Genomic DNA, 57,671 nt, shown 5'->3' on the forward strand with positions numbered 1-57,671 from the left:
ATCCTCCAGTTTTGTTTTTCTAACAGTATACTGGAGGAGGGAGTGAGTAGATAGATACCTTGTTATTGGGCGGTTACGACGCAACTGCCCAATAACGAAGTATAGTGGGCGGTTGCACTTGTCCTAAATCACTGAGCTGGATAGTCATAGTGCAGTACCTTATCCAAGAGTGTTTCTAGTGTCTCTTGGTGGATTGCTTGAAAGAATGTGAGTTCCACTTTTCCGAGATGAATTTTCATTAGAATATCGTTTCTGCCTTTCTTCTCAAAGCGACGATGGGGTGTGACGTAAAAAATCCTCCAGTTCTGTTTTCTCTAACAGTATACTGGATAATAGGGAAGCTGAAAAGATACTCCATTATTGGGCGGTTACGTTAGACTCATCTGTTTGCCCAATACGGTGACCAGTTTAAGTGATGAGGGGGAATCAAAGCTATCAGATGGCCTGGATAATGAATTTTAGGTCTATTAGTTAAGTGACACTGAGAGTGGGGTTAGTTGATGATAGGATGTTGATGAAGAATATCTATCTCTGAGTATGAACTTATTTCTCATTTTCAGGAAGCTTGAAGTTGAGAAAAATATTGAATTTTAGTGAATTTGTGATATAATAATAAATGGAGCAAGGTTCGTGCGTGAAGCGGGTCAGGGGAGGAATCCAGCAGCCCTAAGCGATGTCGAGTCTGTGCTCTTTTTGCGTACAGTCTAAAAACCCTTTGAAATCGAGCTTTCAGAGGGTTTTATCTGTCTGATTTTTAGAAATAGGGGCAATTAGATTATTCGCATCATATTCGGTCTCTCGGGCTATTGGTGAGTACAAAAAATACGGCTGGATTTCCAAACCGCATTCTCTAGATTAGTCGACATAGAGTTTTGATTTATCGCTGAGCCAGCTGTAAAGGAGACCGATAAGGAGACCACCGCCGACGTAGTTTCCAAGTCCTGAGAAGAGGAAATTCCTTAGGACACTGAGGATAGTCATGCCCTCGACTGGACCACCATTTGAGAAAAGGGCCAAGGAGAAGGTAGAGAAGTTGGCAATAACGTGCTCAAAGCCTAGGAAGGCAAAGATAAAGATGATAAAGATGAGGGAAATAACACGGCCCGCATCGTCTTTCATGCGCATAGAGATAAAGACAGCGATGTTTACTACGATGTTGGCAAAGATACCCTCGACAAACTGTGTCAGAGGTGTTTTTGCCAGTTTTGCGACAACAGCTTCAATCAGGTAACTATCATGTTCCAAATGTCCAACCTGGTAAGGAGTTGTGAAGGAGAGCATATAGGCTACAATGACTGCCCCAACAAAGTTGAAAAAGATACAAGTAGCTAGAATCTTGAGGGCTGTTTTGGTAGGGATCACTTTACGGTGGATAGCAGAGGTCATGTACATCATATTAGAAGTGCCTAGTTCAGCGTTCATATAAAGAATCATGACCAAGCACCAGCCGAACATGAGTCCGTAGCTGAATTTACCGAGGCCATCTACAATATGATTGAGCTTATCAGCTGTATAAACTGAGATAGCCAAACCAATTGCTAGGTAAACACTGGCCATAGCTGAGCGAATTGCATAGGCGAAGAAGTTGTTTTCAATCAAGTCTGCTTTTTTCTTGATACTTTTGTCAATATTGTAAATGAGCGTGTCATTTTGGGAAGCCATATAAATCTCCTTTGGCGCTTGAAAAATAGTGTAAGTAATCATATGTTTTCAGAAAGTAAACGTTTCACTTTCCAGTTAATGCTTTACTTTGTATATTATACTTGATAAAATGAAGAATATCAATAATATTTATAAATCGGAAGGAGAATTGAAATTTATGGATGCAACATGGACAGTGAAATATATCACTGAATTTCTGGCGACTGCCTTGCTTATTATTATCGGTAATGGTACAGTTGCTAACGTCGACCTCAAAGGTACCAAAGGGAACAACTCAGGTTGGATTTTGATCGCTATCGGCTACGGATTGGCTGTTATGATGCCAGCCCTTATGTTTGGTAATGTTTCTGGTAACCATATCAACCCAGCCTTCACACTTGGTTTGGCTGTTTCAGGTCTATTCCCTTGGGCACATGTGGCTCAATACATTATCGCTCAGGTATTGGGTGCAATGTTTGGTCAATTGGTCGTTGTCACCGTTTACAAACCATATTTCTTGAAAACAGAGAATTCAAACCATGTCTTGGGTTCTTTCTCTACTATCAATGCTTTGGACAATGGCAAAGCGGAAAGCCGTAAAGCAGCAACCATCAATGGTTTCTTGAATGAGTTTGTTGGGTCATTCGTCTTGTTCTTCGGTGCGCTTGCTTTGACAAAGAACTTCTTCGGTGCAGAGTTGGTTGGTAAGTTGATTGAGCAAGGCTATGATAAGACTGCTGCTGAAACAATGGTTGCGCCATATACTGCCGGTTCCATTGCAGTAGCCCATGTCGGTATCGGTTTCCTTGTTATGGCACTTGTTGCAGCGGTCGGTGGTCCAACTGGTCCTGGTCTCAACCCAGCGCGTGACCTTGGTCCTCGTATCGTTCACCACTTCTTGCCAAAATCAATTCTTGGTCAAGCCAAGGCTGATTCAAAATGGTGGTATGCATGGGTCGGCGTTGTTGCTCCAATCCTTGCGTCAATCGCTGCAGTTGCCCTGTTTAAATATTTATATTTGTAATATGAAAAAGTCTGCTCGTCAGGCTTTTCTTTTTTTTTCTTGTTGCGGTGAACTTGCAAGCTGTCTGCTCTGCTATTTTCCTAAAAACTATGCTAGAATATAGACAGAACAATCGGAAAAGAGGGCAGATTATGTCAGAAGTTATTGCATTTGGGTACGGGCATGCACGGGCGGAAATCCAGCTCAAGCGCCTCAATCGGCACGGTGTGATTGCCGGGGCGACGGGGACAGGTAAGACGGTGACGCTCAAGGTTTTGGCGGAGAAACTGAGTGAGGCGGGCATTCCTGTCTTTCTATCGGACATCAAGGGTGACCTCAATAGTTTGGTCCAGGCCAATACCAAGGAAATTGACCCAAGTCGTTTGAAGCAGACTCAGTATGCAGATTATTCGCCGAGGAGTTATACCGTTGAGCTGTGGGATGTTTTCGGTGAAAATGGGATTCCAGTACGGATGACTATTTCTGAGATGGGGCCGGTGCTTTTGACCCGTTTGCTGGGGCTCAATGATACGCAGGAATCCATTCTCAATATAGTCTTTAGTGTGGCGGATGAACGTGGTCTGCTGTTGCTGGACCTTATGGACTTGCGGGCCATGCTCAATTTTGTGGCTGAAAATGCTCAAGAGCTTAGTCAATATTACGGCAATATTCCAGCTCGTTCGGTCGGTGCCATCTTGCGGAGTTTGGTGGTCTTGGAACAGCAGAGCGGGAAACTGTTCTTCGGTGAGCCCAGCTTGGAGATTGCGGATTTGATGCGGACAACTGCTGATGGACAAGGGGTTATCAATGTCTTGCAGGCGACAGAACTTTTCAATCAGCCGACGCTTTATTCGACCGTTCTGCTCAGTCTTTTGTCGGAACTCTACGAAATTTTACCGGAAGTAGGCGACCTAGATAAGCCCAAGATGGTCTTCTTCTTTGACGAGGCCCATGTGCTCTTCAAGGATGCACCGAAGGTCTTGCTGGAGAAGATTGAGTTGATTGTTCGCCTGATTCGTTCAAAAGGTGTTGGTGTCTTTTTCGTTACGCAAAATCCGACCGATATTCCTGATAGCATCGCTAGCCAGCTGGGCAACCGTATCCAGCATGGGCTCCGTGCTTTCACACCTAAGGAACTGAAAACGGTGGCGACAGTGGCGGATACCTTCCGTCAAGAAGGAGCTGAGGACTTAGCCAAGGTCATTCAAGAATTGCAGGTCGGAGAGGCAGTTGTCTCGACCTTGCAGGCAGATGGAACACCAAGCTTTGCAGACCGGGTGATGATTTATCCGCCGAAGAGTCAGTTGGGAACAGCTGATGCGACTCTGGTCTTGTCTGCCATCAATAATTCTTCTCTGATGGACAAATATGCGGACGCGGTTGACCGAGAATCTGCCCATGAGCAAATTCTAGCGCTGACCCAAGAAAAAGAGGCGCAGTTGATCAAGCAAGCAGAGCAGGCGGAGGCGAAAAAAGCAGCAGAAAAAGCCGCCAAAGAAACAACAAAATTGGAAGAAAAGGCTGCCAAGGAAAGAGCAAAAGCAGAGGCCAAGGCCAGCAAACCAGCTGCCAAACGTTCCGATTCGATGATGGACCGCTTTACCAAAAATCTCATGAGCCAAGTCGGCCGGGAAGTCGGGCGCGTGGTGACCAGAGGTATTATGGGCATGCTGAAAGGGAAGTAAGTCTGCTAAAACTGAGAACACACCGTCTCAGTTTTTCTTTGCTATTTCACTTGCTATTTGGCTGGAAATAGATTAAAATTATTTTATCACTAGTTAGTAAGGAGTTGGTTCTATGCCTCGTCAGATTCAGGAAATTCTCGATAACTACAAGCCTCAGCCTCTAGGTGAGAAAAGGTCTTTTGCGGTTTTTCTGCCTCTAGTCTGGTCAGATGATCAGTGGCAGGTTTTGTATGAAGTCCGATCGGAGTCTATTTCTCAACCTGGGGAGGTCTCTTTTCCTGGAGGAGGTATCGAAGAGGGGGAATCGGCTGAGACGGCGGTGGTCCGTGAGGTAGTAGAAGAACTGAATCTTGCAGAGGAATCTATAGAAATCTTAGGGGAAATTGACTATCTGGTCTTTGGCAAATCAACTATCCGCTGTTTTGTCGGTCGCTTAAACGTAGACTGGAAAGAGATTGTACCCAATGAAGAGGTGGCCCGCTTATTCACCGTGCCTCTGGCAACACTCCTTGAGCAGGACCCAATCTACTATCCCCTCTATCTTCGTCTGGATCCGGAGCAAGATTTTCCCTTCGAGCGAATTCGTGGTGGTCGGGACTACCCTTTCAAGCACCACAAACGGTCTATCCCCTTTTATGATAACCTGCCAGAAACAGTTTGGGGAATCACGGCTCAATTTACCCATTGCTTTACAGAAATCATCAGGACAAGCCAGATTGATTTAGAAATGGGAGAGTCAAGGTAAAGTTGACTAGAGCAGAGTGAAGTATAGCTCTGTTGCTCTGGATTCTCTAGGCTATCTGGAAAATGTTACCAAAAAATGCTAATGGAAACTGGACTTTGTGCCAGTTTCTTTTGGTTGCTGCAGCTGATTGTTCGTACTTGGTCTTAGATTGATCATTATCTTGTGAAAAATTTTTCTTTGAATGGGAAAAATGTTAAAAATATGGTACAATTGAAAGGTAAAAATTTTATAAGGAGTCTATCTAATGGCTAAATTGACTGTTAAAGACGTTGAATTGAAGGGCAAAAAAGTCCTTGTCCGTGTGGACTTTAACGTTCCTTTGAAAGATGGCGTTATCACTAACGATAACCGTATTACAGCAGCTCTTCCAACTATCAAGTATATTCTTGAGCAAGGTGGACGTGCAATTCTTTTCTCTCACCTTGGTCGTGTGAAAGAAGAAGCTGACAAAGAAGGTAAATCATTGGCTCCTGTAGCAGCTGACTTGGCGGCTAAATTGGGTCAAGACGTTGCTTTCATCGCTGGCGCTACTCGTGGTGCTGAATTGGAAGCAGCTATCAATTCTTTGGAAGATGGACAAGTTCTCCTTGTTGAAAACACTCGTTTCGAAGATGTTGATGGTAAGAAAGAATCTAAAAACGACGAAGAACTTGGTAAATACTGGGCTTCACTTGGTGATGGTATCTTCGTTAACGATGCATTTGGTACTGCACACCGTGCACACGCATCAAACGTTGGTATCTCAGCAAACGTAGAAAAAGCAGTAGCTGGTTTCCTTTTGGAAAACGAAATTGCATATATCCAAGAAGCTGTTGAAACTCCAGAGCGTCCATTCGTGGCAATTCTTGGTGGTTCAAAAGTATCTGATAAGATCGGTGTTATCGAGAACCTTCTTGAAAAAGCTGACAAAGTTCTTATCGGTGGTGGTATGACGTACACATTCTACAAAGCTCAAGGTATCGAAATCGGTAACTCACTTGTAGAAGAAGATAAATTGGACGTTGCAAAAGCACTTCTTGAAAAAGCAAACGGTAAATTGATCTTGCCAGTTGACTCAAAAGAAGCTAACGCATTTGCTGGCTACACAGAAGTTCGTGATACAGAAGGCGAAGCAGTTTCAGAAGGCTTCCTTGGTCTTGACATCGGTCCTAAGTCAATCGCTAAATTTGACGAAGCTTTGACTAGTGCGAAAACAGTTGTTTGGAACGGTCCTATGGGTGTATTTGAAAACCCAGACTTCCAAGCTGGTACAATCGGTGTAATGGACGCTATCGTGAAACAACCAGGCGTGAAATCAATCATCGGTGGTGGTGACTCAGCAGCAGCAGCTATCAACCTTGGCCGTGCAGACAAGTTCTCATGGATCTCTACTGGTGGTGGTGCATCAATGGAATTGCTTGAAGGTAAAGTATTGCCAGGACTTGCAGCATTGACTGAGAAATAAGCTAATCAATCAAACGACGGGTGACCGTCGTTTTTTGCTAGTTTATCTAGTCTTTGAAAAGTATTTAGTTCAGCCAATATCATCCATTTGTCACAATCTTTGCAGGCATTTGATAAACATTTTTGCTAAATCATGTTAGAATAGTAGTATGTTTAAGAGATATCGATTTGACCCCAAGAAGTTTAAGTTAGGGATGCGGACCCTTAAGTCGGGACTGGCAGTTTTCTTTGTTATATTACTGTTTCACCTCTTAAAATGGGATGGGTTCCAGATAGCAGCTCTGTCTGCGGTCTTTAGTCTGCGGGAGGATTTTGGAAAGAGTGTACATTTTGGCTCTTCTCGTGTCCTCAGCAATTCTATCGGTGGTTTTTATGCCCTGCTCTTTTTCATCCTCAGTGATTTCTTTTCACAGAGTTTTTGGGTAACCTTGATTGCCATACCGATTTTTACCATGTTGACCATTATGACCAATGTGGCCTTCAATAATACTGCCGGGGTTGTCAGTGGTGTTGCTACTCTACTAATCATTGCTTTGTCGGTACCTGCAGGGGATTCGACTATTGTCTATGCTTTGACAAGGGTTTTTGAGACATTTGTAGGAGTTTTTGTAGCAATTCTGGTTAATTATGACCTGGAAAAGCTGAAAAAGCGCTTTTTGAGATAAAACATGTCACAAATTGTGACATCACATATTGACGCCCAGAAAAATTTCCCCTATAATAGTGTGCAGAAAGGAGTTCATTATGAGAGAAAAAGAGTTCCGTCGTTCCTTAGCCATTTTTCCGATTGGTAGTGTGATGAAGTTGACTGACCTGACGGCCCGACAGATTCGCTATTATGAGGACCAGGGCTTGATTAAGCCTGAGCGTAATGAAGGAAACCGTCGCTTGTATTCTCTAAATGATATGGACTTGCTCTTGGAAATCAAGGATTTCTTGGATGAGGGTTTGAATATTGCTGCGATTAAGAAGGAATATGCTAATCGTCAGGTAAAAGAAAAATTCAAACAGGAAACCAAGACCTTGACGGACGAGGATGTTCGCCGTATCTTGCATGATGAATTCAGTCGACAAGGACGATTTTCAAGTCCGAGTTCCATTTTTCGGTCATCTTAAAGAGCACAAATATAGAGGAGAAAGCAATGTCAATTACAGTAGCGGATATTAAACGCGATATTAAAGAGAAAAACGTTACCTTCCTACGTCTCATGTTTACAGATATTATGGGGATTATGAAGAACGTGGAAATTCCTGCAACAGATGAGCAGGTGGATAAGGTTTTGTCAAACAAGGTTATGTTTGATGGATCTTCTATCGAAGGTTTTGTTCGTATCAATGAATCAGATATGTATCTCTACCCTGACTTGAATACCTGGACTATTTTCCCTTGGGGAGATGAAAATGGTCGTGTAGCTGGTTTGATTTGTGATATTTATACAACTGATGGCAAGCCTTTTGCGGGTGACCCACGTGGAAATTTGAAGAAATCTCTTCGCCATATGGAAGAAGCAGGTTTCTCATCATTCAACCTTGGTCCAGAACCAGAGTTCTTCCTCTTTAAGATGGATGAACACGGAAACCCAACACTTGAAGTGAATGATAAGGGTGGTTATTTTGACCTTGCTCCAACAGACCTTGCTGATAATACACGTCGTGAAATCGTAAACGTTCTGACAGAAATGGGCTTTGAAGTGGAAGCGAGTCACCACGAAGTGGCAGTAGGTCAGCACGAAATCGACTTCAAATATGAGGATGTCTTAAAAGCTTGTGATAATATCCAAATCTTTAAGTTGGTTGTTAAGACCATTGCCCGTAAGCACGGGATGTATGCGACCTTTATGGCCAAACCTAAGTTTGGTATCGCAGGATCTGGTATGCACTGTAACATGTCCTTGTTTGATAAGGATGGAAACAATGCTTTCTATGATCCAGAAGATCCGAATGGTATGCAATTGTCTGAAACAGCCTACTATTTCCTTGGTGGTTTGATCAAGCATGCCTATAACTATACTGCCATTACCAACCCAACGGTTAACTCTTACAAGCGTTTGGTTCCAGGTTTCGAGGCGCCAGTTTACATTGCTTGGGCTGGTAAGAACCGCTCGCCATTGGTGCGCGTACCTGCATCTCGTGGAATGGGAACTCGCTTGGAATTGCGTTCTGTAGACCCAACTGCTAACCCTTACTTGGCTATGGCCGTTCTGTTGGAAGTTGGTTTAGAAGGAATCAAAAATAAGATTGAAGCCCCAGCTCCTGTAGAGTCAAATATTTATGCCATGTCTGATGAAGAGCGTCGTGAAGCAGGCATCACTGATCTTCCTTCAACTCTGCACAATGCCCTCAAGGCTCTCCGCAAGGACGAAGTGGTGCGTGCAGCCCTAGGTGAGCACATCTACACCAACTTCATTGAAGCTAAGAAAATCGAGTGGGCAAGCTACGCGACCTACGTTTCTAAGTGGGAAATTGATAACTACTTGGATTTATATTAAGAGGAAAGAAGCCTTCGGGTTTCTTTTTCTATCGATGGAGGTGGAAAATGATTGATGAGTTTGTAAATCAGGTGTTTGACCAGCAATTTGTAGAGGAATTTGGTCCGGAGTCTTTAGAGAAACTGTCGCCGACTGAGCTTGTATTGACCAAAGAACAGGACGGTCAGTTGGTCGGTGTCCTGCAGGCGGTGAAGACATTGGAAACTATTCATGTCAAAGCTTTGGTAGTGGCTAAAGAAGCGCAAGGTTTGGGGCTGGGTAGTCAATTGTTGTCAGAATTGGAGGAGCAGGCCAGAGAACTGGAAGTGACCAGTATTACCCTATCCACCAAATCCTACCAAGCTAAGGATTTCTACTTGAAAAATGGCTATGAACTATACGCGAGTTTAGAGGACGTTCCCCTCAAAGGTGTCACAAAATATCACTTCATAAGGAGAATAGGAAAATGTTGAGGTAGGGCATAAAATCCAACCTCAACCTCATTAATTAGTAAAAACATATTGACGTAGGGGTTGATTGTTCATACGTTTCGGGGAACCTTTTGAAGTTGGAAATAAGGGTTGCGTAGAAAGCCTCATTTCCTTCGCGTTTGACGCTCCGAACCAGTCCTAACGAATGATACGAACTCCGTTCGTTCAATTTCCAACCTCCAACAGTCACTACTCTGACTGTTGGAGCTGTTCGGGGACGGTAGTGAAACAGTCTGGGGATAGACTGGTTCAGCTCAACAACTGGAAATAAGGACTTGTTGACGAACTCTCTTTTCATTATTCGAGTTCTTTCCCGCTCCCAATTTTTTCAAATAAAAAAATCGAAGAGGAATCCTGCTTCGATTTAGTTTGTTTAGCGATCGGGGGTCAGAATCATTGGAATGATGATTGGCTCCCGTTCTGTTTTTTCATAAAGGAATGGTCGCAGGGCGTTGACAATAGCGCCGTTGACCGTTTGGATATTGGCATCCTTGTTGCGCATGGCGATACGGATGGCGTTGAAGAGAACGCGCTGGCTCTCACGAATCAGGTCGCCTGATTCACGCATGTAGATGAAACCTCGGCTGAGGACATCTGGTCCAGCCAAAATCATCTTGGTCTTGAAGTCTACGGTTGCGACTGCAAGGACTACACCGTCTTCAGATAAATCACGACGATCTTTGAGGACAGCGGCTCCGATTTCACCGATACGGTTTCCGTCAACGTAGATATCTTGGGCGTTGAATTGACCGGCCATGCGGGCTCTGTCCTTGGTCAGAGCTAGGACATCTCCGTTTTCCATGATGAAGATGTTATCCTTAGGAACTCCAGTATCAACAGCTAGACTGGCATGGATTTTTTGCATGCGGTATTCACCATGCACAGGCATGAAGAATTTTGGCTTAATCAAGCGGAGCATGAGTTTTTGTTCCTGCTGGCCACCGTGTCCGGAGGTATGGATGTTGTTAATCTTGCCGTGAATGACATCGACACCGGCCTCGATCAAGATATTGATGAGCTTGTTGACACCTGTGGTATTTCCCGGAATCGGCGAAGATGAGAAGATAACCGTATCGCCTGGCTGGAGTTGAACCTGACGGTGGGTACCGTGGGCAATCCGCGAGAGGGCCGCCATTGGCTCTCCTTGACTACCTGTACAGAGAATCATTATCTCGTTGGCAGGGTATTCCTTGATTTCATTTGGCTCGATAAAGGTATCTTTCGGCACCTTGATGTAGCCCAGCTCAATACCGTTGACAATAGCTTTTTCCATGGAGCGGCCAAAGACAGCAATCTTACGACCGGTCTTGACAGCAGCATCTGCAGCCTGCTGGAGGCGGAAGATGTTGGAGGCAAAGGATGCGAAGATAATGCGCCCGTGGATGCCTTCAATCAGCTTCATGATGGACTGACCGACCACTTTTTCCGAGTTGGTAAAGGTCGGAACTTCAGCGTTAGTCGAGTCAGAGAGGAGGCAGAGAACGCCTTCTTCTCCCAGGGCTGCCATACGGTGCAAATCAGCTGGCTCCCCAACTGGAGTAAAGTCAAACTTGAAGTCACCGGTACAGACGATTTTTCCTTGCGGTGTATCGACCACAACACCCAGGGGTTCTGGAATGGAGTGGGTGGTGCGGAAGAAGCTGACCTTGAGGTGTTTAAAAGTCAATTCTGTATTGTGGTTAATTTCAAACAGTTTGGCATCACGAAGGAGACCGTGCTCTTCTAATTTGCCACGAATAAGGGCTAGGGCTAGGGGACCTGCGTAGATAGGGACATTGGCTTGTTTGAGTAGGAAAGGAATCCCCCCGATGTGGTCCTCGTGCCCGTGGGTAATGACCAAGCCTTTGACGCGGTCGATATTTTCAACAATATAGGAGTAGTCTGGGATAACGTAGTCGATACCCAATAGGTCATCTTCGGGGAACTTGATACCGGCATCAACGATGAGGATGTCGTCCTGGTACTCGATACCGTAGGTGTTCTTCCCGATTTCTCCCAAACCACCGATGGCGAAGACGCCAACTTCATGAGGTTTTAGATTGACTGATGACATAAATTAGAACTCCGTAAGTTTGAAATCTGCGTGCTCTTTCTCGTATTCGAGGTGCTTGTCAGATAGGAGGTCGACAAATTCGACGTTGTAGGCTGGGAACTTGTTTTCAACCAATTCCTTGACCTTGATACGACCTTGCAATTCGTCAGCAGCATCTACTTGAACATAGAGAACTTGGGTCTGCTCACGGCGTGGGCTGACTTTGGTTTCTTGGTAAAATACTTTAAAAATCATGTGTAGTATAGTTTCCTTTCTCCTTTTGACTGTGTCTATGAAAAAGATACAAATAGGGATGCTATTTGTTGGGTCTATTCAATTTTTTTGAGTTATTAGGTTTCACAGCCGGTATATTACTCTTCATTATACCATAAAATTTGCTGATGGTAAAAGGGTTTGGTAGGAAAATGGAAAAGTGTTATGGTTTTCAGAAACAAGCAGTCATTTGGCAGAATAATAAGTAAAATTGACAAAAATATATTTGGACATTATAATAAATGTAAGCGGATTTTCAATGCATCAAGAAAGGGGATGAGTCATGGGTACAGTACCACAAATGAGTTTAGGCGAATTTTACAGGGAACTCCGAAATTCTCGCTTGGTTAAGCAAAAGGATGTCGTCAGAGGAGACTTTACAGCAGCCCAGCTATCACGCTTTGAGTCTGGAAAATCTATGTTGGCGGCAGATAAGATGATACTGGCAGTTGAGGGGATCAACATGACCATGGAGGAGTTTACCTACAAATACCATGGCTACAAGGAAGCGCCCCATATTGAGCTGGCTAATCTGATTTCAGATTTGTATTACCAACAGGATAGGGATGGGCTACGGGAACTGTTGAAGTCAGACCTCTTGAAAGCAGAGGGGGAACTCTATGCTCGGTTAAATAGAATAGTCATCAAGGTGGCGCTGGCTGCCTTAGATGGACGAACTGATTTTGACGAGGAGGATAGGAAGTTTCTTTCAGATTATCTCTTTGCCATTGAGGAATGGACCAGTTTTGAGCTCTATTTATTTTTGAATGCACAAATGCTGTTGAATGATCATATGATTGTTAGTTTATTATCTGAGTTGAAGAATAAATCTAAAAGTTATCGAAAATTAAGAAAGCATCGAGATTATTTGAAAAAAATACTGATCAATTCAGTCGGAGAAATGATAGAACGAGAGAAGTACGGTTTAGCGGAAGAATTTTTAACGGAACTGGAGAGACTGGTTGAGATAACAGATGCTTTTGAACAGATTTTTGTGAATTACTTCAAGCTATGTATTGCACTTATCAAATCAGGTGGCTCCATGGAATTTCAAACAAAAACAGAGGCCTATATTGCCTCCGTTGGATTGATAGTGAGTAGCAAAGTGTCGACACTCTTGGAACGTCATTACAAATTATGTGTTTTAAAAGAAGATTGTTAGTGAAGTTGGAAGAATTGGATAAATAATAATGGGTAAGGTTAGTAAAAGGTAAAATACTGATTTTAAAAACGCCTTCTTCATAGCTAATCAAGCCTCCTTGTTTTTTATTTCATTATAACTCATTTTTCCACGGCAATTATTAACTTGAAAATATGTAATTTTATAAAAATAAATTACATATTTTCAAGTTTCACTAGTATCAATTGAGTTGTGTTAGAATTTAGACAAGAAATAATAATAAGTGAAATCAAAGACAGGGAGGTATGCGTATGGAGATGTCACCCTATGTTCTCCGGCAGGAATGTGACGAAGGTATAGTCTATTTCAATACAAAGAATAACCATTCATTTCTAATTAAGAATCAATTGTTAGAAAAATTGAAGACTGACGAGGAGACTAAAGAGCAATACAAGACCTACCTGGAACAGTTTCATTATTTTCCAGAGGACGATGAGGTAAATCAATCTTTAAGGAAGATACGTGAGATAGACGACACTTTATTAGAGTTCACAATTTTAACGCACGGAGATTGTAATTTTCGTTGCAAATATTGTTATGAAAAGTTTGAAAACATTGCTATGTCAAGAGAGACAGAGGATGCAATTCTGAGATTTGCGGAAGAGCAGTTGAGTACTGGAAAGTATAAGTTTTTCAAAGTTGCTTGGTTTGGTGGCGAGCCTCTGCTCGGGTATCGAACGATTCAATATCTTTCAGAAAAATTTCAAGAAATTTGTCAAAATTATGAGGTAGACTATTTAGCAAACATTACTACAAATGGTTATCTCTTATCGTTGAATAAATTTAAGTCTTTGGTTGAAGATTTCAGTGTCCGTAGTTATCAAATAACGATAGATGGTAACCAAGATAGTCATGATTGCCAGAGGGTTTTGAAAAACGACAGAGGGTCATACAGTCGTATTTATAAAAATTTACAGGCAATGAAAGATAGTGAGTTAGATTTTTTCTGCACGATTCGATTTAATATTTCAAAAGAGAATAAAGAAAATATAAAATCTTTTCTTAATAGAGATGGTTTGTATTTTAAGAATGATGAACGGTTTAGCTTTTCTTACCATAATGTTGGTGATTGGGGGCAGGGGGATCGCTCGGAGAAAGATTGTGTGACTTTACTTGATTATGATGCGAGTTTTGAACTATCAATGCTAGCAAATTCTATTGGTTATAGTATTTCTTTAGTTAGTTATTTTCTAAATAACCGTTTTACTTGTTATGCCAATCGGATGAATCACTATATGTTTAATGTAAGAGGGATTGTGCAATCTTGCACAGTCGCATTATATCATCCTAAAAATGTATTTGGTAATATAAATAAGTGTTTTATTAATCATGATAAATTGAGTCAATGGGTAATTGAAGTGGATGAAAACTGTAAATCATGCCCTTTTGTCTTGATTTGTAAGTCAGGTCATTGCCCAATGGCTAAGCGAATATCAAAACACTCTTCTGAGGTACTCTGTCGTAGTATGCAGAAGTTAGTTAAAAGAAATCTAGCACTATTCGCATTGACTAAGTCCTATCATGATATTTTAGATGTGGGTTAGAAGGAGGAAATTTTATGTCTATTATTTCAAATAAAGAGTATGGTCAATCTAGTCATACTTATACAAATGGTAGTTGTAATTCACCTTGTACACGTCCATAGTTTTGTGATTATGAGAGGAGTGCTAGCCTCTCTTTTTGCTATTGGAGGTTGCTTATGAAGAGAATACTTAAAATTTATGGCTATATTGATAAAAAATACAGATGGTTGGTGATATTTGGTATCTTTATGAATGGCGGAGTCGTGCTGGCTCAACCCTTAATAATGAACAAGATATTGCAACTCGGGAGTGAGGAGTTAAGTTTCGGAAAAATTTGGCAACTATTAGTGTATGGTTTGTCTGTTTATTTAGTGATTTATAGTTTGATGCTCTTCGGCAATTATACAAATAATATATTTAGAAGAGAAATTCATATCGGCATTCGCTCGTCCTTATTTAGAAAGCTGATTTCAAATTCTAAATATAGCCATAATGATAAGATAACCCTATTAACTCAGGATATGGAATTGTTGGGAGATAGGTATCTTGAACCGATTGCAGGTTTCCTGTGTTGGGGGTTTGTCAGCTTCGTTACTGCCCTTTACATCATAATGCAGGACATTTTGTTGGGGTCTATTTTTGTGGTGTGTACGATTTTGAGACCAGTTCCACAATTTTTACTAAATCAAAGATTAAAAGATACTGGGATGGAGTTCTCGGAACTGCGAACTAAAGTTCATGAGGAAGTATCCGATAGTATCCATGGTAGTGAAACGCTTCTTGTGAATCAAAGTGCTGAAAAGAGTTTTCATCGGGTAGATCAAATAGTTAAAGAGTATCAAGTAGCCATACAGCGATATGCTTTTACCCACAATATTGTCTTTTTCTTTAATGGTTTTATGGAGTTTTTCAGCCAGATATTGCCTGTTGCTATTGGTTTTTACTTGATAATGAATGGTGAAACCATTACGGTTGCTAGTTTGCTGACTATGTTCATTGCTTCCAACCGCCTGGCTGGTCCAATTCAGAATCTCATGTACATGGCAGTCGATATCCAAGGAGCTCAGGCGATTGCAGATAAAATCTTTGGCATTTTGGAAACAGAGCCTGATTTTGTGGAGCGTAAAGAAAGTCATCTGTCTGACATTCAGGGATTGTATATGAAAGATTTAGCCAAATCCTATGGCGATAAGCAACTGTTTGCTGGGTTGAATGTTTCCTTCAAGATGGGAGAAAAGGTCTTAATCAAAGGTGCCAGTGGTTCTGGTAAAACAACGCTCTTTCGGATTTTACTAGGACAAGAAACAGCAGATGGAGGTTGTGTTTATGTGACGGAGGCTGGTGGTCAGAATCGAGAGGATTTTCAAGGCAATATCGGTCTGATTAGCCAAAGTCCGTTTTTATTTAGCGATACTATTCGTTACAATCTGACCTTGGGTGATGATTTTACAGACCAAGAACTGTTAGATGTTCTGAGCAAGGTTGGGCTTCTTGATGAATTTACAGATATTCTCAATGTGAAGGTAGAAAATAACGGTGACAATATCTCAGGTGGTCAACGCGTCCGTCTGGAAATTGCTCGTTTCCTCCTGCGGAAGAAGGACATTCTCCTAGCAGATGAGGTAACGGCAGCCTTGGATGAGAAAAATGGCAAGGCTGTTCGCAAACTCCTACATTCTTTACCGATTATGATATTGGAAATTGCCCACCATATCGACGAGGATATTCAATATGATCAAGTGGTGGAATTGAAGAGAAAAGAATAACTGACTGGGAAATCACACCCCAGTCTTTTCATTATTTGAAAAAATATCCAAGATAGCTTACAATAGAGAGATAGCAGTTCAAAGGGAGAAAATCATGAAAATTTTAGCATTAGATAGTTCCAATCAGGCTCTTTCGGTGGCGCTGGTGGAAGATGGCCGCCTGCTGGCGGAGACGCTCTTGGCCATCAAGAAAAATCACAGTATCAGCCTCATGCCGACAGTGGATTTTTTAGTGGCTCAGGTCGGTTGGACACCCAAGGATTTGGAGCGAATTGTCGTGGCTCAGGGGCCTGGTTCTTACACGGGCTTGCGGGTAGCGGTGGCGACAGCCAAGACTCTGGCTTACACTCTGCAGATTGATTTGGTCGGGGTTTCTAGCCTGCAGTCGCTGGTGTCAGCTGGCCTCTCTGGTCGGGTAGTTCCGCTCATTGATGCGCGCCGTAATTCGGTCTATGCTGGGGTTTATGAAAATGGCAGAGCTACTCAAGCTGACCAATACTGGGTATTTGAGGAATTATTGGCTAGCCTGTCTGGTCAGGAAAACCTGACTTTTGTCGGGGAAGTAACAAACTTTGTCGAGCAGATAAATCAAGCTTTTCCAGAGGCGGCTATTCAAACCAGCCTGCCGTCCGCCTATCAGCTGGCGGTTATTGGTCAGGACTTGCCTGCGGTGGAAGTTACCAGTTTTGAGCCAGCCTACCTCAAACGTGTCGAGGCTGAGGAAAATTGGCTCAAGGACCATGCTGCTGGTGATGAAAACTATATCAAACGTGTATGATTGAAATCAGGAAATACGAGGGGCAGGTGGACTTGGTTCCGGCTGTATATGCCGTTTTGACGGATGTGTATGAGCGGTCGCCTTGGACGGAAAGTCAAGTGGCTGCGGATATGGCTGGGGCGGATACGACCTATTATCTGGCCTATGATGAGCAGGATGTGGTCGGATTTTTAGCGGTGCAGACGGTTCTGGATGAGATGGAGATTTTGCAGATTGCTGTTAAGACTCATTCTCAGGGACGGGGGATTGCAAGCCAGCTAATGGCTGCTGTGAGGGACTGGGAAGGGGACATTTTTCTCGAAGTGAGGGAATCTAACAGTGCAGCCCAGGCCCTCTATACACGCCAGCATTTTACCAAAATAGGAAAACGAAAAGACTACTACCGCCATCCTGTCGAGGACGCGGTGATAATGAAGAGAGAACGTGATGAAAGATAGATTGATTTTGGCGATTGAGACGTCCTGTGATGAGACGTCAGTGGCGGTTTTACGAGGTGAAGCGGAGCTTTTGTCCAATGTGATTGCCAGTCAGGTTGCCAGCCACCAGCGTTTTGGGGGTGTGGTGCCCGAGGTGGCTAGCCGCCACCATGTGGAGGTTATCACGGCTTGCATCGAGGAGGCTTTGTTTGCTGCTCAGGTAACGGCTGAGGACTTGTCAGCGGTTGCGGTAACCTACGGTCCAGGCTTGGTCGGGGCACTCTTGGTTGGGATTTCGGCGGCCAAGGCTTTTGCCTGGGCACATGGTTTGCCTTTAATTCCTGTTAATCATATGGCGGGGCATTTGATGGCGGCGCGTGCGGTTAAGGAATTGGAATTTCCCTTGCTGGCGCTCTTGGTCAGCGGCGGGCACACGGAGTTGGTCTATGTGTCTGAGGCGGGCGATTACAAAATTGTCGGTGAGACGCGCGATGATGCGGTCGGCGAGGCCTATGATAAGGTCGGTCGCGTTATGGGCTTGCCTTATCCGGCTGGTCGGGTCATTGATGAATTGGCTCATCAAGGTGAGGACATTTACAATTTCCCGCGGGCTATGATCAAGGAAGATAATCTAGAGTTTTCATTTTCAGGTCTCAAGTCGGCCTTTATCAACCTCTACCATAATGCCCAGCAAAAGGGTGAAAGTCTGTCCAATGAAGATTTGGCGGCCTCCTTCCAAGCCTGTGTCATGGATATTTTGATGGCCAAGACCAAGAAGGCTTTGGCGGCCTATCCTGTCAAGACCTTGGTTGTGGCGGGCGGTGTAGCGGCCAATCAAGGCTTGCGTGAGCGTCTGGCGGCTGAAATCACCGATGTGGATGTGATTATTCCACCTCTTCGTCTTTGTGGTGACAATGCCGGGATGATTGCTCTTGCGGCTGTGTCCGAGTACAACAAGGGTAACTTTGCGGGTTGGGAGCTCAATGCCAAGCCGAGTTTGGCGTTTGATAATTTGTAAGAGTTTTGTGAGAGGTTGGACGTTTGCCCAGCCTCTTGTTATCAATAGGAGAAGATATGAAGGATATGAATTTTCGGTCGGGCATGGAAGCAGCTCTGCCGACGGTTTTGGGTTATGCTAGCATCGGTTTTGCTTGCGGGGTGGTCTCGGTCAATTCAGGGATTACTGCCGTTGAGATGGGGCTGATGAGTCTCTTGGTTTACGCGGGGAGTGCCCAGTTTGTCATGTGTGCTATGATTTTAGCTGGGGCACCGCTTTTGTCCATTGCGGTGACGGTATTTTTTGTTAATATCCGCCTTTTTTTGATGAGTTTGCACACGACAACGATTTTTCAAGGCAATAGCCTGGGTTCTAATATTTTGATAGGTTCCCTCTTGACGGATGAATCTTATGCGGTGCTTTTGCGAAAGCATGTTGAGGAAAAGCAGATTGCGCCCAGTTGGATGTATGGCAATAATCTAGCCAGCTATGCCTCTTGGTTTGTCTTTACAGTTTTGGGAAATGTGCTGGGTGGTTTGATTGCTAATCCTGAGGCTTTGGGCTTGGATTTTGCTTTGATTGCCATGTTTGTTGGGATTTTTTCTGGCCAATTGGAGGCTATGGCTCGGCAACTTCCTATGAAGAAGATTGGTTTGATTATGCTTTCGGTTTTGGTGGTTTATGTTGGCTTGGCAAGCCTAGTCTCGTCTTATTTGGCGGTCTTGTTGGCGACGCTTGTTGGATGTACAGTGGGGGTGATGGTTGATGGTCAATAAAACTATATTTTTGATTATTCTAGCTGCGGCTGCGGTGACTTGGTTTCCGCGGGTTCTCCCGTTTGTCTTGACTCAAAAAAAAGGTTTGCCTGATAGACTGGTCAAGTTTCTCAGCTTTTTGCCGCTGACCATTATCTTTGCCTTGACCTTATCTAGTATCATGGACGAGGAGGTTGGACGGTTGCCGAGCTTCTTGCCGGTAGAAAGCCTAGCTTTACTTCCAACTTTTTGGGTGGTTCTCAAGACGAAAAACATCTTGCTTGCGGTCCTGGTTGGTGTTCTGGCGACAGCGCTGCTAAGATTGGTATCTATATAGAAAAAAAGGAAGGGCTGGGTCTCTTCCTTTGCTTAGCGATTTTATTGCCTCCACTTAGACGGCGATTGGTGATAGTGACGTTTGAAAGCAGTGGAATAATTGGATTGAAGATAGGTCTGTTGGTTTAATTTCTTAATGCTCATGAATCTCTTGCATTTTTATAAAATAAGTTATATAATAAGAGTGTTGAAAACTATCTTGCAAATCTACAAGTTATATTTTTCACAAAAAGGATTAAAAGGCTTGCCTTTTAAAAATACAACTCGATTTTCATAAGGAGGAAATCATAAATGGTAGTTAAAGTTGGTATTAACGGTTTCGGTCGTATCGGTCGTCTTGCATTCCGTCGTATCCAAAATGTTGAAGGTGTTGAAGTTACTCGTATCAACGACCTTACAGATCCAGCAATGCTTGCACACTTGTTGAAATACGACACAACTCAAGGTCGTTTCGACGGTACTGTTGAAGTTAAAGATGGTGGTTTCGAAGTTAACGGTAAATTCGTTAAAGTTTCTGCAGAACGCGAACCAGCTAACATTGACTGGGCTACTGACGGTGTAGAAATCGTTCTTGAAGCAACTGGTTTCTTTGCATCTAAGTCTGCTGCTGAGCAACACATCCATGAAAATGGTGCTAAGAAAGTTGTTATCACTGCACCTGGCGGTAACGACGTTAAAACAATCGTTTTCAACACTAACCACGATATCCTTGATGGTACTGAAACAGTTATCTCTGGTGCTTCATGTACTACAAACTGTTTGGCTCCAATGGCTAAAGCTCTTCAAGACAACTTCGGTGTTGTTGAAGGTTTGATGACAACTATCCACGCTTACACTGGTGACCAAATGATCCTTGACGGACCACACCGTGGTGGTGACCTTCGTCGTGCGCGCGCTGGTGCTGCAAACATCGTTCCTAACTCAACTGGTGCTGCTAAAGCTATCGGCTTGGTAATCCCAGAATTGAACGGTAAATTGGACGGTGCTGCACAACGCGTACCTACTCCAACAGGTTCTGTAACTGAATTGGTTGCTGTTCTTGAGAAAAACGTAACTGTTGACGAAATCAACGCTGCAATGAAAGCTGCTGCTAACGAGTCTTACGGTTACACTGAAGACCAAATCGTATCTTCAGATATCGTAGGTATCTCATACGGTTCATTGTTCGACGCAACTCAAACTAAAGTTCTTGACGTTGACGGCAAACAATTGGTGAAAGTTGTTTCATGGTACGACAACGAAATGTCTTACACTTCACAACTTGTTCGTACTCTTGAGTACTTCGCAAAAATCGCTAAATAATCCTTAGTGAAAATGAAAAGAGGCTTCGGCCTCTTCAGATTGCAGACAAATATCGTTTCGGTATTTGTCTTTTTTACTGTTTTTAGAGAAAAGTGTCTGTTTTGGTGCTTAAACCACCTCATCTGGACAAAATAAAAAGGCTCTCCCGCCATCCTTTTGACAAGTTTTTTGAGATTTAAGCACGCCAAAGAGTTCTATCTAAAACAAGAAGACTTGACTAGGATTAAGTTCAACGTATCTTCTCAAGGGTTATGTCAACACCGTCTTTTTAAATACAGTTAAAAGGTCTAATAAATAGGCCTTTTTATAATTAAAAAAACAGATTCGCGGATTATTCAGAAAATTCTTGTAAAATAATGTGATGAAAGTGCTTTACTTTTTAGTAGTAAATAATATATAATAACACCAAGAAAACGTTTGCATATTTTGGCTAGAAAATAAGAGAGGAGATATATGACGACGTTGGCAGATGTGGCGAAAAGGGCCAATGTTTCAAAGATGACAGTTTCCAGGGTTCTGAATCATCCAGAACTCGTTACGGAAGAGTTAAAACAGATGGTCTTGTTAGCAATGAAAGAGTTAGATTATCAACCGAATGTTGTGGCAAAAGCCCTTGCACAACAACGAACTCTGACAGTCCAGGTCATTATCTTAGAGGAAATGGAGACTGTCGAGCCTTATTATGCTGAGTTGATAGCAGGAATTTCACTCGGACTGAGCGAAAAAAACTATACAATGCAAATTGTGACGGATCGGAATCAAGTGACAGAACAATGTGACGGCTACATTGTCACGGGCGCGCGTATAGAAGATTATGGCTGGTTGCGGAGTTTGTTGAAACCCGTAGTCTTATTTGGCGAAAATATGGTGGGACTTCCGTTTGTAGATACACACAATAAGGAAGCAACCTACCAAGCAAGTCGCTTTGCCTTTGAGAAAAGCTATGAACAGGTCGTATTTGTTGGGATAGATTTGCCAGATGCCTTTGCACAATCTAGGGAAGCTGGGTATGTAGAGGCAATGGAGGAATTGGGACATCCCCCTAAAATTTATCGTCTAGAAAACAGGTCTAGGGTATCAGAAGACTTTGTAAGACAATTGGACTTGTTATCACCCAATACTTGCTTTATATGTGCTTCTGATCGCATAGCGCTTGGTATTGAGCGGGGGTTATTATTTTCATCAAAGAGAGTCCCAGAAGATTATGGGATTATTGGATTTGATGGAATCTTTATTGACCGCGTTTCTCGTCCTCAATTAACCACTATGCGGCAACCGTTCCGAAAAATGGGGAGAATTACTGTTAATCAGTTAATGACTCTGGTGGAGGGCTGTGAATTAAAGGAACAAAAGCGATTTTGCCAAGCTAGCTTGGTAGTGAGAGAAAGTACTAGAGCATAAAATGAATGATGCTACATAACTAATAGAGGGGTTGTTAAATCCAGTGTTGATGGGTACGATGACTGGGTAAATAAAGAGTACAATCCCTTTTTTGATTAAGAAAGCTGTTACCGATAACAATTAAGAAAACGTTCGCAAAAGAAAATATTTTTTATATACTATTATCATATTATACATACCAAAGGAGTACGGCATGAATAGAAAACGTTTGCGTTTAGTAAAAAAATCACCAATGTTTGAAAAAAAAGTTATTTTCGGAATTCGTAAGTTTACGATAGGAGTTGCGTCCGTCGGTATAGCGACAGCCTTTTTAATGTCTGGACCTGGTCAAACAGTTCATGCTGAGGAAGTGGCTACTCCTGTGGAAGCTATTATAACCGATGTTTCTGAGCAGCCTGTCGAAACAGTTGAGCCAGCCCCAGTTGCAGAGACTACGCCTACAGCCTTGGATACAGCACCAAGTTCAGAAGAAACGGTGACTGAGTCTACATCAAATTCAACTGGAGTATCAGAAACAGTTGAGACTCCAGCAGTAACGGAGGTTGTTGAAACAGTAGATAATGCATCAGCAGAACCGCTGGCAACTACTGAAACAGCTGTGGCAGAAAGAGCTGCAGCAGAAACAGCTACATTATCCACCCCGGCAGAAGCACCGATTGAAGAAGGCAGTATTCGTCTGCACTTTGAAAATGTAGATGAAACAGCACCAGAAAGTCAAGGACTTTGGACTTGGGGAGGAGTGGCAGAGCCGTCCGATGGTAATCAATGGCCAAGGGATACAGCGAATTTTTCAAGCAGTCAGGTAGATGACTACGGCCATTATGTTGATATTAAAAAATCTGAGACACCAGGCACAATCGGTTATTTGGTCCTTAAAGATGGGGAAAAAATAACAGAATCGGACCAAAAAGTGGAGCTTCTTGTTCCGGAACAAAATGAGGCTTGGGTTGCTAGCGATTATACTGTTTCTAGCTATGAGCCACTCAAGGATGACAATGTTCTCCGTATCAACTACACCCGTGAAGACAATAATTATGAAGGTTGGGGCGTTTGGACTTGGGGCGATACGACTGAAGCGAGTGATGGCTGGCCAACAGGTGCCGTTGACTTTAAACTTGGCAAATACGGAGCCTATGTGGATATTCCCCTATCGAATGGTTTAGATTCCAAGCTTGGATTTCTGCTAATCAATCAGAATAATCCAGATTTGGCAGGTAATAAAACCATTGATTTAGCCTTTGCAGATCGTAAACAGCATAGCCAAATTTTCCTTCGAAACGGTGACGACAAAGTCTATACCAATCCATATTTTATCGAAGAGAAAGTAGAACTCGATACAAGTAAAGCTACTCCGGGTACAAAAAATGTGACCCTTGAGGCAAGTAGCAAAGCACCATTCAACTACAATGAAAGTGGCTTGGTATCTGTAACTGTCACTAACCCTGAAAATGCTGAGATTGTCAAAATGGAAGTCGATACAAGTGCCATCGGTGGAGGCCTTGTGCCAATCTCTACTGAGCTCAATCGTGTAACGATTAAGGCAACTTCTGACACAGCGCCAGGGACCTATAGTCTTCCTGTAAAGGTCTATGACAAGGACAACGGTTACTACGAAACAAAATTGGATGTGACCATTACAGAGCGTATCAAGGCAGATGGTGAAAAAGACTGGGACGAGCAAGTCATCTACTTCATGATTACTGACCGCTTCTACAATGGTGACGTTAGCAATGATCAGGTGGTTGACGGAGACGTGACCAATCCTCGCGGTCTTTACCAAGGCGGTGACTTCAAAGGAGTGACAGCCAAGCTGGATTACTTGAAAGAATTGGGTGTGGATTCTATCTGGTTGACTCCGATTGTGGAAAATATTCCGCAGAATGTTGGTAGCGCAACAGATGGAGAGTATTATGCTTACCATGGTTATTGGGCATCCAATTTTGAGAAACTAAATCCGCATTTGGGAAGTTTAGCTGATTTCCACGAATTGATTGATGCCGCGGCGGAAAAAGGCATTAATATTATTGTTGATGTGGTACTTAACCATGCTGGCTATGGTACAGAAGAAACCTTTGCAGGTATGGTACGGACTAAGGAAGAAGACAAGCAGGGAGATGACCAGCTTGGTTCGCTTTCAGGACTGCCTGACTTCAAGACAGAAGAAGCAGCTGTTCGCAATCAGTTGGTTGCTTGGCAGGCATCTTGGTTGGAACGCTCAACAACTGCCAAGGGCAATTCTATCTATGCTTTCCGTGTCGATACAGTCAAACACGTTGATGATACCACATGGCAACATTTCAAAAATGAATTGGTGGATAGAGATCCTGACTTCCACTTGATTGGGGAAACTTGGGGAGCGAATTATAAGGATACCAAGGGTGACTTGGGAGTCGGTACTATGGACAGCTTGTTGGACTTTGGCTTTAAGGATATTGCCAAATATCTGGTCAATGGTCAACTAAAAGCAGCTGGACAAGAGCTGGAAGAACGTAGCAAGGTTCTGACTAGTGCAGCTTCTCTGGGTCAATTCTTGGGCAGTCACGACGAAGATGGTTTCCTCTACAGTCTCGGTGGCGCAGAAAAAGAAGGAAATCTGGACAAACTGAAATTGGCTGCTAGTCTTTTGATTACTGCTAAAGGTCAGCCAGTCATCTACTACGGTGAAGAAGTGGGGCAATCTGGACAAAACAATTGGCCAGTTTATGACAACCGGTACGATTTCGATTGGAGCAAGGTAGAGACTAGCGACATCACAGATCACTATCAGAAATTATTGGCTTTCCGCAATGCCAATTCAACATTGCTTTCACGTGGTGATACAAGCACCCTTGCTGGAAATGATAGCCAAGGTTGGCTTATCAGTAAACGCAGTTACCAAGATCAAGCTGCCTATCTTGTCTTCTCAACCAATACCGAGAGCAAGGAAATGGCAATTGAAGTATCTGGTAAGGATGTGGTTGTCACAGATGCCTACACAGGAAAAACGTATCAAGCTATCGAGAAAGACGGTAAATGGGTTGTTCAAGTCGAACTTCCAACAATCGGTCAAGGTGGCACCATGCTCCTTCAGACTCAAGCAGGTGACATTGTCAATGCAAGTGTGCAAGGAGCGACTGAAGAGCCAATTGAAGCAGGCTACTTCCGTGTTCACTTTAAAACTCTACCATCTGATAATTTATCTAGTCTAGGTTTATGGACATGGGATGATGTGGAAAAACCATCATCAGATCTTGGTGCTTGGCCAACGGGTGCAACCAATTTCAGCACCGCTAAACAGGATGACTATGGCTATTATTTGGACATCAAGATGAAAGATGAAACAGCCAGCAAGATTAGTCTGTTGATTAATAACACTTCTGGTGATAACATCACAGGTGACAAGGCCATTGAACGGATTAGCACCAAGATGAATGAAGCTTGGTTTGATGAGAATTATCAACTCAGCCTCTATCAACCGCTTAAAGAAGGCTACATCCGTATCAATTACTTCCGTACTGATGGCGATTATGATCAAAAAGGTCTCTGGATTTGGGGTGATGTGACTGACCTTACCTTGGGTGACTGGCCAAATGGTATTGATTTTGAAAATCAAGGCAAGTACGGTGCCTATATTGATGTCAAATTAACAGATTTACCAAGTTCCATTGGCTTCTTGCTATTGGATGAAAGCAAGTCAGGAGACGATGTGAAGATTCAACAGAAAGATTATAGCTTTAAAGATTTGAAAAATCAGACACAAATCTTCCTCAAGGATGATGATGCGACTATTTACACCAACCCTTATTTTGTCAATAATGTCCGTGTGACAGGTGTTTCTCATGTTAGCCTAACAGCCTTAGAAGCAGCATTTACAACGCTGGAAGGTGCTGATAAGGAAAGTATTTTAGAAAAATTGTCTGTAACAGATAAGAATGGTCAGACAGTTGCAGTGACGGACCTTGTCTTGGACCTTACCAGCAACAAGGTGCGAGTCCTCGGGGATTTCAACCAAGAAAATGCGGGCTATACCCTCAAATATGGCAATGATAGCTTCACAACAACTATGAGTTGGCAATTGAAGGATGAGCTCTATGCTTATGATGGAGAACTTGGTGCGCGTGTGCGTCAGGCTGGTAGTGTCGTTGATATGACTCTCTGGTCTCCAAGTGCAGATAGTGTGGCAGTTGTTCTTTATGATAAGGATGACCAATCTAAGGTGGTCGGTAAATTGGCCATGACCAAGGGCGATAAAGGACAATGGGACCTCGAATTGAACAGTCAATCAGGTCTTGGTATCGCGGACTATCGTGGTTACTACTACCATTATGAAATCACTCGTGGGGATCAATCTGTTCTTGTTTTAGACCCATATGCTAAATCTTTAGCGGAGTGGAATAGTGATTTGGCAGATACAGATCCATCTTATCGGATTGCAAAAGCTGCGATTGTGGACCCAGCAGAAGTTGGTCCAAGTGATTTGGACTATGCCACAATTCCTAACTTCAATCAGCGTGAAGATGCCATTATCTATGAGGCTCATGTCCGTGACTTCACATCCGATCCTGCTATTTCTGATGAATTGACTGCTCAGTTTGGCACCTTTGCGGCCTTTGCAGAGCGTCTCAGCTATCTCAAAGACCTGGGTGTGACCCATATTCAGTTGCTACCAGTTATGAGCTACTATTTTGTCAATGAATTGAGAAATGCAGAGCGGATGAGCGAGTACGCGTCAAGCAACAGCAACTACAACTGGGGCTATGATCCACAGAGCTACTTTGCCTTTACAGGTATGTATTCTACAGATCCGACTGATCCAATGAAACGCATCGAGGAATTCAAAAACCTGGTCAATGAAATTCACAAACAAGGCATGGGTGTGATTTTGGATGTGGTCTATAACCACACTTCTAAGACTTTCTTGTTTGAAGATTTAGAGCCAAACTATTATCACTTCATGGAGGCAGATGGTACGGCTAAATCAAGCTTTGGTGGTGGTCGTCTGGGAACCACTCACTACATGAGCCGTCGTGTCCTCGTTGATTCTATCAAGTATCTTGTGGACGAGTTTAAGGTAGATGGTTTCCGATTTGATATGATGGGTGACCATGATGCCGAAGCGATTGAGCTGGCCTTTACCGAGGCACAAAAACTCAATCCAAACATCATTATGCTTGGTGAAGGTTGGAGAACCTTTACAGGTGATGCCAATCAACCTGTTCAGCCAGCGGACCAAGATTGGATGAGTTCAACAGATACGGTTGCGGTATTCTCAGATGACATTCGCAATACACTTAAATCTGGTTATCCAAACGAAGGTCAGCCAGCCTTTATCACAGGCGGTGCTAAGAGTGTTGAGTCTGTCTTCAATAACATCAAGGCACAACCAGGCAACTTCTTGGCAGATGATCCAGGTGATGTGATTCAATATATTGCTGCTCATGATAACTTGACCCTCTTTGATATCATTGCTCAGTCCATCAAGAAGGATCCATCAATTGCTGAAAACTATACTGAAATTCACCAACGTCAACGCTTGGGTAATTTGCTGGTCTTGACTGCTCAAGGGACACCGTTTATCCATTCTGGTCAGGAGTATGGACGGACCAAACAGTTCCGCCATCCTGATTACAAGGAGCCAGTTTCAGAGGACAAGCTACCGAACAAGGCGCATTTGTTGACCAATGCAGATGGTACGCCATTTGACTATCCATACTACATCCATGACTCTTACGATTCATCTGATGCGGTCAACAAGTTTGACTGGACCAAAGCGACAGATGAGGCGCTCTATCCAGAGAATACCCGTACTCAGGCCTTTGCAAAAGGATTGATTGCCTTGCGCAAATCTACAGATGCCTTCCGTTTGGGAACAAAAGAAGAAGTTGAACAGAAGGTTAGCTTGATTTCAATTCCAGGTCAAAATGGCATTGCTAAAAATGATGTGGTCATTGCCTATCAAACCATTGCAAACAATGGGGACCGCTATGCTGTTTTTGTCAATGCCGATAGTAAGGAGCGCAGCTTTGTTCTTTCTGATATTTACAAAGAATTGCTTAAGGGTCAAGTGCTGGTCGATGGTGAACGTGCAGGTGTAGAAGCATTGTCTGATTTAGTGGGTGTTGAAATGACTGATAGCGCAGTTGTTCTTGCACCTTTGACTGCAACAGTGATTCGATTGCCATATATCATTACAGAAGTTCCAGATACAGCACCTACTGCTGAAGAAAAACCAAGCCTAGACTTTACTACGAAAGAACGTACAGAAGAATCTGTCCTTCCGATTGCAGAGGAAGTTCGCTATGATGCAACTCTCGCAAAAGGTCAATCTTATGTGCTTCAAGAAGGTAAGGCAGGTAAGAGAGTCTTGGTTTATCAAGATGTCTTGGTTGACGGCAAGGTGATTGCTACTAACTTGTTATCTGAAACAGTAGTAGATGGTGAGGCGCGGATTGTTGTTGAGGGTAGTATGGAGGCTAAGGATGTGGTAGAAAAACCAAGTCTTTCTACTCCAACAGCTCAAGCGTCTGAACAAACCACAAGTGCATCAAACAAAGAAAGCCTACCAGCTACAGGTGACCGACAAAGTGATTTGGCACTTCTAGGCCTCGGACTTGCTGGACTTGGTTTGACAGTTGCTGCACAAGGAAGAAACAAAAAATTAGAAGAATAGTATTCTTCGGTCGTAACAATAGTTTTTACAGTTTTTGGTAAAAACTAAAAATGTAGCAAAATTATTGAGATAGACCACATTAAAAAACGCATAGAATCAACGGTTCAAGTGACATACTGATTTTATGCGTTTTTTAATGAAGAATTTACTTGGATTTTAGATTTCAAAAATTGTAATTTCTTTCATACATTTATTGATTCCCCTCCTCTCAAAAAATTTCGTTATATAGAAACAAGAATATTGTGACAGACATAGAAAACGCTTTATGGTATAATGAAAACATGACTTTATAAAAGGAGAAAAACATGTCAAATCTTTCAGTCAATGCGATTCGTTTCCTTGGTATTGATGCCATTGAGAAATCGAAATCAGGTCACCCTGGCATCGTTATGGGTGCAGCCCCAATGGCTTACAGCCTCTTTACTAAAGAACTTCGTGTCAATCCAGCGCAACCAAACTGGATTAACCGCGACCGTTTCATCTTATCAGCTGGCCATGGCTCCATGCTTCTTTATGGCCTCCTTCATTTGTCAGGATTTGAAGATGTCACAATAGATGAAATCAAGAGTTTCCGTCAATGGGGGTCAAAAACACCTGGTCACCCAGAATTTGGTCATACAACAGGTGTCGATGCGACAACTGGTCCGCTTGGACAAGGTATTTCAACTGCAACAGGTTTTGCGCAGGCAGAGCGTTACTTGGCGGCTAAGTACAACCGCGACGGTTTCCCAATTTTTGACCACTATACCTATGTTATCTGTGGAGATGGTGACCTCATGGAAGGTGTTTCAGCTGAGGCAGCGTCATACGCAGGTCTTCAGAAGCTTGAAAAACTCATCGTTCTTTACGATTCAAACGATATTAACTTGGACGGTGAGACCAAGGATGCCTTTACGGAAAATGTCCGTGCTCGCTACGATGCCTACGGTTGGCATACAGACCTTGTGACCGATGGTACAGATGTGGATGCGATTTTTGCGGCCATTGAAAAAGCAAAAACAGCAGGCAAGCCATCTCTGATTGAAATCAAGACAGTTATTGGTTATGGTTCACCAAACAAGGCTGGTAGCAATGCGGCTCATGGTGCTCCACTTGGACCAGATGAAGCAGAAGCAACTCGCAAGGCCTTGGATTGGAACTATGCTCCATTTGAGATTCCAGAAGAAGTCTACGCTGACTTCAAAGAAAATGTGGCTGATCGTGGTGCAGCAGCTTACGACGCTTGGGTTAAATTGGTTGAAGACTACAAGGCTGCTTATCCAGAATTGGCAGATGAAGTGACAGCTATCTTGGAAGGCCGTGAATTGGCAGAGCTCAAGCCAGAAGACTTCCCAGTTTATGAAAATGGATTTTCACAAGCCACTCGTAACTCGTCACAAGACGCTATCAACGCAGTAGCAGCTGTTTTGCCAAACTTCTTTGGTGGTTCAGCCGACTTGGCTCACTCAAACATGACCGTTATCAAGGGCGAAGGCTTGCAAGATGCTGCAAATCCACTCAATCGCAACATCCAATTTGGTGTGCGTGAATTTGCAATGGGTACGATCTTGAACGGTATGGCAGCTCATGGTGGACTTCGTGTCTTTGGTGGTACATTCTTTGTATTCTCAGACTACGTCAAGGCAGCGGTACGCTTGTCAGCTCTGCAAGGATTGCCAGTGACCTACGTCTTTACCCACGACTCAATCGCAGTTGGTGAAGATGGACCAACCCACGAACCAATCGAGCATTTGGCTGGTCTTCGTGCAATGCCAAACCTCAACGTTTTCCGTCCAGCAGATGCGCGTGAAACACAAGCTGCTTGGTACTTGTCATTGACAAGCAAGTCTACTCCGTCTGCCCTTGTCCTCACTCGTCAAAACTTGACAGTTGAAGAAGGAACAGACTTTGATAAGGTTGCCAAAGGTGCCTATGTTGTCTACGATACAGAAGGCTTTGACACTATTTTGATTGCATCAGGTTCTGAAGTTAACTTGGCAGTCAAGGCAGCCAAGGAATTGGCGGCAGCTGGTACAAAAGTCCGTGTCGTGTCAGTACCTTCGACAGAGCTCTTCGATGCTCAAGACGCAGCTTACAAGGAAGAAATCCTTCCAAACGCTATTCGCCGTCGTTTGGCTATCGAAATGGGTGCTACTCAGGGCTGGTACAAGTATGTCGGCCTTGACGGTAAGGTGCTTGGTATCGATACGTTTGGTGCATCCGCTCCAGCTCAAACCGTTATCGACAACTACGGCTTCACCGTTGAAAACGTCGTGAAATTGGTTAATGAGTTGTAAGATAGATTAACTAGGAACAGCCCTTCGCCGAGGGGCTGTTTTGTGTTATACTATAAACAAAAGGAGCTGTTATGAAATCTTTGAAATTTGATTTTTTGGCCTTTGTCGTCGGTGGGATGTTGTTTGGGGTTGGCCTAAGTTTGCTTTGGGATGGTCTGCCTACTTGGCCTAATTTTCTAGGTGCCATCTACTTATTTTTCTGTTGGCTGGCCTTTTCGTTTATCACGGATGATTTGTATGAAAAGATACCTAAAAATGCCTTGGCAGAAAAAATCGCCTTCCCGTCTCTCTTTCTCTTTGCCCCTCTGGTATTTCTCTTAAAGATGAAAAAGTGAATCTTGTAAATATCTCGGTATGTCTGTGCGAGGTTGCCAGTTGTGCCTGTTTTGCTATTTGAATAGAAAAATACCTTACGGCATAGGTTGATACGGACCTTGGTTGCCCTATGTCCAAGCTACTCTTAGTCAGAGGTTTGCCTTTTTCTGAAAATATGACTCATTTTCTTGTTTTTTCTTTTTTTATATGATATACTTAACGAGTTAATTAAAAGGTTAAGGAAATAAAATGAATCCGATTGCGTTAGAAATTGAAAAATGTTTGCATGAGATTGTCCTGAGTTCGGAAAATCAACTGGAGATTCTAGTTGGTAATTGCCAGAGCTCGGTCAAGTTGACCAATACCCAGGAGCATATCCTCATGTTGATTGAAAAGAATGCTTATACCAATACTGAGATTGCCAAGCAGCTCAACATCAGTCAGGCTGCAGTGACCAAGGCCACCAAGTCTTTGGTTGCGCAAGGTCTCTTGGAGGCAGTGCGGGATAGCAAGGATGGCCGTGTTGTTCGCTTTAGTCTAACGGACCTGGCTCGTCCCATTGCGGCGGAGCATGCCCACCATCATGATCATACATTAGAGGCTTACGAGGATTTGCTAAAGGGTTACACGGCTGATGAGCAAGAATTGATTGGTCGATTTATGCAGGATTTAGTGGAGAAGATTAAAAAATAATGAGATACATCACAGTGGAGGATTTGTCCTTCTATTATGACAAGGAGCCGGTCCTGGAGCACATCCATTATCACTTGGATAGTGGAGAGTTTGTGACCTTGACGGGTGAAAATGGGGCTGCCAAGTCTACCTTGATCAAGGCGACCCTGGGGATTTTGAAACCAAAAATTGGTCAGGTGACTATTTCTGAAAAAAGCACCAAGGGGAAAAAGTTACGTATGGCTTATCTGCCGCAGCAGATCGCTAGTTTTAATGCGGGTTTTCCAAGTACTGTTTTGGAATTTGTTCGTTCAGGGCGTTACCCAAGGCAGGGTTGGTTTAGACGGTTGACGGCTCACGATGAGGAACATGTGAAGAAGAGTTTGGATTCGGTTGGTATGTGGGAGCATCGAGATAAAAAACTGGGTTCACTGAGCGGTGGACAAAAGCAACGGGCTGTCATTGCTCGGATGTTTGCATCTGATCCGGATATTTTTATCTTAGATGAGCCAACCACTGGAATGGATAGTGGGACCAAGGACGATTTTTACCGCCTTATGCACCATGCGGCCAAGAAACACGGCAAGTCAGTCCTCATGATTACCCATGATCCAGATGAGCTTAGCAAGTATGCGGACCGTAACATCCATCTGGTGCGGGACCAAGCGTCACCTTGGCGCTGTTTCAATGTTCATGATGCGGAATTAGAATTGGAGGTAGGCCATGCTTGATCTATCTATTTTCCAGTATGATTTCATGCAGCGGGCTTTTTTGGCAATTATTGCCATGAGTTTGTTTTCGCCAATCCTGGGTGTTTTTCTCATTCTCAGAAGACAGAGTTTGATGTCAGATACCCTTAGTCACGTTTCCTTAGCAGGTGTGGCGTTTGGTTTGGTTTTGGGGATTTCTCCGACTGTGTCCACCTTACTTGTTGTGATTGTTGCAGCAGTCTTTCTTGAATACTTGCGTACGATTTACAAGAACTTTATGGAAATCGGTACGGCAATCTTGATGTCTACAGGTCTGGCTATTTCCCTTATTGTCATGAATAAGTCTGGCGGCAAGTCGAGTTTGAGTTTAGATCAATATCTATTTGGATCGATTGTCACTATTAGCCAGGAACAGGTCTGGGCTTTATTTGGCATTGCAATTGCGGTTATCTTGTTGACCCTTCTCTTCCTACGTCCTATGTATATCTTGACCTTTGATGAGGATACAGCTTTTGTGGATGGTTTACCAGTACGTGCCATGTCTATTGCCTTTAATGTGGTGACAGGTGTCGCCATTGCCCTGATGATTCCTGCGGCTGGTGCCCTCTTGGTATCGACCATCATGGTCTTGCCTGCAGCCATTGCGCTTCGTCTAGGGAAAAATTTCAAGTCGGTGATTGTGTTCGGAATGTTGATTGGCTTCTTTGGAATGGTCACGGGTTTGTTGACATCTTACTATGCTGAAACACCTGCAAGTGCCAGCATTACCTTGATTTTTATTAGTATTTTCTTATTGGTGAATCTTGTTACCAAGTTTAAAAAATAGGAGGAATTATGAAAAAATTAGCTCTTTTAGGTTTGGGTTTATCGTTCTTCGCCTTGTCGGCCTGCGGCAATAGCACAGCTTCTCAGGATGATGAGTTGAACATTGTGACGACTTTTTATCCAGTATATGAGTTTACCAAGCAGGTTGTGGGCGAGGAAGGAACAGTTGATTTGTTGATTGAGGCGGGAACAGAAGTTCATGACTTTGAGCCGTCTGCCAAGGACATTGCCGTTATTCAAGAAGCGGATACCTTTGTCTATGAAAATGAAAATATGGAGACTTGGGTGCCAGACGTTTTAGACAGTATTGATACTGAAGCGGTTGGTGTTATCAAGGCGACGGAGGGAATGTTGCTCTTGCCTGGTAGTGAGGAAGAAGAACATGACCACGAAGAAGGGGAAGACCACGAACACGCCTATGACCCACACGTATGGTTGTCACCTGAACGTTCCATTACCTTGGTAGAAACAATTCGGGATGGTTTGATTGCCCAGTATCCTGAGAAAAAAGCTATTTTTGAAGAAAATGCGGCTGCCTACATTGAAAAATTAGAAGCTCTGCATTCTCAATATACAGAAACCTTGTCAGCTGCTAAGCAAAAATATTTTGTCACCCAGCACACTGCCTTTGCTTATTTGGCTTTGGATTATGGTTTGCACCAAGTATCGATCACAGGTGTCTCTGCAGACCAAGAGCCTACGGCAACTCGTTTGGCGGAATTGACCGAGTACATCAAGACTTACGGTATCAAGTATATCTATTTTGAAGAGAATGCGTCTTCAGCAGTAGCAGAAACCTTGGCAAAAGAAACTGGCGTGGAACTGGACGTTTTGGATACGCTTGAGAGTGTAACGACAGAAGCTATGGATAGTGGTGAGGATTATATTTCCACCATGGAAGCAAACTTGGCGGCTTTGGAAAAAACAACCAGCCAAGCTGGTGTAGAGATCTTGCCAGAAGAGGGTGCTGAGACGGCTCAGACGGTTTACAATGGCTACTTTGAAGATGCTGCTGTTAAAGACCGCACTTTGTCAGATTATGCCGGGGAGTGGCAGTCTGTTTACCCATATTTGCTCGATGGTACGCTTGATCAAGTTTGGGATTACAAGGCGAAAATTAAAGGTGATATGACAGCTGAAGAGTATAAGGCATACTACGACACAGGTTACAAGACAAACGTTGATCAAATCAACATTACTGATAATACTATGGAGTTTGTAGTGGGAGACAAGTCTTACAAGTATACTTATAAGTACGTGGGTTATGAAATTTTGACTTATAAAAAAGGTAACCGTGGTGTTCGTTTCTTGTTTGAAGCAACGGATCCAAATGCTGGTGATTACAAGTATGTGCAATTCAGTGACCACAATATTGCCCCTGTTAAGACAGGTCACTTCCATATCTATTTTGGTGGAGAGAGCCAAGAAAAACTATTGGAAGAATTGGAAAACTGGCCGACCTATTATCCAGTTGGTTTGACTGGTTTGGAAATCGGTCAGGAAATGCTGGCTCACTAAGAAAATAAGGCTGAACGGAATGTTCAGTCCTTTTTCTTGACATTTTCTGACTACAAGTGTAAACTAAAATTAGAAAATGATTGTTGGGAGGTGAGTTTATGGAGCAGATGATTTCTGCTGCGGAGTGGCAGGTCATGCGGGTTCTGTGGGCCCATCCTGGTGCGACTTCTCAGGAAATTATTCAGGCCTTGCAGGAAGGCTTTGACTGGCAGGCGACGACCATTAAGACACTCTTGGGGCGGCTACGGAAGAAAAACTATCTGAGAATGGCTAAGGAAACTAGCAAGTATCACTATTATCCGCTGATCAGTGAGGAAGAACATTTGCAGGCGCAGGTGGAACTCTTACTAGCTACCATCTGTTCCACAAAACAGGGGCAGTTAGTTGAAAACTTGCTAGACACAGGGACATTTTCCCAAAAAAGCCTTGAACAACTAGCTAGTAAAATAGCCCAACTACAAAAGACTGCACCTGAGCGAATCGCTTGTCAATGCTTGGCGGGGCAATGTACCTGCGGGCATCATGCTAAAGGAGTTTGAATATGAAACAAATCTTGAAATTGAAAAACTTATCGTGCCAAAACTGTGTCAAACACGTGACCAATCACCTCTTGGATTTGGACGGAGTAGAAGAGGTGAACATCCAGCTGGATCAGCAGTTGGCGGAGGTGGAGACCTCTGTGGCCTATGACTTGGAACGGTACCAAGAGGTGCTGGATGATACAATCTATGAAGTGGAAGAGTTGATATAAGCGAAAAAGCAGCCGTCGGGCTGCTTTTTATAATGCTTTGAGAAATCTATGCAGGTCCAGTTGTACTTGTGCAAGTGAAATTTGGTCCCAGAAGCCGTCTGATCGAAAGCGTGGAATCAGGTGGACATGGAAATGGGTTCCGGCATCAAACAAGCGGTCATTGCAAGCTAAGGTCACACCGTCAATCGCTAATTCCTGACAGAGTTTTTCAGTCAAAAAGACTTCCAAGTCCGACAGTTCATAGCGAACAGTAGGAGGGACTTGACGGAGCGTGTCATAGTGTTCCTTGCTGATAATCAGTAGGTGCCCCGTTTGGACAGGGTCAATGTCCCAGACGACCTTGAAATGCTCCGTCTGGTAGAGAATATCTATTTCTTTGAGTTGGTGGCAAAAAATGCAGGTCATGTCTTTTCTCCTAGGTTAGCAGAAAAGGAAATCACGGTGGATTTCCTTGAAAAATCTTAATAAGTCAACACAGAATATTTCTTTTTACCACGACGGATAACGGTCAACTCGCCGTCGATTTTGTCGCTGTCAGAAAGAGTGTAGTCCAAGTCTTGCACACGCTCACCGTTGACATAAATGGCACCATTTTGCACATCCTCACGAGCCTGGCGTTTTGAATTGACAATGCCAGAGGTAACTAGAAGTTCAACGATGTTAAGGTTGTCTTCAGCCTGTACAGCATAGTTTGGAACGTTGCTGAGGCCCTGTTTAAGTTCTTTGGCGGATAGGTTTTTGATGTTGCCAGCGAACAATTGCTCGGTAATGTTAAGGGCTTGGTTATAGGCTTCTTCCCCGTGAACCAAGGTCACGACTTCCTTAGCCAAAATTTTCTGAGCCAGACGTTCATGACGGGCAGCGTCAAATTGTTTCTCGATTTCAGCGATTTCATCTAATGACAAGAAGGTAAAGATTTTCAAGAAACGAACGGCATCGTCATCCATGACATTGAGCCAGAATTGGTACATTTCATAAGGGGAAGTTTTGTCGGCATCTAACCAAACGGCGTTGCCTTCTGACTTACCAAATTTCTTACCTGTCGAGTCGGTGATAAGTGGTACAGTCATAACGTGAGCAGACTTGTCAGCCTTACGGCGAAGCAATTCAGTACCTGCTGTCATGTTGCCCCACTGGTCAGAGCCACCGATTTGCAGGGTGACATTGTGCTTGTCATTGAGTTCGTAGAAGTCATAGCCCTGCATGATTTGGTAGGCAAACTCGGTGTAGGAAATCCCTGTTTCAATCCGTTTTTTCACAGAGTCTTTGCTCATCATGTAGTTGACCGTGTAGTATTTACCGACATCACGAAGGAAGTCAATAAAGCTGATGTCTGAGAACCAGTCGTAGTTGTTGACCATTTCGGCCTTGTTGTCACCATTTTCAAAATCCAAGAAGCGAGAGAGTTGACCTTGAATTTTTGTCACCCAACCGTCCACGGTGTCTTTGGTTTGCAAGCTGCGCTCCGCATCCTTGAAGGAAGGGTCGCCAATCAGACCAGTTGCACCGCCAACTAGGGCGTAAGGCTTGTGGCCTGCTAACTGCAAGCGACGGCTGGTTAAAATTGCAACCAAGTGCCCCAAGTGTAAACTATCTGCTGTTGGATCGTAGCCTGTGTAATAAGAAACCTGTCCTTCTGTTAATGCTTTTACCAAGGCTTCTTCGTCTGTCGTTTGAAAGACCAAGCCACGAGCTTTTAGTTCTTCAAAAATATTCATATGAGGCTTTCTCCTTTTAAAATTTCCCCCTATTATACCATGAAATTGTAGAAAGTGGGCAAAGTTTGGTATAATAAAAGGAATAAGGAGTTACTATGACGACGAAACATTCTAAATTCAAAACAATGATGGCTTCTTTTAGCCTGACCAATGGATTGGGCATCTTGTTAAGAAGCATCAAATTATTGGTGGATTATTTGGCGGTCATTTTCCTAGTCTTGGGCAGTCTGGGTGCCGGGGTTGGAGTTGGCTATGTCTTTAGCCTATTTGACCAAGTAGAGGCGCCTAGTAAGGAAGAGCTGCTGGCCAATATCGCCAATATCAGTAGAAATTCTCATATTGTCTTTTCGGATGGTTCTCCTGTAGCAGATATCAATTCAGACTTGTTGCGGAGCCCTATTGAAAATGCAGATATTTCTGACTATATAAAGCAGGCCGTGATTGCTACGGAGGATGTCACCTTTGAGAGCCACAATGGTGTTGTGCCTAAGGCGGTATTGCGTGCGGCTCTGGGCTCGGTTGGTTTTGGTTCTTCCAGCGGTGGTTCGACTATTACTCAGCAGTTGATTAAGCAGCAGATTGTTGGCGACGCTCCGACTTTTACACGTAAGGCCAATGAAATTATCACCGCCTTGGCTCTGGAGCGGGACATGTCCAAGGAAGATATTTTGACTACTTATCTCAATGTCTCGCCTTTTGGTCGAAATAATCAGGGCAAGAATATTGCCGGTGTAGAAGAAGCGGCGCGGGGAATTTTCGGAAAATCAACCAAGGAATTAACGGTTCCTCAGGCGGCCTTTATTGCTGGTTTGCCACAGAGTCCCATTGTCTACTCGCCCTATGCGGCAGACGGTAGTCTCAAGTCGGATGAGTATATGTCTTACGGCCTGGCTCGACACCAAGATGTACTCTATAATATGTACCGAGCAGAATTTCTGACCAAGGAAGAGTACGAGACCTATAAGGATTATGATATTCGCCAGGACTTCCTTCCTCCTAGTCCGGTAACAGAGGATACCAAGGATTTCCTATACTATGCTGTTCTGGATGAAGCCATTGACGTCATGTATGATTATCTGGTGGAGCGGGATAAGGTTTCAGATGCCAAGCTGAAAAATGATGAGACCGTTCAGGAATACAGAGAGCTTGCTGCCCAAGAAATTAGCCAAGGGGGCTATACCGTCACTTCTACGGTCAATCCTGCCATTCACAATGCCATGAATGCTGTAGCGCGTGACAATGGCTACTTGCTGGATGAAGGAAACGGAGTTGTAGAGACCGGTTCGGTCTTGCTAGATAACAAGACAGGTGCAGTGCTTGGCTTTGTTGGTGGCCGTGATTTTTCACAGAACAAGAACAATCATGCTTTCGATACTGTTCGTTCTCCTGCATCAACTATTAAGCCTATTTTGGCCTACGGTATTGCTATGGACCAGGGCCTAATCGGATCGGCTAGTATCTTCTCAGATTACCCAGCTCGTTTCTCCAGTGGCGAGCAAATCATGAACGTCAATAACCGAGGTTCAGGTATGATTGATTTGCAGACTGCTCTCAATCGCTCGGTCAATATACCTGTCTTCTGGACCTATAAGCTGCTGCAACAGTCTGGTGTGGATGTCAAGTCCTATATGGAGAAGATGGATTACCACATTCCGATGTATGACATTGAAAGTCTGCCTCTCGGAGGAGGGATTGATGTTTCTGTAGCTACCAATACCAACGCCTATCAAACCTTGGCAAACGGCGGCGTCTACAACAAGCATTATCTGGTTGAGAATATCAAGAAGGCTGATGGGACAGTTGTTTACCAGCACCAGGCGGCACCTGTTCAGGTTTACTCTAAGGCAACTTCGAGTATCATGATGAACCTGCTCAAGGGGGTTATTTCCTCTGGCTTGACCACAACCTATGCAAACCGTATCAGGGCTATCAACCCTCAAGTATTGGCCAATACAGATATAGCTGGCAAGACTGGTACGAGTAATTACGCTGGAGATGCTTGGCTCATGCTTTCGACCCCTCAGGTTACCTTGGGCTCCTGGGCAGGCTATGATGATAATACAAGTTTGGATGTTTTTGCAAGCTATAATAGCAATTCTCACTATGTTGCTTATTTGTCCAATGCCATCTATCAAGTGGCACCGGAATTATTCTCTGGACGATTTACACTGGATGATAGTGTGATTGCATCTAATGTAGTCACCTCTACTGGGCAACGGCCAGGTAGTGTGCAGGTCAATGGCCGTACGATTAACGTATCAGGTGCTACTACGACTAGTTATTGGGCCAAAAATGGGGCGCCGGTGACCAACTATCGATTTATGTTAGGTGGAACAGAGGCTGATTATCAGACAGCTTGGAATAGTTTGTTTGGCAACCAGCAGCGTAGGACGACCTCCTCAAGCAGTAACAGCAGGACAGGTTCTTCTAGCAGTTCGAGCTCATCATCCTCAGCAAATAATAATGACGAAGATTCCGAACCAAGCTCGGACTCTGGTGAAGAAGATAATCCTTGATTTTCAAGCGGTCTTGTGTTATAATCTTATAAATAATTTGTCGTCTGTCTTGTTTGAAATCTTGTCCAAACAAGACTTGCAGCAGTTAAATCACACTTTTCAAAGGAAGATTTAGCTGCTCTTTTTGTGTCTATTTGATGGATTTTTAGGAATTGTAATGTATTCTTAAAGATTCTAAATATTCAGAAAAAGGATGAATGGAGCCAGCTTATTGGCTGATAATTGAACTCGCTTACAACTCTGTGAAAAAAGATAAACACCTCCTCGGAGGCTTGCCTCCGTCGTCGTGTTTCCTATTTTTCTTTGAGTTGCTTACGGCTTAGTATCTTATTACAAAGGAGAAAACTTTTGGCAGGACATGAAGTTCAGTACGGTAAGCACCGTACCCGTCGTAGTTTTTCAAGAATCAAGGAAGTTCTTGATTTACCAAATTTGATCGAAATCCAGACAGATTCTTTCAAAGATTTCTTGGATTCTGGTTTGAAGGAAGTCTTTGAAGATGTACTTCCAGTATCAAACTTCACAGATACCATGGAATTGGAATTTGTTGGCTACGAATTGAAGACTCCAAAATACACTTTGGAAGAGGCACGTTCGCACGATGCCAACTATTCTGCGCCTATCTATGTGACATTCCGCTTGGTCAACAAGGAAACGGGTGAAATCAAGACCCAGGAAGTTTTCTTTGGAGAATTCCCAATCATGACTGAAATGGGTACCTTCATCATCAACGGTGCAGAGCGGATTATCGTTTCTCAGTTGGTGCGTTCACCGGGTGTTTACTTTAATGACAAGGTAGATAAGAACGGTAAAGTAGGTTATGGTTCAACGGTTATCCCTAACCGTGGAGCTTGGTTAGAATTGGAAACTGATTCTAAGGATATTGCCTATACTCGTATCGACCGTACGCGTAAGATTCCGTTCACAACGCTTGTGCGTGCTCTTGGTTTCTCAGGTGATGATGAAATCTTCGATATTTTTGGTGATAGCGAATTGGTACGCAACACTATTGAGAAAGATATTCATAAAAATCCAGCGGATTCACGTACAGATGAAGCCCTCAAGGAAATCTATGAGCGTCTTCGTCCAGGAGAACCAAAGACAGCTGAAAGCTCTCGTAGCCTTTTGACAGCTCGTTTCTTTGACCCACGTCGTTACGACCTAGCACCTGTTGGTCGTTACAAGATTAATAAAAAACTCAACCTCCGTACTCGTTTGCTCAACCAAACACTTGCTGAGCATGTGATTAACGGTGAGACAGGCGAAATCGTCTTGGAAGCAGGTACAGTCTTGAGCCGTGATGTGCTTGAAAAAGTAGAAGCTCAATTCGACGAACTCAACCTTGTTGAATACATTCCAAATGACAACGCTGTTCTTCTTGAGCCAGTTCTTTTGCAGAAATTCAAGATTGTGGCACCAAAAGATCCAGATCGTGTAGTCACTGTGATTGGTAATGCTAATCCGGCGGAAAACGTACGTACAGTAACACCTGCGGATATCTTGGCAGAGATGAGCTACTTCCTCAACTTGGCTGAAGGTCTTGGTCGTGTAGATGATATTGACCACTTGGGTAACCGTCGTATTCGTGCCGTTGGTGAATTGCTTGCCAACCAAGTACGTATCGGTTTGACGCGTATGGAACGTAACTTGCGTGAGCGTATGTCTGTTCAAGACAATGAAGTATTGACGCCACAACAAATCATCAATATCCGCCCTGTTACAGCTGCAATCAAAGAATTCTTTGGTTCATCTCAGTTGTCACAGTTCATGGACCAACACAACCCACTTTCCGAGTTGTCTCACAAACGCCGTTTGTCAGCCTTGGGACCTGGTGGTTTGACCCGTGACCGCGCTGGTTATGAGGTTCGAGATGTTCACTACACTCACTATGGCCGTATGTGTCCGATTGAAACGCCTGAGGGACCAAACATCGGTTTGATCAACAACTTGTCTTCTTATGGTCACCTCAACAAGTATGGTTTCATCCAAACACCATACCGCAAGATCGACCGTGCAACTGGTACTGTTACCAACGAAATCGTTTGGTTGACAGCAGATGAAGAAGATGCCTACATCGTAGCCCAATCAACATCACCACTTGATGAAAACAACCGTTTCGTTGATAAAATCGTTATGGGACGTCACCAAGGTAATAACCAAGAGTTCCCAGCAGATTCAGCGGACTTCATGGACGTTTCACCGAAACAGGTAGTTGCTGTTGCGACAGCATGTATTCCTTTCTTGGAAAACGATGACTCCAACCGTGCCCTCATGGGTGCCAACATGCAACGTCAGGCTGTTCCATTGATTGATCCAAAAGCACCTTACGTTGGTACTGGTATGGAGTATCAGGCTGCTCATGACTCAGGTGCGGCAGTTATTGCTCAACATGATGGTAAGGTAACTTATGCAGATGCGGACAAGGTAGAAGTACGCCGTGAAGATGGTTCCTTGGATGTTTATAGCATTCAAAAATTCCGCCGTTCAAACTCTGGTACAGCCTATAACCAACGTACCCTTGTAAAAGTAGGCGATGTCGTTGAAAAAGGCGACTTTATCGCAGATGGTCCTTCTATGGAACGTGGGGAAATGGCCCTCGGTCAAAACCCAATCGTTGCCTACATGACGTGGGAAGGTTATAACTTCGAGGATGCGGTTATCATGTCTGAGCGTCTGGTGAAAGAAGATGTCTATACATCTGTTCACTTGGAAGAATACGAATCAGAAACCCGCGATACCAAGTTAGGCCCTGAAGAAATCACACGCGAAATTCCAAACGTTGGTGAGGATGCCCTTCGTCAGTTGGATGAAATGGGTATCATACGTATCGGTGCGGAAGTTAAAGAAGGTGATATCCTTGTTGGTAAAGTCACACCAAAAGGTGAAAAAGATCTTTCTGCTGAAGAGCGTCTCTTGCACGCAATCTTTGGTGATAAGTCACGTGAAGTGCGTGACACCTCTCTTCGTGTACCACACGGTGCCGATGGTGTCGTTCGTGATGTGAAAATCTTTACCCGTGCCAACGGTGATGAATTGCAATCAGGTGTTAACATGCTGGTTCGTGTCTACATCGCTCAAAAACGTAAGATCAAGGTCGGAGATAAGATGGCCGGTCGTCACGGTAACAAGGGTGTCGTTTCACGTATTGTACCGGTTGAAGATATGCCATATCTTCCAGATGGAACGCCAGTTGATATCATGTTGAACCCACTCGGGGTGCCATCTCGTATGAACATCGGTCAGGTTATGGAACTCCACTTGGGTATGGCGGCTCGTAACTTGGGTATCCATATTGCAACACCAGTTTTCGATGGTGCAAGTTCAGAAGATCTTTGGTCAACCGTTAAAGAAGCGGGTATGGATTCAGATGCCAAGACCATTCTTTACGATGGACGTACCGGTGAGCCATTTGATAACCGTGTATCTGTCGGTGTCATGTACATGATCAAGCTTCACCACATGGTTGATGATAAACTTCATGCCCGGTCAGTCGGACCATACTCACTCGTTACCCAACAGCCACTCGGAGGTAAGGCTCAGTTTGGTGGTCAGCGTTTCGGTGAGATGGAGGTTTGGGCCCTTGAAGCCTACGGTGCTTCAAACGTCCTACAAGAAATCTTGACCTACAAGTCAGATGATGTGACAGGTCGTCTGAAAGCCTATGAAGCCATCACAAAAGGTAAACCAATTCCAAAACCAGGTGTTCCAGAATCATTCCGCGTTCTTGTCAAAGAATTGCAATCACTTGGTTTGGATATGCGTGTCCTTGATGAAGATGATAACGAAGTAGAATTGCGTGACCTTGATGAAGGTGAAGATGATGATATCATCCACGTAGATGATCTTGAAAAAGCACGTGCAAAAGCAGCAGCTGACGCAGCGGCAGCCTTTGCAGCAGAAGAAGCAGAAGACAAAGAATAATCAGATAGGAGACTAGGGGGAGGTCCTTGCTTGATTTTGTATCAACTGGGATCGCCTAGTCTGTCTGGTGCTAGTCAGTCTAGCAACTTTGTCGGTTATTCAAGAATCCGAGGTGTGACTCATCCACCTCTCACAAGAAAAGAAAGGGATTATTAGTGGTTGACGTAAATCGATTTAAAAGTATGCAAATCACGTTAGCTTCACCAAGTAAGGTTCGTTCATGGTCTTACGGTGAGGTTAAAAAACCTGAAACAATCAACTATCGTACACTAAAACCAGAACGTGATGGACTTTTTGATGAAGTGATCTTTGGTCCAACAAAAGACTGGGAGTGTTCATGTGGTAAATACAAGCGTATCCGTTATAAAGGGATCACTTGTGACCGTTGTGGTGTGGAAGTAACTCGTGCAAAAGTCCGCCGTGAGCGTATGGGCCATATTGAGTTGAAAGCTCCAATCTCACACATCTGGTATTTCAAAGGTATTCCAAGCCGTATGGGCTTGACCTTGGATATGAGCCCACGTGCGCTTGAAGAAGTTATTTACTTCGCAGCTTATGTGGTGATTGATCCGAAAGATACACCGCTTGAGCACAAGTCTATCATGACAGAGCGCGAATACCGCGAGCGTTTGCGTGAATTCGGCTATGGTTCATTCGTTGCCAAAATGGGGGCAGAAGCTATTCAAGACCTCTTGAAGCAGGTAGATCTTCCAAAAGAAATCGCAGCTCTTAAAGAAGAGTTAAAAACTGCAACTGGGCAAAAACGGATTAAAGCAGTTCGTCGCTTGGATGTACTCGATGCCTTCTACAAATCTGGGAACAAGCCTGAGTGGATGATTCTCAACATCCTTCCTGTTATTCCACCAGATTTGCGTCCGATGGTTCAGTTGGATGGTGGTCGTTTTGCCGCATCTGACTTGAACGAACTCTACCGCCGTGTAATCAACCGTAACAACCGTTTGGCTCGTCTCTTGGAACTTAACGCTCCAGGTATCATCGTACAAAACGAAAAACGGATGTTGCAAGAAGCTGTGGATGCTTTGATTGACAACGGTCGCCGTGGTCGTCCAATTACAGGACCAGGTAGCCGTCCGCTCAAATCACTCAGCCACATGCTCAAAGGTAAGCAAGGGCGTTTCCGTCAAAACTTGCTGGGTAAGCGTGTTGACTTCTCAGGACGTTCCGTTATCGCTGTCGGTCCAACATTGAAAATGTACCAATGTGGTGTGCCACGTGAAATGGCAATCGAGCTCTTCAAACCGTTTGTCATGCGTGAAATCGTTGCCCGTGATATTGCTGGCAACGTAAAAGCTGCAAAACGTTTGATTGAGCGTGGTGATGACCGTATTTGGGATATCTTGGAAGAAGTGATCAAAGAACACCCAGTTCTTTTGAACCGCGCACCTACCCTTCACCGTTTGGGTATCCAGGCTTTTGAGCCAGTTCTGATTGACGGTAAAGCCCTTCGTTTGCACCCGCTTGTCTGTGAAGCTTATAACGCCGACTTCGACGGTGACCAGATGGCGATTCACGTTCCATTGTCAGAAGAAGCACAAGCAGAAGCACGTATCCTTATGCTCGCGGCAGAACACATCCTTAACCCTAAAGATGGTAAACCAGTCGTAACACCATCTCAGGATATGGTTTTGGGTAACTACTACTTGACCATGGAAGATGCTGGTCGTGAAGGTGAAGGTATGGTCTTCAAGGATGCGGATGAGGCTGTTATGGCTTACCGCAATGGCTATGTTCACTTGCATACCCGTGTTGGTATCGCAACAGATAGCCTTGACAAACCTTGGAAAGATAATCAAAAACACAAGGTCATGATGACAACTGTCGGAAAAATCTTGTTCAACGCGATTATGCCAGAAGGTCTTCCATACTTACAAGAGCCAAACAACGCTAACTTGACAGAAGGAACTCCTGATAAATACTTCTTGGAACCAGGTTCAGATATCAAGGCTGCTATTGCAGAATTGCCAATCAACCCACCATTCAAGAAGAAAAATCTTGGGAACATCATCGCTGAAATCTTCAAGCGTTTCCGTACAACTGAAACATCAGCCCTACTTGACCGTTTGAAAGACTTAGGTTACTATCACTCAACACTCGCTGGTTTGACAGTGGGTATTGCCGATATCCCAGTTATCGACAACAAGGCTGAAATCATTGAAGAATCTCACGAACGTGTGGAACAAATCAAGAAACAATTCCGTCGTGGTATGATCACCGAGGATGAGCGCTACACAGCTGTTACAGATGAATGGCGTTCTGCTAAGGAAAAATTGGAAAAACGCTTGGTTGAAAAACAGGATCCGAAGAACCCTATCGTTATGATGATGGACTCTGGTGCCCGTGGTAACATTTCCAACTTCTCTCAGCTGGCCGGTATGCGTGGACTCATGTCAGCTCCGAACGGACGTATCATGGAATTGCCAATCTTGTCTAACTTCCGTGAAGGTCTCTCTGTACTCGAGATGTTCTTCTCCACTCACGGTGCCCGTAAGGGTATGACGGATACGGCCTTGAAGACAGCCGACTCAGGTTATCTGACACGTCGTTTGGTTGACGTTGCCCAAGATGTTATTATCCGTGAAGACGACTGTGGAACTGACCGTGGTCTTGACATCCGTTCTATCACAGACGGTAAGGAAATGATTGAGCCACTGGAAGAGCGTCTCCAAGGTCGTTACACTAAGAAAACTGTTAAACACCCTGAAACTGGTGCAGTCATCATTGGTCCAAACCAATTGATTACCGAAGATATTGCCCGTGAAATTGTTAATGTAGGTGTTGAACAAGTAACCATCCGTAGCGTATTTACATGTAATACTCGCCACGGTGTCTGCCGTCATTGTTACGGTATCAACTTGGCAACAGGTGATGCGGTTGAAGTGGGTGAAGCAGTTGGTACGATTGCAGCTCAATCTATCGGTGAGCCTGGTACACAGTTGACAATGCGTACCTTCCACACGGGTGGTGTAGCCTCAAATAGCGATATCACGCAGGGTCTTCCTCGTGTCCAAGAGATCTTTGAAGCCCGCAATCCGAAAGGGGAAGCGGTTATCACTGAGGTCAAAGGTGAAGTTATCGCCATTGAAGAAGATGCCTCTACTCGTACAAAGAAAGTCTTTGTTAAGGGTAAAACTGGCGAAGGCGAATACGTGGTGCCATTTACAGCCCGTATGAAGGTTGAAGTCGGTGACCAAGTAGCGCGTGGTGCAGCTCTTACTGAAGGTTCTATCCAACCGAAACGCTTACTTGAAGTCCGTGATGTCTTGGCGGTTGAAACTTACCTTCTTTCTGAAGTTCAAAAAGTTTACCGTAGCCAGGGTGTAGAAATCGGCGACAAGCACATTGAGGTAATGGTTCGTCAAATGCTTCGTAAAGTTCGTGTCATGGATCCAGGTGACACAGATCTTCTCATGGGTACCCTCATGGATATCACAGACTTTACAGATGCCAATGCTGACGTGGTTATTGCAGGTGGTATTCCGGCAACAGCTCGTCCAGTTCTTATGGGTATCACAAAAGCGTCCCTTGAAACCAACTCATTCTTGTCTGCCGCATCCTTCCAAGAAACAACTCGCGTTCTTACAGATGCAGCTATTCGTGGTAAACGTGACAACCTTCTCGGTCTTAAAGAGAACGTTATCATCGGTAAGATTATCCCAGCAGGTACAGGTATGGCCCGCTACCGTAATCTTGAACCACAAGCCATTAATGAAGTTGAAATCATTGAAGACACAGTAGCTGAAGAACTTGCAGCAGAAGCAGACCTTGAAGCTGTAACTGAATAATAATCTTTAAGGGAAGACCGTCTGGTCTTCTCTTTTTGTGTAACCTGTTCAAAAAAAAACAACCAGATGGTATCCACCTGATTGCTACTATGCTGTCTTTATTTTAAGCTTGGAAAGATGAGAAGGTTCTCCAATTGCTTGTGATAATAATCCTTGTACTTAGAATACACCAAGGTGTGGTTTAGTTGGTCTTGGGTCTTGCCAGGAAAGTCTGAAATGATGCCATCAACCGCTAAATCATCTGCCTGGGTCACGCCAGCTTCATCATTGACTGTCCAGACATAGAGAAATTTCTTGGAGGCTTTGATGTAATCATGTAATTCGGGAGACAGGTCGCTCAAAGGGACGCTGAATCCAGTCAGACCTGGAAATTGCTCCTCAAGGATGGAATTCATAATCAAGACTGTTTCAAATTTAGGTGAGTGGCTGAGGACTCTCTTCATAAATTCTTGGTCAGCTGTTTGTAGTTGATGCTGGCCTTGCTCTAACCGCTGTTGGTATTTTCCTAGAAAGTTTTCTACAATCTGTGGACTGTCTAGCTCAGAAGTTTTGAAATCAATCAGGAGCTTTTGACCAGACTTTTCGGCCTCTGTCAGAATCTGATCAAAGCTGGCGATATGGGCTGTATGCCCCTCTTGATCGGTCAAGCTAATGTTGGTTAGAGTACTTAAGGGCAGGTCGTGTGGCCGATAGTGGAGCCCTGTCCAGCCGGATAGATTAGGGTCGTGAAAGACCACATATTCCAAATCTGCTGTTTCCCAGATGTCAATTTCAATGTAGTCAAACTTGCTTTTGCTGGAAATTTGGAAGGCCTCGAGACTATTTTCAACTGCGCTAGGACCGTTGAGGGCCCGGTGGGAAATGACCTGTGGAGACTTTGGGATAATCAGTCTGGCCTCTTGTTTAACAAGGTAGAAGACTGGAAAGACGGGTAGCCAGACGACCAGTAAGGAAGCTGGTTTCCACCAGGTGAATTTTTCGTCAAAAATGACTTTCCACCAGAGCCAGAGCGAGAAAGACAGGATCAGAACAAGGCCACTATAGAGCAGGGCGAAGAGAATGAAGTAAATTTCTTGCACATGCTGGGGAAATCTTTCTGTCAGATGTGCTTGGAGATAGTAATTGGCCAGACTGACAGAGTACCAAAGTCCCAGGGCCAATAGGGGGACCAGGAGTCCAATGGCTAATTTTTTCCATAGGGGTCTTTGTATTTTTCGTTTTCGGATGTTTGATTTGATAGATTGCTTCATGCTTGCGGAACTTTCTGATTTTACGTACTAGCTTATTATACTTTAAAACCATCAAATAATCTACTATATTTTTGAGAAACCTAAGCGCAATTGGTGTGGGGAATCAGATGAAATTCTTCTCGGTCAACCAGGCGCGGATAACAGAGAGGGTTTTGTCTTGGAATTTGCCGGATTCGTACATGTGGTCGGCTCCTGTTAGGGATACGAGCACTGATTCGGCGTAGTTCTGAGCTGTTTTTCTGGCGATGGCGGATACGGTCATCTTGTCCTCGCTTCCCGTGATGACCAGGACTGGACCCGAAATCTTGCTGAAATCCACATAGCCTGCTCTGCTTTTGTCAAAGAAAGGAAAGGCCATCTGAGTGTAAACCTTGCCGGATTCAGGAACCAGGGTCTTGAAGATATCCTCCTTGAGGCTAGGGTCCTGGACGTTGAGGCAATAGGTGAAAAACTCATCCTTGTATGGTGGCATGGGCTTTTTCCAGAAGCCCCAGCGCAGGAAGTGGCGGATGAAACAACGAATCATGGTTGGATAGAGGGCAAAGATGTCGGCAGTAGGGGCAGGTCCCATGAGAATCATGCCGGCGATTTCTGTGCGCTCGGCGACCATTTGTGCCAAGAGACAGCCCAGGGAATGCCCTAGTAGTAGAGGAGGCTCTTCCAGACTTTCGACCAGGGCAACCAAATCATCAGCGTAGTCGGTCAGGCTGACGGCACCAACCTTTTCCATCACTTGCTCATAGGGTAAGTCGTGGTAGCGCAGGCTAGGCGTGTGAACAATGATGCCCATTTTTTCTAATTTTGTGGCAAATTCTCCCCAGACAGCTCCATCGCACCAGGTTCCGTGAATCAAGATTATATGTTTCATAAACTTTCCTCCAATCATTTTTTCCATTATAACATGTTTGTCATCTGCTTGTGAGTCAGCTGTAACAGTTGTCATATTTATTTAAGGCTTCTTCAAGCTTTCTGCCTTAGGATAGATAGGGTAATATCAGAACCCACCTTTATAGCTCGGCAGCTTTATTTTTTATATAAATGTGTTCCGCTTGGGAATATAGGTTCTAGAAGAAAGGAAGTATTGAAATGAATACATTTTTTGCAAACAAGAAGTTGAAATTGGGAATCGCTGCAAGCTTAGTTGCAGGTATGGCCATGCTGGGACAATCCTTGGCAAGTGCAGATACCTCTGATTCCTATGGTCCGCGCTATCTGGGAGAACATCCAGCTCCAATCTACCAATCATTTGGAGTGGCTGATAGCAGTAGCGCTGTCATTTCGGAGACGGTCTCTACAGCCTCTACGACCTATAGTTCCGCTGTAACGACCAATTATACTGCCAACACCTATCCAGTCGGCCAATGTACCTGGGGTGTAAAGGAGCTAGCGCCATGGGTAGGTAACTATTGGGGCAATGGAGGTGATTGGGCAGCAAGTGCTGCGGCTCAGGGCTATACGGTTGGGACAACTCCTCAGGTAGGTGCCGTTATCGTATGGACAGATGGTGGCTATGGACATGTGGCTTATGTGACAGACGTAGCAGCAGACGGGACCATTCAGGTGATGGAATCGAATTTTAATGGTAATATGTCCATTGGAAACTACCGTGGATGGTTTAACCCGACGACTACCGGGGCAGGTACGGTTAGCTATATCTACCCACCAGCGGATGCTTAGGTAAGGGATAGGAAAGAGGTCTTGGCCTCTTTTTGCTTTCCTATCTACAGCAGCTGATTTTTGGAGCCAAGAATGATATACTAAGAGTGTAGCGTTTTCACTAATTTATACATTTCTCGTCGTTGAAAGGAGACATGATGAATAATTTTCGTTTACAGATTCCGACAGACATCCGTTTCGGACGTGACCGCTTAGCTGAATTGCCAGAGGTCTTGGAACAATTCGGCAAGAAGGTACTTTTGGTCTACGGTGGTGGCTCCATTAAACGCTCTGGTCTCTATGATAAGGTTACGGCCTTGCTGAAGGACAATGATTTTGAGTGGGTGGAGCTGGCAGGTGTCGAGCCCAATCCGCGGATAGATTCAGTCCGTGAAGGTGGAAGGTTGATTCGCGAAAATAGCCTAGACATGCTTTTGGCTGTCGGTGGCGGTTCAGTCGTTGATGCCAGTAAGGTTATGGCTGCGGCAGCTTATTACGATGGTGATGCCTGGGATTTGGTCAAAAATCCTCGCCTGATTGGCCAGGCAGTTCCGATTGTAGATATTCTGACGCTGGCGGCAACTGGTACAGAAATGAACCGTGGGGCTGTGATTTCCAATATGGAGACCAATGAAAAATTGGGTACAGGTGGCTGGGAGCTCATTCCGCGGGCCTCTTTCTTAGATCCGACCTTGACTTACACGGTTTCAAAATGGCAGACGGCAGCTGGTACGGCGGATATGATGAGCCATCTTTTTGAGCAATATTTTAATCGCACAGTTGGAGTGGATGTTCAGGATAGCATTGCAGAGGGCTTGTTGAAGACGGCCATCAAACATGGTCCGGTGGCTCTTGCAGAACCAGAAAATTATGAGGCGCGTGCCAACTTGCTTTGGACCTCGACCCTGGCTTTGAATGGCTTGGTTGCTAGTGGACGTGCAGGCGGCTGGACTTGCCATGCTATCGAGCATGAATTGTCGGCCTATTATGATATTACGCACGGTATTGGTTTGGCTGTCTTGACACCGCGCTGGATGAAATTCTGTGTTGATACTGATCCGACGACACATGCGAAATTTGCAACTTATGCCCGCAATGTTTGGGGACTGACAGAAGGTTCAGATGAAGAATTGGCTAGACAGGCTATTGAGAAAACCTACCATTTCTTCAAAAATGAGATGGAAATTCCGATGACCTTGCCTGAAGTAGGTATCCCAGTCCAAGATTTGGTGAGAGAAATGAGCGAGCAGGCTGTGTTGCATGGTCGCTTGGATGGAAATGTTTTTGTGACTCTTTCAGTGGACCATGTGGAAGAGATTATTCTTGCCTCCTTTGTGGAGATGGAGGAGTTTTAGGCCTAAGTAGGTTTAAAAAGAGCACGAGAGCTATTTTGTGAAAAAACCGATTAATAACGCACCAAATTTGGTGCGTTTTGTGTTACAATAAAACTAAGAATAGGGGGAAAGGCTATGATTGGAGACAATATAAAATCACTACGCCATACACACGATTTAACACAACCAGAATTTGCGAAAATGGTGGGGATTTCACGCAATAGCCTGAGTCGCTATGAAAATGGCACCAGCACCGTATCAACAGAGCTTATCGACCGCATTTGTCAGAAATTTAACATCTCTTATGTCGATATTGTAGGGGAGGACAAGATGTTAACACCTGTTGAAGATTACCATCTGACTTTAAAAGTAGAAGTGATAAAAGAACGAGGAGCAGCCATTTTATCACAGCTTTATAGATATCAGGATAGTCAAGAGATTGCTTTTGATGATGAAGCGAATCCTTGGATTTTGATGAGTGATGACTTGGCTGAATTGATCAATACGAAAATTTACCTTGTCGATACCTTCGATGAAATCGAGCGTTACAATGGTTATTTAGATGGTATTGAGCGGATGTTAGAGATGGTGCATCATCGGGTGGTGGCTTAATGAGATTGGAAGAATTTAGTGAGGCTGACTTTCAGAAGGCTTTACAGCGAACCATTCGGGCTTTAACCCGAGGAAAGATGATTCCAGATCGATCGAAAGCTATTTTGCTTGGAGGACAAAGCGGGGCTGGTAAGACGACTATTCATCGTATCATGCAAAAGGAATTTCAAGGTAATATCATTATCATTGATGGTGATAGCTGCCGTTCTCAGCATCCCAACTACTTAGCCCTGCAAGAAGAGTATGGCAAGGACAGCGTGGACTATACCAAGGGATTTGCAGGAAAAATGGTAGAACAGTTGGTTGACGAACTCAGCACGCAGGGTTATCATTTGCTGATTGAAGGGACTTTGCGTACCACTCAAGTTCCTCGTCAGACTGCTCAATTACTCCGTTCTAAAGGTTACCAAGTTTCTTTAGCTGTAATTGGTACCAAACCAGAGCTTTCTTATCTCAGCACCTTGATTCGTTACGAAGAACTTTATGCCATCGATTCCAATCAGGCCAGAGCAACACCAAAAGAACACCATGATGGGATTGTAGAGAACTTGGTGGATAACTTGAGGGAGTTAGAAAGTGAGAAACTCTTTGAACGAATTCAAATTTACCAAAGAGATAGAACTTGTATATATGATTCTGAATCAGATGAAGGTTCCGTAGCAGAAGTGTTACAAGAGTGTCTCTTTGGAAAATGGAGTAAGGTAGAGGAAGAGATGATGAAGTTTGGACAGGAACGGTTGAGGGAGTTTAAAAAGTAGTTAATTTTCTAATTGATAATTCTTCTAGGAACAGTAATTCGCATTATATTATCGAATGGGTGGTTTGAAATGTTCAAAATTCCAATATATTCTTGTTTATTTTTGATATAATGTAAAAAAACAACAAAGGATTAAACATGAATAAACGAGAACGACTAGAAGAAATTACACGATTGGTAAACAAAAAAGGCACAGTTCGAATTTCTGAGATTGTTGAATTGCTAAATGTTACTGATATGACTGTTCGACGTGATTTTATTGAATTGGAAGAGCAAGGTGTCTTAACAAAAATTCACGGCGGTGCTAGAAGTAATAAGGCTTTTCAATATCGGGAATATTCCCATTCTGAGAAACACATTCAGAATAAGGAAGCCAAGCAAGAGATAGCAGAAAGGGCTGCACAACTGATAGAAGATGGAGACACGGTATTTTTAGGTCCAGGAACAACAGTGGCCTTTCTGGCTGAGGCCATTAAAAATCCTCGCTTAACGGTCATCACCAACTGTATGCCTGTTTTTACCATCCTATCTCAAAAGAAGACCGAGGAGTTTCAAGTCTTTCTCTTGGGGGGAGAATATCGTCAAGTGACAGAATCTTTTGTAGGAGAAATTACCAATACAAGCTTAGAAAAAATGCGATTCAGCAAGATTTTCTTTTCAGGTAACGGACTTAAGGGAACTGATGTCATGACCTCTACCCTAGCCGAAGCCTATACGCAAAATATTGCCATTAAACATTCTTTAGAAAAATATCTTCTGCTAGATGCCTCGAAAATTGGAAAAGATGATTTTACTTCTTTTTGTGATTTGAATGATGTAACTGCCCTTGTGACCGATATGAATGCAAAGGATGAAAATTACCAATTATTAAGTAATCACATCGAAATTATCACTACAAAATCATAAAGTTATCAAAACCAACAGCAAAATGTTGGTTTTTTGTTTGCACACGAAAAAAATAAACAAAAATAAAACAAAATATGTTGACTTTATGTTTATTTGGTTGTATAATTTAAACATAAAAAGCGAAAACGCTTTTCTAAGTTTTGCAAAACAAAGATTTTCTGCCAAATATGGCTACAACTTTCTATTTTTGTTAGGAGATAGGTTATGACAATCATTATCGGTGCTGATCCAGCGGGTTCAAAACTAAAAGACGTTATTAAAGATTATTTGCTAGAAAAATCATATGACTTTAAAGATGTCAGTGATGGAAGTGATTTTGTTGATACAACTTTGGCAGTAGTTGCAGAAGTTAATCAAGAGGAAGGAAATCTTGGCATTGTGATTGATGCTTATGGTGTTGGTCCATTTATGACCGCAACTAAAGTCAAAGGCATGATCGCTGCAGAAGTTTCAGACGAACGCTCTGCCTATATGACAAGAGGACACAACAATTCGCGTATTATTACAATTGGTAGTGAGATTGTAGGAGAAGGCATTGCTAAAAATATCGTTAAAGGATTTGTTGAAGGTGAGTATGATGGTGGCCGTCACCAAATTCGTGTCGATATGCTAAATAAAATGTGCTAATTGTTGTAATCAAAGGAGAATAAGAGATGAAAATTGCAATCGGTTGTGACCACATTGTAACCTATGAAAAAATTGCTGTGGTAGATTATTTGAAAAATCAAGGATATGAAGTGTTGGACTTTGGGACTTATGACAATGTTCGTACTCATTACCCAATCTTTGGTAAAAAAGTTGGTGAAGCAGTAGTGAGCGGGCAAGCAGATTTGGGTATTTGTATTTGTGGAACAGGTGTTGGAATCAACAATGCTGTAAACAAGGTACCTGGCGTTCGATCAGCCCTGGTTCGTGATATGACCTCCGCACTTTACGCTAAGGAAGAGTTAAATGCCAACGTCATTGGTTTTGGAGGAAAGATTACAGGTGAGTTGCTCATGTGCGACATCATTGAAGCCTTCATTAAAGCAGAATATAAGCCAACTGAAGCAAACAAACGTTTGATTGAAAAGATTGCTGCAGTTGAAACGCTCAATCAAGAGCAGGCTAATCCAGAGTTCTTTACTGAATTTCTTGAAAAGTGGGATCGTGGAGAATACCACGACTAGGAGGCTCACATGATTTTGACAATCACTTTAAATCCGTCAGTTGATATTGCCTATCACTTGGATACCTTTTATTTGGATACGGTCAATCGAGTAGAAAAAGTTCAAAAAACAGCTGGAGGCAAGGGGCTCAATGTCACACGAGTTTTGAAACAAATCGGTGAAGATGTTGTAGCAACAGGCTTTATTGGCGGTGAGATTGGAAGCTATGTCAAGAAACAACTAACTCGAAATGCTATTAAAAACTCCTTTGTGGAAATTGGGAGCGAAACACGTAACTGTATTGCGGTTCTTCATGATGGCAAACAGACGGAGATTTTAGAACAAGGCCCAACTATTCAAGAACATGAAGCCTTGAATTTTATCGAACACCTCGAAATTATTCTGAACAACGTAGATGTAGTTGTCATTTCAGGAAGTTTGCCTAAGGGACTTGCTAGCAATTATTATGTTGAGATTGTAGAACTTTGTAAAAAATTCGGTGTAGCTGTTGTTCTGGATTGTTCTGGCGAGGCGCTGAAAAACGTTTTAGAAAGCCAGCAGAAGCCGACAGTTATTAAGCCGAATACAGAGGAGTTATCACAACTGATTGGTAAAGAAGTTACTGATGATACTCAAGAGTTGAAATCAGTTTTGTCTGGTCAACTTTTTCAAGGAATTGAGTGGATAGTCGTCTCATTAGGAGCAAAGGGGGCTTTTGCTAAGCACAATGACAAGTTCTATCGTGTCAGAATTCCAAAAATCAAAGTCGTCAATCCAGTAGGATCAGGAGATTCAACTGTTGCAGGTATTGCAGCAGGTTTGGTACATGCTTTACCTGATGCAGAATTATTAAAAAATGCTAATGTTTTAGGCATGTTAAATGCCCAGGAAGAACAGACAGGTTACGTCAATTTAGATAATGCAGAATCGTTGTATTCTCAAATCGAAGTCGAAGAGGTATAATATGGTAGTAACAGCAGACAAAAGAAAATACATGGAAAAGGTAAGCAATGAAGCAGGTATTATTTCAGCTTTAGCTTTTGACCAACGTGGAGCCCTGAAAAAAATGATGGCAAAACATCAGACAGAAGAACCTACTGTGGAGCAGATGGAAGAACTAAAGAAACTAGTTTCAGAAGAATTAACACAGTTTTCTTCCTCAATTCTGTTAGACCCTGAATTTGGTTTGCCAGCATCACGCGCCCGTGACGAACAGTGCGGTTTGCTTTTGGCTTATGAAAAAACTGGCTATGATACCAGCTCTACTAGTCGATTACCAGATTGCCTAGTAGAGTGGTCTGTAAAACGACTAAAAGAAGAAGGGGCAGATGCGATTAAGTTTCTACTCTACTATGACGTTGATGGTGATCCATATGTCAACCTTCAAAAACATGCCTATATTGAACGCTTGGGTTCAGAATGTCAGGCTGAAGGTTTACCATTCTTCTTGGAAATTTTGAGCTATGATGAAACGATTGAGGACAATACTAGTGTGGAATTTGCAAAAGTCAAACCTCGAAAAGTAAATGAAGCCATGAAAGTCTTTTCGGATGAACGTTTTGGAGTAGATGTTCTCAAGGTAGAAGTACCTGTAAACATGAATTTTGTAGAAGGCTTTGGAACAGGGGAAGTCGTCTATACAAAAGAAGAAGCAGCTGAATATTTCCATCAACAAGAAGCATCAACTCATTTGCCATACATTTATCTAAGTGCAGGTGTTTCTGCTAAGCTTTTCCAAGATACTTTGGTGTTTGCACATGAAGCAGGTGCTAAATTTAACGGTGTTCTCTGTGGTCGTGCAACATGGGCAGGTGTTGTGCCAGTCTATATTGAACAAGGTGAAGAAGCTGCACGTGAATGGTTACGTACTGTTGGTCGTGAAAATATTGAGGGACTTGATGCAGTCTTGTCTCAAACAGCAACTTCTTGGCTAGAAAAATAATTGAAAAAATAACCATTTTCTTAAAAGAAAGGGTTTACATTTTCTGAGAATATGCTATAATAATCTCATCAGCAAGAATAGAGTGGATTGTAACTAATTCGATTAGGCAAGACTACAAATGGATTTGAGAGTAGAATATTCTCGGTTTGTTTGTAGT

Annotated in this window: 46 protein-coding genes, 1 other RNA gene and 1 pseudogene; 40 read left to right on the forward strand and 8 right to left on the reverse strand. The window is 43.5% G+C overall.

The genetic code is table 11. From position 1 onward, the window contains the following. The first annotated feature begins 611 nt into the window (after nt 1-611). Nucleotides 612-701: signal recognition particle sRNA small type (gene ffs / locus ACHBID_RS07295), an RNA gene on the forward strand. Nucleotides 702-855: 154 nt separating this feature from the next. Here ffs and ACHBID_RS07300 read toward each other — a convergent pair. Continuing rightward, nucleotides 856-1,662 (reverse strand): formate/nitrite transporter family protein, encoded by an 807-nt coding sequence (locus tag ACHBID_RS07300; protein WP_105111132.1) that lies wholly within the window; start codon nt 1,660-1,662, stop codon nt 856-858. A gap of 157 nt (nt 1,663-1,819) precedes the next feature. On the opposite strand from ACHBID_RS07300, the gene gla reads away from it, so the two are divergent. The 8 genes from gla (at nt 1,820) to ACHBID_RS07340 (ending at nt 9,458) form a co-directional block, all read left to right on the forward strand. Then, nucleotides 1,820-2,665, forward strand: coding sequence for an aquaglyceroporin Gla (gene gla / locus ACHBID_RS07305; RefSeq protein ID WP_105111131.1), 846 nt, complete (start codon nt 1,820-1,822; stop codon nt 2,663-2,665). A 131-nt stretch (nt 2,666-2,796) separates the two neighbouring features. Further along, complete coding sequence (locus ACHBID_RS07310; protein ID WP_394731960.1) at nt 2,797-4,329, forward strand: helicase HerA-like domain-containing protein; 1,533 nt, start codon at nt 2,797-2,799, stop codon at nt 4,327-4,329. A 112-nt stretch (nt 4,330-4,441) separates the two neighbouring features. Beyond that, a complete protein-coding gene (locus ACHBID_RS07315; protein WP_394731959.1) occupies nt 4,442-5,074 on the forward strand; it encodes an NUDIX hydrolase in 633 nt (210 codons plus the stop codon). Nucleotides 5,075-5,318: 244 nt separating this feature from the next. Next, the gene (locus tag ACHBID_RS07320; protein ID WP_105111128.1) at nt 5,319-6,518 is read left to right on the forward strand and encodes a phosphoglycerate kinase; all 1,200 of its coding nucleotides are present in this window, start codon (nt 5,319-5,321) and stop codon (nt 6,516-6,518) included. Between the two features lie 148 nt (nt 6,519-6,666). Next, nucleotides 6,667-7,182, forward strand: coding sequence for an aromatic acid exporter family protein (locus ACHBID_RS07325; RefSeq protein ID WP_105160182.1), 516 nt, complete (start codon nt 6,667-6,669; stop codon nt 7,180-7,182). A 79-nt stretch (nt 7,183-7,261) separates the two neighbouring features. Further along, complete coding sequence (locus ACHBID_RS07330) at nt 7,262-7,633, forward strand: MerR family transcriptional regulator (RefSeq protein ID WP_105111126.1); 372 nt, start codon at nt 7,262-7,264, stop codon at nt 7,631-7,633. Nucleotides 7,634-7,659: 26 nt separating this feature from the next. After that, entirely contained in the window at nt 7,660-9,006 is a 1,347-nt protein-coding gene (glnA, locus tag ACHBID_RS07335) for a type I glutamate--ammonia ligase (protein WP_105111125.1), read from the forward strand. Nucleotides 9,007-9,053: 47 nt separating this feature from the next. Further along, the gene (locus ACHBID_RS07340; RefSeq protein WP_105111124.1) at nt 9,054-9,458 is read left to right on the forward strand and encodes a GNAT family N-acetyltransferase; all 405 of its coding nucleotides are present in this window, start codon (nt 9,054-9,056) and stop codon (nt 9,456-9,458) included. Between the two features lie 391 nt (nt 9,459-9,849). On the opposite strand, the gene rnjA is transcribed toward ACHBID_RS07340, so the two are convergent. Further along, the gene (rnjA, locus tag ACHBID_RS07345) at nt 9,850-11,529 is read right to left on the reverse strand and encodes a ribonuclease J1 (protein WP_167785983.1); all 1,680 of its coding nucleotides are present in this window, start codon (nt 11,527-11,529) and stop codon (nt 9,850-9,852) included. A 3-nt stretch (nt 11,530-11,532) separates the two neighbouring features. Next, a complete protein-coding gene (locus ACHBID_RS07350; RefSeq protein ID WP_105111122.1) occupies nt 11,533-11,763 on the reverse strand; it encodes a DNA-dependent RNA polymerase subunit epsilon in 231 nt (76 codons plus the stop codon). A gap of 301 nt (nt 11,764-12,064) precedes the next feature. Between ACHBID_RS07350 and ACHBID_RS07355 the strand changes: the two genes are divergently transcribed. The 9 genes from ACHBID_RS07355 to gap all read left to right on the forward strand — a co-directional run bounded on the left by ACHBID_RS07355 (nt 12,065) and on the right by gap (nt 20,834). Continuing rightward, nucleotides 12,065-12,943 (forward strand): Rgg/GadR/MutR family transcriptional regulator, encoded by an 879-nt coding sequence (locus tag ACHBID_RS07355; RefSeq protein ID WP_174852885.1) that lies wholly within the window; start codon nt 12,065-12,067, stop codon nt 12,941-12,943. Between the two features lie 269 nt (nt 12,944-13,212). Then, nucleotides 13,213-14,505: a radical SAM protein gene (locus tag ACHBID_RS07360; protein ID WP_174852886.1), complete on the forward strand. Its 1,293-nt coding sequence runs from the start codon at nt 13,213-13,215 to the stop codon at nt 14,503-14,505. A 155-nt stretch (nt 14,506-14,660) separates the two neighbouring features. Next, nucleotides 14,661-16,250, forward strand: coding sequence for an ABC transporter ATP-binding protein (locus tag ACHBID_RS07365; RefSeq protein ID WP_217468999.1), 1,590 nt, complete (start codon nt 14,661-14,663; stop codon nt 16,248-16,250). Nucleotides 16,251-16,344: 94 nt separating this feature from the next. Then, the gene (gene tsaB / locus ACHBID_RS07370) at nt 16,345-17,028 is read left to right on the forward strand and encodes a tRNA (adenosine(37)-N6)-threonylcarbamoyltransferase complex dimerization subunit type 1 TsaB (RefSeq protein ID WP_394731958.1); all 684 of its coding nucleotides are present in this window, start codon (nt 16,345-16,347) and stop codon (nt 17,026-17,028) included. Further along, nucleotides 17,025-17,465, forward strand: a complete 441-nt coding sequence (rimI, locus tag ACHBID_RS07375; protein ID WP_394731957.1) for a ribosomal protein S18-alanine N-acetyltransferase — start codon at nt 17,025-17,027, stop codon at nt 17,463-17,465. Before tsaB ends, rimI begins: the two co-directional genes overlap by 4 nt. Further along, entirely contained in the window at nt 17,455-18,462 is a 1,008-nt protein-coding gene (tsaD, locus tag ACHBID_RS07380; protein WP_394731956.1) for a tRNA (adenosine(37)-N6)-threonylcarbamoyltransferase complex transferase subunit TsaD, read from the forward strand. The genes rimI and tsaD overlap by 11 nt, the downstream gene beginning before the upstream one ends. 56 nt (nt 18,463-18,518) lie before the next feature. After that, complete coding sequence (locus ACHBID_RS07385) at nt 18,519-19,217, forward strand: AzlC family ABC transporter permease (RefSeq protein ID WP_394731955.1); 699 nt, start codon at nt 18,519-18,521, stop codon at nt 19,215-19,217. After that, nucleotides 19,207-19,533 carry an AzlD domain-containing protein gene (locus tag ACHBID_RS07390; RefSeq protein WP_125266205.1) on the forward strand — a complete coding sequence of 109 codons (327 nt, stop codon included), beginning with the start codon at nt 19,207-19,209 and terminating at the stop codon, nt 19,531-19,533. The genes ACHBID_RS07385 and ACHBID_RS07390 overlap by 11 nt, the downstream gene beginning before the upstream one ends. A gap of 290 nt (nt 19,534-19,823) precedes the next feature. Next, nucleotides 19,824-20,834: a type I glyceraldehyde-3-phosphate dehydrogenase gene (gene gap, locus ACHBID_RS07395; protein WP_105123035.1), complete on the forward strand. Its 1,011-nt coding sequence runs from the start codon at nt 19,824-19,826 to the stop codon at nt 20,832-20,834. Here gap and ACHBID_RS07400 read toward each other — a convergent pair. Then, nucleotides 20,780-21,025 (reverse strand): annotated as a pseudogene (locus ACHBID_RS07400) (hypothetical protein); the annotation flags it as partial. The gene gap and the pseudogene ACHBID_RS07400 overlap by 55 nt on opposite strands. Before the next feature lie 262 nt (nt 21,026-21,287). Between ACHBID_RS07400 and ACHBID_RS07405 the strand changes: the two are divergent. The 10 genes from ACHBID_RS07405 (at nt 21,288) to ACHBID_RS07450 (ending at nt 35,951) form a co-directional block, all read left to right on the forward strand. After that, entirely contained in the window at nt 21,288-22,235 is a 948-nt protein-coding gene (locus ACHBID_RS07405; RefSeq protein ID WP_105111112.1) for a LacI family DNA-binding transcriptional regulator, read from the forward strand. Nucleotides 22,236-22,428: 193 nt separating this feature from the next. Further along, complete coding sequence (locus tag ACHBID_RS07410) at nt 22,429-28,884, forward strand: pullulanase (protein ID WP_394731954.1); 6,456 nt, start codon at nt 22,429-22,431, stop codon at nt 28,882-28,884. A 305-nt stretch (nt 28,885-29,189) separates the two neighbouring features. Continuing rightward, complete coding sequence (gene tkt / locus ACHBID_RS07415) at nt 29,190-31,160, forward strand: transketolase (protein WP_394731953.1); 1,971 nt, start codon at nt 29,190-29,192, stop codon at nt 31,158-31,160. Between the two features lie 71 nt (nt 31,161-31,231). After that, entirely contained in the window at nt 31,232-31,495 is a 264-nt protein-coding gene (locus ACHBID_RS07420; protein WP_318830269.1) for a hypothetical protein, read from the forward strand. 229 nt (nt 31,496-31,724) lie between these two features. Further along, nucleotides 31,725-32,168 carry a zinc-dependent MarR family transcriptional regulator gene (locus ACHBID_RS07425; RefSeq protein WP_105123031.1) on the forward strand — a complete coding sequence of 148 codons (444 nt, stop codon included), beginning with the start codon at nt 31,725-31,727 and terminating at the stop codon, nt 32,166-32,168. Further along, nucleotides 32,168-32,878 (forward strand): metal ABC transporter ATP-binding protein, encoded by a 711-nt coding sequence (locus tag ACHBID_RS07430; RefSeq protein WP_394731952.1) that lies wholly within the window; start codon nt 32,168-32,170, stop codon nt 32,876-32,878. The genes ACHBID_RS07425 and ACHBID_RS07430 overlap by 1 nt, the downstream gene beginning before the upstream one ends. After that, nucleotides 32,871-33,683 carry a metal ABC transporter permease gene (locus ACHBID_RS07435; RefSeq protein WP_394731951.1) on the forward strand — a complete coding sequence of 271 codons (813 nt, stop codon included), beginning with the start codon at nt 32,871-32,873 and terminating at the stop codon, nt 33,681-33,683. Before ACHBID_RS07430 ends, ACHBID_RS07435 begins: the two co-directional genes overlap by 8 nt. A gap of 8 nt (nt 33,684-33,691) precedes the next feature. Continuing rightward, nucleotides 33,692-35,200: a zinc ABC transporter substrate-binding protein AdcA gene (locus tag ACHBID_RS07440; protein ID WP_394731950.1), complete on the forward strand. Its 1,509-nt coding sequence runs from the start codon at nt 33,692-33,694 to the stop codon at nt 35,198-35,200. Nucleotides 35,201-35,298: 98 nt separating this feature from the next. Continuing rightward, entirely contained in the window at nt 35,299-35,739 is a 441-nt protein-coding gene (locus ACHBID_RS07445; RefSeq protein WP_161948266.1) for a CopY/TcrY family copper transport repressor, read from the forward strand. 2 nt (nt 35,740-35,741) lie between these two features. After that, complete coding sequence (locus ACHBID_RS07450) at nt 35,742-35,951, forward strand: heavy metal-associated domain-containing protein (RefSeq protein WP_105161006.1); 210 nt, start codon at nt 35,742-35,744, stop codon at nt 35,949-35,951. Nucleotides 35,952-35,978: 27 nt separating this feature from the next. On the opposite strand, the gene ACHBID_RS07455 is transcribed toward ACHBID_RS07450, so the two are convergent. After that, a complete protein-coding gene (locus ACHBID_RS07455; RefSeq protein ID WP_105161005.1) occupies nt 35,979-36,356 on the reverse strand; it encodes an HIT family protein in 378 nt (125 codons plus the stop codon). 56 nt (nt 36,357-36,412) lie between these two features. Next, nucleotides 36,413-37,669, reverse strand: coding sequence for a tyrosine--tRNA ligase (gene tyrS, locus ACHBID_RS07460; protein WP_105161004.1), 1,257 nt, complete (start codon nt 37,667-37,669; stop codon nt 36,413-36,415). Between the two features lie 95 nt (nt 37,670-37,764). Here tyrS and pbp1b point away from each other — a divergent pair, with 95 nt between their 5' ends. The 3 genes from pbp1b to rpoC all read left to right on the forward strand — a co-directional run bounded on the left by pbp1b (nt 37,765) and on the right by rpoC (nt 47,909). Further along, complete coding sequence (pbp1b, locus tag ACHBID_RS07465) at nt 37,765-40,185, forward strand: penicillin-binding protein PBP1B (protein WP_105161003.1); 2,421 nt, start codon at nt 37,765-37,767, stop codon at nt 40,183-40,185. A 348-nt stretch (nt 40,186-40,533) separates the two neighbouring features. Next, nucleotides 40,534-44,106 carry a DNA-directed RNA polymerase subunit beta gene (rpoB, locus tag ACHBID_RS07470; protein ID WP_125266193.1) on the forward strand — a complete coding sequence of 1,191 codons (3,573 nt, stop codon included), beginning with the start codon at nt 40,534-40,536 and terminating at the stop codon, nt 44,104-44,106. Nucleotides 44,107-44,261: 155 nt separating this feature from the next. Next, entirely contained in the window at nt 44,262-47,909 is a 3,648-nt protein-coding gene (rpoC, locus tag ACHBID_RS07475; RefSeq protein ID WP_394731949.1) for a DNA-directed RNA polymerase subunit beta', read from the forward strand. Nucleotides 47,910-48,007: 98 nt separating this feature from the next. Here the strand turns inward: rpoC and ACHBID_RS07480 are convergent, their stop codons facing one another. Together ACHBID_RS07480 and ACHBID_RS07485 are read right to left on the reverse strand one after the other, a co-directional pair. Next, nucleotides 48,008-49,159, reverse strand: coding sequence for a glycerophosphodiester phosphodiesterase family protein (locus ACHBID_RS07480; RefSeq protein ID WP_172068324.1), 1,152 nt, complete (start codon nt 49,157-49,159; stop codon nt 48,008-48,010). A 103-nt stretch (nt 49,160-49,262) separates the two neighbouring features. Next, nucleotides 49,263-50,027, reverse strand: coding sequence for an alpha/beta fold hydrolase (locus ACHBID_RS07485; RefSeq protein WP_105111134.1), 765 nt, complete (start codon nt 50,025-50,027; stop codon nt 49,263-49,265). A gap of 218 nt (nt 50,028-50,245) precedes the next feature. Here ACHBID_RS07485 and ACHBID_RS07490 point away from each other — a divergent pair, with 218 nt between their 5' ends. The 9 genes from ACHBID_RS07490 (at nt 50,246) to lacD (ending at nt 57,514) form a co-directional block, all read left to right on the forward strand. Further along, on the forward strand, nt 50,246-50,836 hold the full coding sequence (locus ACHBID_RS07490) for a CHAP domain-containing protein (protein WP_105123019.1): 591 nt from the start codon (nt 50,246-50,248) through the stop codon (nt 50,834-50,836). 137 nt (nt 50,837-50,973) lie between these two features. Beyond that, nucleotides 50,974-52,170 (forward strand): iron-containing alcohol dehydrogenase, encoded by a 1,197-nt coding sequence (locus ACHBID_RS07495; RefSeq protein WP_105123018.1) that lies wholly within the window; start codon nt 50,974-50,976, stop codon nt 52,168-52,170. A 114-nt stretch (nt 52,171-52,284) separates the two neighbouring features. After that, nucleotides 52,285-52,761 carry a type II toxin-antitoxin system antitoxin PezA gene (gene pezA, locus ACHBID_RS07500; protein ID WP_105123017.1) on the forward strand — a complete coding sequence of 159 codons (477 nt, stop codon included), beginning with the start codon at nt 52,285-52,287 and terminating at the stop codon, nt 52,759-52,761. After that, entirely contained in the window at nt 52,761-53,519 is a 759-nt protein-coding gene (gene pezT / locus ACHBID_RS07505; RefSeq protein WP_394731948.1) for a type II toxin-antitoxin system toxin PezT, read from the forward strand. The genes pezA and pezT overlap by 1 nt, the downstream gene beginning before the upstream one ends. Nucleotides 53,520-53,656: 137 nt before the next feature. Further along, the gene (locus tag ACHBID_RS07510; RefSeq protein WP_024401359.1) at nt 53,657-54,424 is read left to right on the forward strand and encodes a DeoR/GlpR family DNA-binding transcription regulator; all 768 of its coding nucleotides are present in this window, start codon (nt 53,657-53,659) and stop codon (nt 54,422-54,424) included. 204 nt (nt 54,425-54,628) lie between these two features. Further along, the gene (gene lacA / locus ACHBID_RS07515) at nt 54,629-55,051 is read left to right on the forward strand and encodes a galactose-6-phosphate isomerase subunit LacA (RefSeq protein WP_002941127.1); all 423 of its coding nucleotides are present in this window, start codon (nt 54,629-54,631) and stop codon (nt 55,049-55,051) included. Nucleotides 55,052-55,077: 26 nt separating this feature from the next. Then, nucleotides 55,078-55,593 (forward strand): galactose-6-phosphate isomerase subunit LacB, encoded by a 516-nt coding sequence (lacB, locus tag ACHBID_RS07520; RefSeq protein ID WP_024408802.1) that lies wholly within the window; start codon nt 55,078-55,080, stop codon nt 55,591-55,593. Between the two features lie 9 nt (nt 55,594-55,602). After that, nucleotides 55,603-56,535: a tagatose-6-phosphate kinase gene (locus ACHBID_RS07525; protein WP_394731947.1), complete on the forward strand. Its 933-nt coding sequence runs from the start codon at nt 55,603-55,605 to the stop codon at nt 56,533-56,535. Nucleotide 56,536: 1 nt separating this feature from the next. Next, nucleotides 56,537-57,514 carry a tagatose-bisphosphate aldolase gene (gene lacD / locus ACHBID_RS07530; RefSeq protein WP_394731946.1) on the forward strand — a complete coding sequence of 326 codons (978 nt, stop codon included), beginning with the start codon at nt 56,537-56,539 and terminating at the stop codon, nt 57,512-57,514. Nucleotides 57,515-57,671 lie beyond the last annotated feature (157 nt).

This window comes from Streptococcus sp. A25 (assembly GCF_043674095.1).
Lineage (GTDB): Bacteria > Bacillota > Bacilli > Lactobacillales > Streptococcaceae > Streptococcus > Streptococcus suis_V.

Excerpts from the sequence above, each read along its gene's own strand:
- ACHBID_RS07300 (WP_105111132.1), bottom strand. The coding sequence starts at position 1,662 with ATGGCTTCCCAAAATGACACGCTCATTTACAATATTGACAAAAGTATC.
- gla (WP_105111131.1), top strand. The coding sequence starts at position 1,820 with ATGGATGCAACATGGACAGTGAAATATATCACTGAATTTCTGGCGACT.
- ACHBID_RS07310 (WP_394731960.1), top strand. The coding sequence starts at position 2,797 with ATGTCAGAAGTTATTGCATTTGGGTACGGGCATGCACGGGCGGAAATC.
- ACHBID_RS07315 (WP_394731959.1), top strand. The coding sequence starts at position 4,442 with ATGCCTCGTCAGATTCAGGAAATTCTCGATAACTACAAGCCTCAGCCT.
- ACHBID_RS07320 (WP_105111128.1), top strand. The coding sequence starts at position 5,319 with ATGGCTAAATTGACTGTTAAAGACGTTGAATTGAAGGGCAAAAAAGTC.
- ACHBID_RS07325 (WP_105160182.1), top strand. The coding sequence starts at position 6,667 with ATGTTTAAGAGATATCGATTTGACCCCAAGAAGTTTAAGTTAGGGATG.
- ACHBID_RS07330 (WP_105111126.1), top strand. The coding sequence starts at position 7,262 with ATGAGAGAAAAAGAGTTCCGTCGTTCCTTAGCCATTTTTCCGATTGGT.
- glnA (WP_105111125.1), top strand. The coding sequence starts at position 7,660 with ATGTCAATTACAGTAGCGGATATTAAACGCGATATTAAAGAGAAAAAC.
- ACHBID_RS07340 (WP_105111124.1), top strand. The coding sequence starts at position 9,054 with ATGATTGATGAGTTTGTAAATCAGGTGTTTGACCAGCAATTTGTAGAG.
- rnjA (WP_167785983.1), bottom strand. The coding sequence starts at position 11,529 with ATGTCATCAGTCAATCTAAAACCTCATGAAGTTGGCGTCTTCGCCATC.
- ACHBID_RS07350 (WP_105111122.1), bottom strand. The coding sequence starts at position 11,763 with ATGATTTTTAAAGTATTTTACCAAGAAACCAAAGTCAGCCCACGCCGT.
- ACHBID_RS07355 (WP_174852885.1), top strand. The coding sequence starts at position 12,065 with ATGGGTACAGTACCACAAATGAGTTTAGGCGAATTTTACAGGGAACTC.
- ACHBID_RS07360 (WP_174852886.1), top strand. The coding sequence starts at position 13,213 with ATGGAGATGTCACCCTATGTTCTCCGGCAGGAATGTGACGAAGGTATA.
- ACHBID_RS07365 (WP_217468999.1), top strand. The coding sequence starts at position 14,661 with ATGAAGAGAATACTTAAAATTTATGGCTATATTGATAAAAAATACAGA.
- tsaB (WP_394731958.1), top strand. The coding sequence starts at position 16,345 with ATGAAAATTTTAGCATTAGATAGTTCCAATCAGGCTCTTTCGGTGGCG.
- rimI (WP_394731957.1), top strand. The coding sequence starts at position 17,025 with ATGATTGAAATCAGGAAATACGAGGGGCAGGTGGACTTGGTTCCGGCT.
- tsaD (WP_394731956.1), top strand. The coding sequence starts at position 17,455 with ATGAAAGATAGATTGATTTTGGCGATTGAGACGTCCTGTGATGAGACG.
- ACHBID_RS07385 (WP_394731955.1), top strand. The coding sequence starts at position 18,519 with ATGAAGGATATGAATTTTCGGTCGGGCATGGAAGCAGCTCTGCCGACG.
- ACHBID_RS07390 (WP_125266205.1), top strand. The coding sequence starts at position 19,207 with ATGGTCAATAAAACTATATTTTTGATTATTCTAGCTGCGGCTGCGGTG.
- gap (WP_105123035.1), top strand. The coding sequence starts at position 19,824 with ATGGTAGTTAAAGTTGGTATTAACGGTTTCGGTCGTATCGGTCGTCTT.
- ACHBID_RS07405 (WP_105111112.1), top strand. The coding sequence starts at position 21,288 with ATGACGACGTTGGCAGATGTGGCGAAAAGGGCCAATGTTTCAAAGATG.
- ACHBID_RS07410 (WP_394731954.1), top strand. The coding sequence starts at position 22,429 with ATGAATAGAAAACGTTTGCGTTTAGTAAAAAAATCACCAATGTTTGAA.
- tkt (WP_394731953.1), top strand. The coding sequence starts at position 29,190 with ATGTCAAATCTTTCAGTCAATGCGATTCGTTTCCTTGGTATTGATGCC.
- ACHBID_RS07420 (WP_318830269.1), top strand. The coding sequence starts at position 31,232 with ATGAAATCTTTGAAATTTGATTTTTTGGCCTTTGTCGTCGGTGGGATG.
- ACHBID_RS07425 (WP_105123031.1), top strand. The coding sequence starts at position 31,725 with ATGAATCCGATTGCGTTAGAAATTGAAAAATGTTTGCATGAGATTGTC.
- ACHBID_RS07430 (WP_394731952.1), top strand. The coding sequence starts at position 32,168 with ATGAGATACATCACAGTGGAGGATTTGTCCTTCTATTATGACAAGGAG.
- ACHBID_RS07435 (WP_394731951.1), top strand. The coding sequence starts at position 32,871 with ATGCTTGATCTATCTATTTTCCAGTATGATTTCATGCAGCGGGCTTTT.
- ACHBID_RS07440 (WP_394731950.1), top strand. The coding sequence starts at position 33,692 with ATGAAAAAATTAGCTCTTTTAGGTTTGGGTTTATCGTTCTTCGCCTTG.
- ACHBID_RS07445 (WP_161948266.1), top strand. The coding sequence starts at position 35,299 with ATGGAGCAGATGATTTCTGCTGCGGAGTGGCAGGTCATGCGGGTTCTG.
- ACHBID_RS07450 (WP_105161006.1), top strand. The coding sequence starts at position 35,742 with ATGAAACAAATCTTGAAATTGAAAAACTTATCGTGCCAAAACTGTGTC.
- ACHBID_RS07455 (WP_105161005.1), bottom strand. The coding sequence starts at position 36,356 with ATGACCTGCATTTTTTGCCACCAACTCAAAGAAATAGATATTCTCTAC.
- tyrS (WP_105161004.1), bottom strand. The coding sequence starts at position 37,669 with ATGAATATTTTTGAAGAACTAAAAGCTCGTGGCTTGGTCTTTCAAACG.
- pbp1b (WP_105161003.1), top strand. The coding sequence starts at position 37,765 with ATGACGACGAAACATTCTAAATTCAAAACAATGATGGCTTCTTTTAGC.
- ACHBID_RS07480 (WP_172068324.1), bottom strand. The coding sequence starts at position 49,159 with ATGAAGCAATCTATCAAATCAAACATCCGAAAACGAAAAATACAAAGA.
- ACHBID_RS07485 (WP_105111134.1), bottom strand. The coding sequence starts at position 50,027 with ATGAAACATATAATCTTGATTCACGGAACCTGGTGCGATGGAGCTGTC.
- ACHBID_RS07490 (WP_105123019.1), top strand. The coding sequence starts at position 50,246 with ATGAATACATTTTTTGCAAACAAGAAGTTGAAATTGGGAATCGCTGCA.
- ACHBID_RS07495 (WP_105123018.1), top strand. The coding sequence starts at position 50,974 with ATGAATAATTTTCGTTTACAGATTCCGACAGACATCCGTTTCGGACGT.
- pezA (WP_105123017.1), top strand. The coding sequence starts at position 52,285 with ATGATTGGAGACAATATAAAATCACTACGCCATACACACGATTTAACA.
- pezT (WP_394731948.1), top strand. The coding sequence starts at position 52,761 with ATGAGATTGGAAGAATTTAGTGAGGCTGACTTTCAGAAGGCTTTACAG.
- ACHBID_RS07510 (WP_024401359.1), top strand. The coding sequence starts at position 53,657 with ATGAATAAACGAGAACGACTAGAAGAAATTACACGATTGGTAAACAAA.
- lacA (WP_002941127.1), top strand. The coding sequence starts at position 54,629 with ATGACAATCATTATCGGTGCTGATCCAGCGGGTTCAAAACTAAAAGAC.
- lacB (WP_024408802.1), top strand. The coding sequence starts at position 55,078 with ATGAAAATTGCAATCGGTTGTGACCACATTGTAACCTATGAAAAAATT.
- ACHBID_RS07525 (WP_394731947.1), top strand. The coding sequence starts at position 55,603 with ATGATTTTGACAATCACTTTAAATCCGTCAGTTGATATTGCCTATCAC.
- lacD (WP_394731946.1), top strand. The coding sequence starts at position 56,537 with ATGGTAGTAACAGCAGACAAAAGAAAATACATGGAAAAGGTAAGCAAT.